We start from the raw sequence: 57,671 nt of genomic DNA, 5'->3' as shown, positions 1-57,671 counted from the left end.
TGGGCTCGTTAATAAATTTTGATACGTGCGTGCGGGGGCTTTTTCACCAGTGCTTTGCTGAATAACTGGCACAACATTTTGGCTGTTGTTTTCTAGTCGTGGTTTACCCACATTTACAGCTAGGTTTGCAATAATGGCTGTGCTGTCTGGTAACCATTGGTATGGCGATGCCGTTAAAACTGAATTTAACGCAGCACTTGAAAGCATTTTTGCTTGTTTACTTTCAACACTATAAAGCCATAAATTTGCTTCGTTTGTTTGTTCAACAATAAACGCTAAGTATTTGCTATTAGAAGACCACTTAGGCGAGCGAATAATACCATTTGGTAAGTTATTAATATTAATAACAGTGCCACTTTGCACATGTTTAAGTTCTACAGCACTAAAATTTGCGCGCACCCGTGTGCGTGAAAAATTAGCCGGGTTTAGTTTAATCCCCGCAAGCTTTAACTCTTCAATTGCAAGCTCATCAAGCGATACAACACGCCTGCGTTCAAATAGCGCAAGCCACTGACCATCACTTGATAAGTAACTTGTGGGCGCCAATTTAGCATCTACCACTGCCGCCAAATCAGGCGAAGGAGTTTGGTAGCCCTGCTCTGCATGACTAAATGGTAGTAATACAACACAACAAATAAAGGCAACTAACAGCCTAAAAGCGTTCATGTTTTTATCCTTTTGTTATTTTTTACACAATTAAGTGTATATAAACACGTTTTGCTTTGTTCATAAAGCATTAAGGTGGCTCAACACATGGCAAAAGATGACTTAACAGCCCAGTTTAAGCTACACTAACGCGTTTTTAATTTATCACTGCGACAAACACAACTATGCATAACAAAGCTAAATCTGTCACAATTTTTGATGTTGCCGACCTTGCAGGTGTGTCTAAGTCAACGGTGTCTTTGGTGCTGACTCAAAGTAAAAAAGTCAGTGATAAAAGCAAACAAAAAGTATTAAAAGCAATTGATGAGCTAGGCTACGTTTATAACCGCGATGCCGCAGCTATGCGCTCAAAGCGCTCTAATTTAATCGCTGTGGTTATAAATGATTTAACTGACCCTGTTATGGCACAGCTGGCCACCGAGCTTGAGCTAATATTAAACAATGAAGGTTTTCAGGCCGTTATTGTTAGCAGTAACAATAACGTTGAGCAGCAAACACAGGCAATTAATAAACTAAAAGAATACAACGCCGCAGGATTTATAATTTGCCCTGTGACGAATACATGCACCCAATGGTTAGACACATTAAGTTCTCAGCATAGCGTTGTTACGTTAATGCAAGAGCTTGCGTTTAGTAATGCGCCTTGTGTGTTACCCGACTACAAAAAAGCAAGCCATATAGTTAGCATGCATTTACTTTCTCAAGGAGTTACAAACATTGCGTTTATAGGCAGCAATTTACAATTAAGCAGCTGCATAACACTTCAACATGGCTTTAATACCGCATGTGCCCAACACAGTATATCGCCACTAAACGCAATCGAATGTGGTGAAAATTCCGCTCTTAGTGCCAAAAATGCTTTTGCACAGGCTTACAAAAGCAACCCTGCTATTAACGCCATTGTGTGTGCGAATGACATTATCGCCCACGGCGTGCTAGCAAGCATTAACACATTAGGCTTAGCAGCTAATCAACGCATTAAAGTAGTAAGCTGTCAGCAAGTTAAAAATAGCGCCTTACTTGACGATACATTAACGAGTGTTGCAATCAGCACGCATGAAATCGCGAAACGTTGCCTTTTAGTACTACAAGAACTATTACAGAATACAGCCCCACCGGTTAAAACACTGGTAAATGTTAACTTACAAATTAAAGAGTCTAGCCAATGAAAAAAGTGCTGGTAATTGGCTACGTATGGCCAGAGCCCAACTCATCCGCTGCGGGTACGCACATGATGTCATTATTGAACGCATTTACAGCACAAAACTGGCAAGTGGAGTTTGCTACTCCCGCTCAACGCACAGAGCACATGGTAAACCTTGACGACTTTGGTATAACAAGCCAAAGCATTGCCCTTAATTGCGAAAGCTTTGACGAATACGTTAAAGCCTATAACCCCGATATTGTAATGTTTGACCGATTTATGATGGAAGAACAGTTTGGTTGGCGCGTTGATAAGCATTGCCCCAATGCCATTAAGATTCTCGATACCGAAGATTTACAGTGCCTGCGAAACGCACGCCATGAAGCGCACAAAGGCGAGCGTGAATTTACAACCAGCGATTTACATTCAGACATAGCAAAACGCGAAATAGCGGCTATTTTGCGTTGCGACCTAAGCCTAATTATTTCAAGCTACGAAATGGAATTACTCAATAGCGTATTTAAGGTCGAACCAAGCTTATTACACCATTTACCGTTTATGGTCGATTTAACCTCGTTGCCCGAAACCACAAAAAGCTTTGATGAACGTCAGCACTTTATGACGATAGGTAATTTTAGGCATGCGCCAAACTGGGATGCAGTTCTTTACTTGCAAAAAATATGGCCGCTTATTCGCAAGCAATTACCAAAAGCAGAACTACATATTTATGGCTCTTACCCGCCACCTAAAGCCACTGCGCTTAACAACCCAAAAACCGGGTTTTTAATAAAAGGTTGGGCCGATAACGCCTATGATGTAATGCAAAGTGCGCGCGTATGTTTAGCCCCTCTTAGGTTTGGCGCTGGTATTAAAGGTAAATTACTTGAAGCCATGATTATGCAAACACCCAGCGTTACCACCAATATTGGTGTAGAGGGCATGCACAACGATTTACCTTGGTCTGGTAAAGTGGCTAATAATACCGAAGACTTTGCAAATGCAGCCGTTGAGCTTTATACCAATGAAACCGATTTTAAACATGCCCAGCAAGCTGGCAATACGCTACTTAACACCTTATACGACAAAGTAAAATTGAGCGCGGCACTCATTAATAAAATAGATGCAATAAGCAGCGATTTAAGCACGCATCGTGAAAAAAACTTTACCGGACAAATGCTCAAACATCATACAATGCGAAGCACACAATACATGGCGCAATGGATAGCGGAAAAAAATAAAAAATTAGATTAAAAATGACTAGACACACACCAATTAGTCTTTAAAATCGCGCCCATTACATATGGGCGTTTTAGCCTATACTTTTAGCTAATTTATTTACACACTGGCCTAAATAAGATTTGAAAACTGCAACCTTTACAGAAAAACGCAAATTTATCGTTAAGTTAGGTAAAATGCTTCATAAATACGGTACGCCTGCCTACCGCCTAGAAGCACACTTAATGGAAGTCGCCACATACTTAGGCCTCAAATCGTCGTTTGTTATGTCGCCCACCTCGGTCACCTTTGTTATTTGGACCGACGGCCATGAAGATGAGTATACGCATGTGGCACGAGTTGACCCAGGCGATCATGATTTAGGATCACTTGCCGATACCGACGACCTTGTAAATAAAATGCTTAATGAAGAATTGTCTCTTCAAGAAGTAGACCAACAGCTAGATATAATTTTTGATGCCCCTAACCCTTACAATAAATTAACCACAGGTATTGCATTTGCAACCTCGGGCGGCGCATTTGCAATGCTTATGGGCACCAGTTGGACCGATGTAATTTGGTCTGCGTTACTCACCCTTGTGGTGTATATGTTTGTATTGTGGTCTATGCGCTCTAAACGTGTAGCGCATATGCTTGAACCACTTGTTGCTATTGTTTCAGCAATTATGGCCTGTGCTGTAAGCGTTTATATAACACCCGAAGTAAACATTCGCTTAGTGGTGCTTTCTGCCATTATTGTATTTATACCGGGCCTCGCGCTTGCACTTGGATTGGCAGAGCTTGCAGCTCGCCACTTGGTCTCGGGTACAGCAAGAGTAATGGACTCATTTATGTTGCTGTTTAAACTCTATTTTGGTGGCTTTATAGGTATAGGCATTGGCTTTGCACTTTTTGGCCAAGCAGACTTTGTTCAACCGGAGCCTTTACCCAGCTGGACACCTTGGCTTGCTATATTTTTACTGTGTAGCAGCCTAATAGTTATATTTAGAACCAAACTAAAACATGCGGGTTGGTCTATTGCATCAGGCTTTATAGCCTATGGCACAAGTATTGGGTCAGCAATGTATTTAGATTACACATTGGGTACTTTTGTTGGCGCGTTATCGGTGGGTATTTTTAGTAATTTATTTAACCGTGTTGCTAATGCGCCGGCTTCAATTGTGGCAATGCAGGGCTTGATTGTATTAGTCCCAGGTAGCAAAACCTACATTGGCTTAAATTCACTTATTGAAGGCCAAGACTTTATATATGCAGAGCATATAGGCCAGCAAACATTTTTAATATTTATGTCGCTTGTAGCCGGGCTTATATTTGCAAACGTTGCCTTACCGCCTAAAAAAAGTTTATAAAAAGCAGCGCGGTACATTCCGCGCTATTCATTATTTATTTTATCACCTTCATTTAACGCCCTCTTTTGAGCATTAATCGCATTTTTTAGTTTATTAACCTTAGCTTGTTATACTAATCTGGATTTTAAAAATAAAGGATATAACAATGCTTAAGACAAGCTTAGCGCTAGCAATCGGGCTTTCAAGCAGCCTTGCATTTGCGCAATCAGCAATCACAGTTGAAGACATTCCAAAAGTAAAATCGGTAATACAAACAAGTATTAGCCCAGATGGTGAAAGCGTTGCATTTACACGCTCGTTACCACGCAAACTTTACGTTGACGAAAATGGCAGCAATTACAGCGAACTTTACGTTGTAGACGATGAAGGTGTTGAACGCCCATTTATTACCGGCTCGGTTAATATTAAAAGCCTACAATGGTCAAACGACAGCAAAACAATTTACTTTTTAGCAAAGCTTAAAGACGATAAATTTACTTCGCTTTACCAAATTCCTGTTGATGGCGGACAAGCACAAGCAGTTATGTCGTTAAAAGGGACTTCTATTTCAAGTTATCAACTAAGCCCAGACAATAAACAGCTTGCGTTATTAGCGATGCCCGCTGCCGACAAATCAGATAAAGAATTAAAAAAACTTGGTTTTAAAGCAGAAGTATACGAACTAGGTTTAAAAAACAAACAACTCTTTGTTGTTGATTTGGCCAAAGAAGATAAACCATTATCGCCAACAGCCATAAACATTGATAGCTATGTAAGCGATGTTAACTGGTCAGCCGACAGTGAAAAGCTACTCGTTAAAACTCAACCTACAGCACTTATTGACGATCGCTATACTAAATCAATGTGGCACCTTTACGATATTGCTAACGAAAAAGTAACCTTATCGTTTAAAACACAGGGTAAACTGGGCGATGCAGAGCTGTCGCATGATGGTAAATACGTCGCTATTTTAGGCGCAGAAGATCAGCACGACCCAGCAACTGGCCGCTTATTTATTGCTGACACTGAAACCGCAAAAATCACTGAGTGGCTACCTAACTTTATGGGCCACGTCGTTGATTTTGAATGGTCGCATAAGCGTAACACGCTTAACTTTATTGCCAATGTAGGTACGCAAAGCTTTGTTGCCAGTATCAAAGCAGGCTCTAATAAATACAAAAAGCTAGTTGATGAAGGCCAATTTATTGCAACGCAGTTAAGTGTTTCTGACTCAGATAAAACATTGGCACTTCGTGGTAACAGTGCAAAGCATCCTAACGAAGTGTTTATTGTGCGTAGTAAAAAAGCAAAGCGTTTAACAGACTCAAACAGCTGGCTGAACGATAAACGTTTTGCTAAACAAGAAACGATTAAACTTAAAGCGCGTGATGGCGTTGAACTAGACGGCGTACTTGTATACCCGCTCGATTACAAAAAAGGCACACGCTACCCACTTATAATGTCAGTACATGGCGGCCCAGAAAGTCACGACAAAGATGGGTGGATCACCAATTACTCTCGCCCTGGTCAAATGGGTGCTGCACGTGGGTACGCGGTATTTTATCCAAACTATCGTGGTTCTACAGGTAAAGGCGTTGATTACTCAAAACTAGGGCAAAACGATTACGCTGGTAAAGAGTTTGACGACCTAGTGGACTTTAAAAACCATTTAGTCGACATGGGTCTAGTTGACAGCAAACGCGTTGGTATTACAGGTGGTTCTTACGGCGGTTACGCTTCAGCTTGGGGTGCAACAAAACTAACTGAACATTTTGCAGCAAGTGTTATGTTTGTGGGTGTCACTAACCAACTTTCTAAGTTTGGTACCACTGATATTTCAAACGAAATGCACTTAGTGCATGCCCGTTCATACCCGTGGGATAAATGGCAATGGTATTTAGAGCGCAGCCCAATTTACTGGGCTGGTCAGTCAGAAACACCGTTGCTTATTATGCACGGTAAAGACGATCCACGCGTTCACCCTGCGCAATCTATGGAACTCTACCGCTATATGAAAGTACAAGGTAAAGATGTACGCCTTGTTTATTACCCGGGTGAAGGCCACGGCAACCGTAAAGTGGCAGCACAATACGACTACAGCTTACGTTTAATGCGTTGGATGGATAACTATTTAATAGAGGGTAAAAAAGACATGCCTGATTACGAAATAGACCACGCAGCAAAACTTAAAGCAGTAAAAGATGCCAATAAATAATTTGTGGTAAGTTAAAATATCAAGGCCGGCATTGTTGCTGGCCTTTTTTCATTATTTGTAGAACCAATATCCCCTAGCAAGCTCATGCTGTGATAAAATCTAAATTAATTCTTCGCCTCAATTTCATAATTCGACCGCTATGTCTAACAGCCCTTGTTTTACCCCATTTGCTCAACCGGTTTCCACTATTCCTTTACCGGAACAGTTTACTTACCCCTTTTTTTACGAGCCACACCCGTTAACTATTGCAGCAAGCGAACAATTGCAACAGCAGCTCGAAACACTGCCACATTTAAAAGCTGAAAACGCGGGTAAAATGTTTGGCGTGTTAGTGGTTAAAAATGAGCAAAACGAACTGGGCTTTTTAGCTGCCTACTCAGGGCAAGTTGACGCAAACAAAGCCAGTATTAACTTTGTGCCCCCTATTTCAAGTATGCAATTAAACGATGAAAATTACTTAGCTAAAAGCAAAATAATAAATGACTTGAACGCACAAATAGACGAACTTGAAAACAGTGAGCAGCTAAAGAGCATTAGCCAATTATTAGCTACCGCCAACGAAGGCTTTGAAAAAGAGCTGCAAGCGCAGCATGCTTTAATGCAAAAAAGCAGAAAAAAACGTAAAAAACAACGCAGCGACGCTGAAAAAAAATCGAGTAAAACCAAAATTCAACAACTCAAAAAAAAGCTAGCAACACAAAGCATTGAAGAAAAAAAGCAGCTTCAGGCATTAAAGCAAAAATGGCAAACACAGCTAGTCACACTTGAACAAGCGCATAGCAAAATAAACGATGAACTTGAACATTTAAAAAAACGCCGTAAAACGCTCTCCAAAAGCTTACAAAAAATACTATTTGCTCAATATCAATTTCTTAATATTGATGGCGAAATAGAAGACCTCAATGCTATTTTTGCCAAATTACCTGAGCATACGCCGGCATCGGGGGCAGGTGACTGTGCAGCCCCTAAATTACTTCAATATGCGTTTAAACATAACTTAACACCTATAGCCATGGGTGAATTTTGGTGGGGAGCCCCGCCTAAATCTGCGGTTAGGCAGCATAAAAACTACTACCCATCTTGCTTTAGTAAATGTCAGCCTATTTTAGGCCACATGCTAAAAGGCTTAAATGTAGAACCTAGCCCACTGTTGAATAACCCTGCACAAGGTAAAGAGCTTACTGTTGTTTACCAAGATGACGATTTGGTCATAGTGAATAAACCGGCAGAGTTTTTATCGGTCCCGGGCATTACCATAGACGACTCTGTATTCTTGCGTATGAAAACACAATTTCCAGAAGCTACAGGCCCACTTATTGTGCACCGATTGGATATGTCAACCTCAGGACTATTAATCATTGCCCTAAACAAACGGGCACATAAAGCCATTCAAAAACAATTTATTGAGCGCACAATAGAAAAACGCTACGTTGCTTTAGTCGATGGGAATATAGAACAAGAAAGCGGTACTATAGAGTTACCCCTAACACCAGATTTTGATGATAAGCCGCGTCAAAAAGTGTGTTACCAAAAAGGAAAACCTGCACTTACAACATGGCAAGTACTTGAGCGAAAAAACAACACTACTCGCTTGCAGCTTTACCCTAAAACAGGGCGCACACATCAACTGCGTGTGCACTGCGCACATGTATTAGGTTTAAACACCCCTATTATTGGTGATACACATTATGGTAAAAAAGCAGACCGGTTACACCTGCATGCTGAGTATCTAGCATTCACGCACCCGATTAATCACGAGCGTTTAGAGTTTAAAATTGATGCTGATTTTTAACTGATAAATACTAAAACCATCATAAATAAGGCTGCTATCACGCTTATACTAGGATTATAGGCGTAGATATTTTTATAAAATAACTTTTATGGTAATGTAACTGGATAATTAATGGTTAACCAATACTTAATAGAGATTGAAAATGCTAGATATAAACGTCTCTCAAGGCTACAACCTGCTTAAGTTTTTGATTACTAAAAGTATATGGATGAGGTTTAGCCAAAATTTAACTAACCCTACGTTTTTCAAAAAAGCTACACGTATCAGGTTAGTAAGGGCTTAATATGACTAATAACATGCAATTTAAAGCAAGTTACCTATCGGTGTTGGTTAAACAGCTTGTTGTTGTGTTTTTTTTACTCGCCGCCTTTCAAAGTATTGCTTATTCAAACACCTCCGCTACCCCTGAGCTTAGTCAGCAAGACGTACGCGCGCTGATTAAAAGTGTAAGAACAGATAAACTTGACTACCTGCAAAACAAAAAACAAATCACTCAAGCTTACGAGCAAAGTAAATTAAAACAGAATGACGCTTTGCATTTAGAAGCTGCAGCCATTTATGCCGAACTGCTTTTTAGGGAAGAAAAGTACGAAAAATTAGATAAACACCTCACTGTTTACTTATCAAATCAGCAATTATCTAAACAACCTGACGTATTACTGCTATTTTTGGAGTCACAATTAAAACTGCTTAGCCTACAAAAAGAACTCCAAAAGGCAAACGATGTTGTTAATCAACTAAAAACGCGATTTTCTCAATCTACACCGGCTGAAAAAATCATTATTTTAAGAGCCTTTGCATACTTTTATACCGAAACAGATGAACTGAAAAAAACCTTGAGCGTGGCACTCGACGGATTAGAACTGGCGATGCAAAACAACGATATTGCATCGCAAGGCTATTTTTACAGGAAGATAGCCGATGCGTATAATTATTTAGAAAACAAAGAAAAAGCAATAACATACGCTAAAAAAGCGCTGATCGCATATCAGCAAACTCAAGATGGCTTATATACAGCTAAAGCTTACTGGAGCTTGGGCAATGTATTACTTGAAATAAATAAACCAAACGAATCCCTCATTTATCTAGACAAAGCACTCTCTTACTTTGAATCTGTTAACATGCAAAAAGGACTATCTTTTGCTCAGTATTCAATTGCTAATATTTTATACAAACAAGAAAACTACGAAGATGCGCTCGCCTTAGCCACAAAAAATATTGAGGTTGCCCACCTAGCCGGAATAGGTGATATGAAACTCGCATCGATGATATTGATGCTAGATATTTATAAAAAACAAGGTTTACTTGAAAAAGCCGATAAAATGAACGATGAAGTATTTTCGATGATCGATGATTTTAGCCGCAGCATTTATAAAGCCGATTACCTTCAAAAGCGATACCAGTTAAAACGAAGCCTCAACAAAACAGACGATGCATTTGACGCAATGGAGCAAATGCTTACATTTATGAAAAAGCATTACGAAGCCACCAGCGAAACAAACATTAAAACACTGCAAATAAAATTTGAAGTAAAAGAAAAAGAAGAAAAAATACTCCAACTAGAATACGACAAAAACATTAACGAATTACTCGCCAAAGAAGAGTATCAACAAAAAATAATTTGGCGGTTAAGCGCAACAATTGCGTTTATTTTAGTTATTATGTCGTTATTACTTATTTATAAACAAGTACTACAACGTAAAAAATATTATAACATTGCGCTGACTGACTACTTAACTAGCAGTTTAAATCGACGCGGTATTATGCAAAAAGCGGCTCAAAAACTTAAGCAAAGCAATGCTACAATTGCCATTGTCGATCTAGATTTGTTTAAGCACATTAACGACACTTACGGCCACGATGTGGGTGACTCCGTTCTTAAAGCTTTTGCTCGTGCAGCACAAAATACACTTGCTGGTGACGACCAATTTGGCCGCTATGGTGGTGAGGAATGGTTATTTGTTTTAAACACCGTTGATAAACAAAGCGTTAAAACAACGTTCGATTCTATTGCCAATACACTGATAGATATTTGTAGCGAAATAGAAGGCTTAAATAATACTGAAACCATTACGTTTAGCGCAGGTGCAGCAATTAGCTCCTCCTCTAACCGCTCACTTGAAAAACTGATCATACATGCTGATGAGCTTCTTTATAAAGCCAAACAAAGTGGCCGCAATCAGGTTAATGTTGAGCAGCCCTAGGGGTATTAAAGCTTAACAAACACACACCCCCAAATATGTTTTTAACAAGCTAATTGTAAATAGCTGCACATGAAGTATTAGCTCGTATTAAAAGTAAGAAATTATTTCACCCTCTCGTCTGTAAAAAATACACAAACAATCCAAAAACATAGCCTAAAACCTATAAAATCATTACTTTCAATAACTTAAAATCTGGCACTGCGTTTGCTTATTAGTTATTAAGCAACGTAATTGATTAGGATGATTTATGAATATTTTTGAAGCACTACGTAATGATCATGACAAACAACGCAAACTAGTTGACGCGCTTATTCAAACCAAGGGCGACACAAAAAAACGTCATAGCTTAATGGATGAGCTAAAAACAGAGCTAGAAGAACATGCAAAATTTGAAGAGCGCTACTTTTATAATCCATTAATTTGTGAAGATCTAACGCAAGAAAAAGCACGCCACAGTGTTGCAGAGCATCATGAAATTGATGAACTAATTGAACAACTTGAAGATACCGAAATGAGCTCATCAGCATGGTTAGTAGAAGCTAAAAAACTACACCATTTAGTGCACCATCACTTAGATGAAGAAGAACATGAAGTATTTCAACTAGCAGGTAAAGCGCTGTCTGAAGGGCAAAAAGAGCGCTTAGGCGACAAATACAACGACGCAATGCATTAATCGTAAAAGTAAGAATTCATACACCTCCCTGTGTACTTTTGGTTATAAGCTAATTGGCTTATAACCATTTTTTTGTCTGGCTGTTTTATTTAACAGTATATTTTACGTCTTGATCCCGTAATAAATAAAGTGCAAAACACGCTGCCCACATTGGCCACGCAGTAAAAAATAATAAGTTATTAAAGCCATCAATGTACTGATTGTAAGATGAAAGCGTTGATAAGCCGTGCATTATGAAAATAATACCGTAAGTTATACGTTTTTTAATACCTGCTAAAAACGCTAAAACAAGTACTAGCTGCACCGCACCAATAATGTAAGCCACCATATCTGTAGAGCCACTGATCCCATAAAAATGCTCAAAAATACGTGCGCTATGTCCAGGGTTAACAAACTTATCGAACGTCCACATAACCATTACAATAAACACACCTACACGCAAAGATAAAAGTGACCACTGCAAACGATTTTGAACATCACTACTTAAAGAATCCGTCATAAAATTTCCTTTAAAAATATATAAATAAACCAAGAACAGAACAAGACCGTATAAGTTATGATTAATTTCAAACTATTTAGATTTAATCCAAGTAGGTATTCAACAACATTTAAAGCTTAAGACTATAATAAGAATAATTTGCACGCATCCATTCTAAAAATTAAAAAAGTTATACTTTAATTGAAAGATATTTTTATTCCTTTCGGTCTTTATCGCCAATAACTAATTACACTAGAGAGACAACCCTTGAAACACGCATACTTAGCACTATCGTTAGCCACCATATTAAACACTCCCCTTGTTGCTTTTGCAGCTGAAAAAACGCAAGTAAAAGATTCGATTGAACACATAGAGGTGGCTGGTCAAGTTATAAAGTCTCAAGGTCTTTCTGTTAAAAATGAAACAATTGACGGTCCTTTTGGTGATAACTTAGCACTTCAAGACATAGCACGCTCAGTTACGCCTATTTCAAGCGAACTTATAGAACAGCTTAACATTACTACTTTACAAGATGTATTAGCAGTAAGCCCAAACACATACTCTGCAAGTGGCTTTGGCGCGCCAAGTTTACCTACTATTCGCGGTCAATTGGGTGAGCTTTTTCAAGATAGTACACGTCGTCAAGCAGGTAACAATGGGTTTGGCGTGCCGTTATCGTTCAATTCTGTCGAACAAATAGATGTAGTAAAAGGCGCACCGCCGGTTTTGTTTGGTTCAAGCCAACGCAACGGTGGGTTTGTTAACTTACAGTCAAAAGTAGCGTCAACGGACGAAAGTAAAGGCAAAGCGAGTTTATCGGCCGGTCGTTGGGACCAATACAGTGCGCAAATAGATTACACTGCGCCAATTATTAAAGACAAAGTTGGGTTTAGAGTAAGCTATGAACATCTTGACCATGGCAGCTACTACGATTATTCAGGTACTAAAAGCGACAGTTTATTTGCAGCACTACGCATTTTGCCAGACGATAAAAGCACTTGGGATATTAACTTTGAGCTATACCAAGTCGAATTTACCGACAACGCCGGTATTAACCGCCCTACCCAAGCTTTAATTGATGATGGCCTTTATATTACTGGCCAAGGCGTGCAAGCAAATGGCAGTACAGTACCGGCGGCGGGTTCGATTGTATCGCCTACTGGGCAAGTAAACATTGATCGCAGCACTGTACTTACTGACCCTGATAACCAAAACGAAGCTACAACCTATTTAATTCACAGTATTTATAAACGTGAGCTAAGTGCAAATGCCTCACTTAAAAACATCACCTACTTTCAACATTTACAGCGTGAAGAGATTGCCCAAAATAGCTTTGTTGAAATTATTGACGGCGCCGACACGGCGCAAAATCGAACAGAACTAACGTATAGTTGGAACGACGAACAACAAACTATTTTTGCTTTTGACGTACGCTATAACAAAGTGCTTGGCTACAGCCAGTTCACCACAGAGGCCGACTTACCTATTGATTTAACTGGCCCATTATCAAATCGCCGCATTCCTTTAACAGACGCACAAAAGGCACGTTTGGTTGAGCTTCGCCCGGGTGTGTTCGTATCACCTGGTGCACAGTACGATATAGATAACGACGGCAGCGGCGACTTTAACCTATCAGACACTACTGACTCACGTTCATGGCAAACAGGTTTTGCTATTCAGCAAGACTCAGGTTGGACAGATAAACTTCATACAAGCGTAGGTTACCGGGTAGATTATTATGATGTAGAAGCACGTGATCCTATTGCACCACAAGGCCAAACTGCAGCAAGTGATAGCATTAACGACACACTTCAGTCAGGTCAGGTAAGCTTTAATTACAAACTAAATGCTGATTTCACAGGCTACGGTGCTGCAAGTTATAACGAGGCCACATCAAATAGTATGGCTGGCGGTAATGTACTGGGTGGCGACAACGTTATTAGTGAACAAAACTTTGCAACAGAAAACACACTCGTAGAATTTGGCTTAAAGTACGCTCCAACCGATAGCGACTGGTACGCTGATGGCGCGGTATTTAGCCAGCGCCGTAGTTTACGTAATCGCGATGGCAGCAATACGGGTATTCGTACCACGGGCTTTGAAAGCCAAGTATTTTACGATGCTTACCCTTATTGGCTAAGTGCGGGCTACAGCTACATAGATGCCCGCTACGATAACTCTGCAAGCAGCCAAGATTCCGCTCAAGTCGCTGATGCATTTGATAACTCACGCCCAGACATTATTGCTGGTACGGGCGTTGGCGCGCCAAGCTTTACTCCATTTGCACCGTCAAACAGTCAAGTACAAGGTATTCCAGAGCAATCGTTTAGTTTTAATGGTAATTATTCAATTACCTCGAAATGGCAAACTGGTTTTTCAGGTCTATATACAAAGAGTTACCCATTAGACTTTTTACAAACAGTTAAAATTCGTGATCAATACACGCTAAACGTAAATACTAGCTATGCATTTACGCCTAGTACTAAGTTACGTTTAGATGTAAATAACATCACAAACCAAAAAAATTGGCGTCCTGTTTTTGAAGGCGGCTACTTTGGCGCAACCTTGGCATTCCCTGAATTGCCAATAAATGCCAAGCTGACTCTGACCCATAAGTTTTAATATTTATGAATATTTAGCTTTAAAGGTTAAATATACATAAATTTGCTTCTTATAAAGCTAGGTAAAGCCTATGTGGTGTGGTTATTCCTCATAGGCGTTAAAGTAAAATTAATGCTAAACAGGCGCAGCCCAAAGGATTTACCTAGTGCAATCCAAAAAGGTTAATAGGGCCTAATTAAGAGAGAGAACATGATAAAAAAATTATTATTAATAGTGATTGCCGCCGCTGCTATTGGCGCGTTCTTTCATTTTAATTTACACCAGTTACTAACACTTGATGGCTTAAAAGGGTCAATGGATCAATTTGATCAGTACAAAGCACAGTCGCCGTTGCTTGTTATTGGCGGCTTCTTTTTGCTTTATGTGGTAGTAACGGCTCTCTCTTTACCGGGTGCGGCTATATTAACACTGGCCGCAGGTGCATTATTTGGCTTAGTTGAAGGCTTATTGGTTGCCTCGTTTGCCTCTACGGTAGGTGCTACGCTTGCCTTTTTAGTATCGCGTTATTTACTGCGCGATACAATTAAACAACGTTTTCCTGAGCGCTTAGACGCTATTGACGCAGGCGTTGAAAAAGAAGGTGGGTTTTACTTATTTACCCTTCGTTTAGTACCCGTATTCCCGTTCTTTTTAATTAACTTACTAATGGGTGTTACTGCAATTAAATCGTGGACCTTCTACTGGGTAAGTCAGGTAGGTATGCTCGCAGGTACTTTTGTATTTGTAAACGCGGGTACGCAACTTGCGCAAATTGAGAGCTTATCAGGCATTTTATCGCTCGATCTTATTTTATCGTTCGCTTTATTGGGTGTGTTCCCTTTTATTGCTAAAGGAATCCTAAACGTGTTTAAAAAACGTCGCGTATACAAAAATTACACTAAACCTAAAAAGTTCGACCGTAACATGATTGTTATTGGCGCAGGTGCTGGCGGCTTAGTGACAAGCTATATTGCAGCAGCGGTTAAAGCCAAAGTAACCCTAATTGAAGCCGGCGAAATGGGCGGCGACTGTTTAAACTACGGGTGTGTACCAAGTAAAGCCGTTATTAAAAGCGCTAAAATTGCTGAGCAAATTCGCCACGGTGAACACTACGGCTTAGAAAACGCCACACCGCAGTTTTCGTTTAAAAAAGTAATGGCACGTGTCCATAAAGTAATTGCCGACGTAGCACCACATGATAGCGTTGAACGCTACACAAACCTTGGTGTAGATGTAGTTAAAGGCTACGGTAAATTATTAGACCCATGGACTGTAGAAATTAAGCTTAACGATGGCGGCACACAAACATTAACAGCCCGCACTATTGTTATTGCCACTGGCGCACGCCCATTTGTACCGCCATTACCTGGTATTGAAGAAACAGGCTATGTAACAAGCGATACGTTATGGACTAAATTTGCTGAGCTTGAAGAAGCCCCTAAAAAGCTTGTTGTACTTGGCGGTGGTCCAATTGGGTGCGAACTTGCACAAAGTTTTGCACGCTTAGGATCAAGCGTTACGCAAATTGAGATGAGCGAACGCATCATGATCAAAGAAGACCTAGAAGTGTCTACCTTTGCTCACGAAGCGCTTATTGAGAGCGGCGTAAACATTTTAACCTCGCATCAAGCACTACGCTGTGAAGAGCGCGATGGCAAAAAGTTCATTGTGGTAAAACATAACGATACCGAAATCGATATTGAATACGATGAGCTACTATGTGCTGTGGGCCGAAGCGCTCGCCTTAAAGGTTACGGCCTTGAAGAACTCGGCATAGAAACCGACCGTACTGTAGTCACTAACGAATACCTAGAAACGCTTTACCCTAACATTTTTGCCGCTGGCGATATTGTAGGTCCGTATCAGTTTACGCACGTAGCCGCTCATCAGGGCTGGTACGCCGCTGTAAATGGCTTATTTGGTAATCTTAAAAAGTTTAAAGTCGATTACCGTGTTATTCCGTGGACTACGTTTATTGACCCAGAAGTAGCACGTGTTGGCTTAAACGAGCAAGACGCTATTGATAAAGGCATAGACTATGAAATCACTCGCTTTGAATTTGAAGAGCTAGACCGCGCCATTACCGACAGCGCCACCAAAGGCTTTATAAAAGTAATTACCCCTAAAGGTAAAGACAAAATCCTCGGTGTTACTGTGGTATCTGAACACGCTGGCGATTTAATAGCTGAGTTTGTACTGGCAATGAAACACGGTTTAGGCCTTAACAAAATACTAGGCACAATTCATAGCTACCCTACGTGGGCTGAAGGTAACAAATATGCAGCGGGCGAATGGAAACGTGCTCACGCACCTGAAAAAGTACTTAACATGCTTGAAAAATACCACACATGGCGTAGAAGCTAATATGTTTAAAACACCTTTAAAAGCGCTTTTGCTAGGGTCGGCTTTGCTTGCAACATCGTTTGCAAGCAATGCTCAAAACATGCACGAGAGCTGGAATACATTATTAAACAACCATGTTGTGGCTATTAATCATGGCCACAGCACGGAGGTTGATTACGCAGCAATAAAAGCCAAGCACAGCGAGCTTAAAACCTATTTAGATTCGTTATCGGCGGTGACGCAAAATGAGTTTGATACATGGGAAAAACCAAAGCAGCTGGCGTTTTTAATCAACGCATATAACGCCTTTACTGTTGAGCTTATATTAACAAAACACCCAAACCTTAAGTCAATTAAAGATTTAGGCAGTTTTTTTAGCTCACCATGGAGCAAAGAGTTTGTGCCATTACTTGGTAAAACTCGCAGCCTTGATGATATTGAGCATGGTTTAATACGTGGCAGTGGTAAATACAACGACCCACGTATTCACTTTGCAGTAAATTGCGCAAGTATTGGTTGCCCAGCACTACGTGAAGAAGCCTACACTGCCACTGACTTAGAAAGCCAATTGCAAGAGCAAACGGTACGTTTTTTATCAGACATGACCCGCAATATAGCGCAAGATAACACGCTAAGCGTATCTTCAATATTTAAGTGGTATGGCGATGATTTTGAAAAAGGCTTTAAAGGTGCAAATACGCTGCAAGAGTTTTTCATGCAATACCCTAAAGCACTAAAACTGATACCCGCTCAGCAAAAAGCGCTTAAAAATAATGACATGAAAGTTAAGTTTTTAGACTACAACTGGGATTTAAATGCTCGCCAATAAATGTTGGCAAACATTATCGCGATACAGCTTTTGCTGTGTCGCGTTTTGCATTTGCCTTGTTATTAGCTTTAAAAGCCTAGCAAATACACAATTACAAAGCCGATGGCAGCAAGTTGAAAGCTTAGGCAAAGACCAAAGCGTATATTTTTATGCGTGGGGCGGTGATGCGCAAATAAATGCGTATATTCAATGGGCTGCACAGCAAGTAAAAGCCAAATACAACATTAACTTAGTACATGTAAAGCTCAGTGATACTAGCGAAGCTGTAAGCCGGGTACTTGCCGAAAAATCAGCAAACAATAACAACAAAGGCAGCGTAGATTTAATTTGGATAAACGGTGCTAACTTTGCCACCATGAGCGAGCACTCATTATTACTAAAACAATGGGCTAATAAGCTGCCTAATTTTAGCTACACCGACCCTAGCAATAATCCCGCTGTTAATTTTGATTTTGGAATACCCACTGATGGAATGGAAGCCCCTTGGGGCCAAGCATCGCTCACCTTTTACTACGACAGTTTAGCAATTGACGGCACTGCAAATAACACACTACCAACAACCCTAAACCAATTACTTAGCTGGAGCGCACAAAACCCAGGGCGTTTCAGTTACCCAAAGCCACCTGATTTTTTAGGAATGAGCTTTTTAAAATACGCGCTTGTTGTGCTTCATCAACAAAGTGATGACACGCTTAAAGCGCAGTTAAATCAGGCTGCTACTGCAAAAAACACAGCCCAAGTATTAAACCCATTATGGGACTTTTTAAATCAACTGCACCCAACGCTTTGGCGCGGCGGTAAACACTTTATGCAAAGTGGTGCACAAATGCGCCGCTTAATGGGCGACACAGAGCTAAGCATAGCGTTTACGTTTTCAGCGCCCGAAGTACCCGCCGCCGTTAAACGTTATGATTTACCTAAAAGTATTCGCAGTTATGCAATGCAAGACGGCAGTTTAAGTAACACCCACTTTGTAGCCATACCTTATAATGCAAGCCATGCACAAAGTGCGCAGTTAGTGGCTAATTTTTTATTAAGCCCAGAGGCGCAAGCTCAAAAACAAAAAGCGCCTATATGGGGCGATAAAAGTGTACTTATTCAATCAACGCTAGCACCACAGCAACAAGCCTTATTTAAAACAACGCAACCACACCCAAGCGCGCTGCCTTTAAATAGTATTAAACGCACGCTAAGTGAGCCACACCCAAGCTGGGTAAACGCTATTATGCAAGGTTGGCAAACACGTTTTGGAGTAAGCCAATGAGTGTTGTTTCAAATAAGTTAGCAGCAAGCCCAACGCTTAAACCACATAAAAGCGCTGATATGTTTAGTAAATTAGTTAAATTAAGCCCACGCTTTTTACTGGCATTGCTAATTTTGCCGGTAATAGGCGGCCTAATTAGCGTGCTATTGCCCGCTTTTGGCTATGCGCCGGTACTTGAACATACAACACTTGGCCTGCATGGCTTTACTATGCTTATGCAAACCCCCGGCCTTACACACATGGTTATGCTAAGTGTTGGCACCGGATTAATAAGTACCTTACTTGCCTTTACCATTACCTTAATGATTTTAGCAGCATTTTTTAATAGCCCGTGGCTTAACCGTATTCAGCGTTTACTGAGCCCAATACTGGTAATACCCCACGCAGCAGCGGCTATAGCCGTTGGTTTTTTAATTGCTCCTTCGGGTATGATCTCGCGGTTAGTATCACCTTGGTTAAGTGGGTGGGAACTTGCGCCTAACGGCATGTTTCCGCATGACTCGTTTGGTATTAGTATAATTTTAGGCTTAACCCTTAAAGAGCTGCCTTTTTTACTGTTAATGGCGCTAGGTGTACTTGCCCAACCTGAGCTTGGCAAAAAACTGCGCCAACAACATAAAGTAGCGCTTAATTTAGGCTACTGCCCTATGACTGCTTTTTTTAAAGTGATACTGCCAAGCCTTTATCCATTATTGCGCCTACCCATTTTAGCCGTATTAGCTTATGCCAGTGCAAGTGTAGAAATGCCTCTTATTTTGGGACCAAATACACCACCCACATTGGCTGTCGCTATTATGCACTGGTTTAACGATGTAGATTTAAACCTACGTATTAAAGCCTCTGCAGGGGCGTTATTGCAGCTTGTACTTACTGGTGGTTTACTCGCTCTTTGGCTTGGCGGCGAAAAAACCATAAAAGCATTATTTAGTGATTTACTCACCAATGGCGAGCGAGAATATGGCGGCATTTATTGGCAAAAAATAACGACCGTATTAACAGTATTTGTAATTGGCTTTATTTTGCTTTCATTAATTGGCTTAATTATGTGGTCGGTTGCCGGGTTTTGGCGTTTTCCGGCGGCACTGCCCGATCAGCTCACGCTACTTCACTTTAAAAGTGCGCTAATGCAAATGCAAAGCCCGCTTTTTAATACCCTTGCTATAGGGCTAGTTACTACTTTATTTGCCATTGTTATTACCCTTTTGTGCTTAGAGTCGGAGCAATTAAGTGCAAAACCCATGTCGCGCTTTACCAGCTTAATTATTTATTTACCGCTGCTTGTACCAAGTATTGCGTTTTTATTTGGCCTAGTGTGGCTGCAACAACTAGTAAATAACCAAGCGGCGTTTTTTAATGTGGTATTTACCCATTTATTGTTTGTACTGCCGTATGTGTTTTTATCGCTTGCGAGCAGTTATAGGCGATTAGACCCTCGCTTTGCTCATGTAGCAGCAAGCCTTGGCGCAACACCCTGCAAAGTGTTTTTACACGTAAAATTACCCCAGTTATTTGCCCCTATTTTAATTGCGGCCGCACTTGGTTTGGCCATTAGCTTTGGCCAATATTTACCTACACTTTTAGCCGGTGGCGGGCGCATAGCAACCATAACAACTGAAGCGGTTACCCTTGCTAATGGCGCAAGTAGGCGCACCAGTGCTGTGTATGCCATTATGCAAATGGTATTGCCACTCATTGGCTTTATACTGGCGTGGGTTTTACCTAAGTACTTTTTTAAAAGCGCACATCGCTAACCCATAAATTAAAAGGTTTTTAATGCAGTCATCTTTAGAGATTAAAAATTGTGAGCTTTATCGTCAACACGAGCAATTACTAAGCTTAAACGAGCAGGTAAAAGGCGGCGAAATACTCACTATTATGGGGCCATCAGGCAGTGGTAAATCAAGTTTATTAAATTGGCTTACCGGTACATTACCCAACGGCTTTAGCGCAAATGGCGAAGTGTGGCTTAACGGTGAAAATATTAATAACTTGCCTGCTCATTTACGCCACATAGGTGTGCTTTATCAAGATGCGTTATTATTTTCGCATTTATCGGTAAGCGGTAACATTGCTTTTGCTATGCCTAAAGGCAATAAAAAACAGCGCTTTGAAAAAATAGAGCACGCGCTTGAACAAGTAGGATTAAAAGGCATGGCTAATCGCCATCCCGACAACCTCTCTGGTGGGCAACAAGCACGCGTTGCTTTACTGCGTATGCTATTAAGCGAGCCAAAAGCTATTTTGCTTGATGAGCCTTTTAGCAAGCTCGATACCCAATTAAGAGTAGATACCCGAGAGCTGGTATTTAGCCAAATACGCGAGCATAAATTGCCCACTATTATGGTAACCCACGATCATAGCGATGCAGAGGCCGCAAACGGCAAACTGATCACCTTAAATTTAGCCAAATAAATACACGCACAAAAAGCACAAGGCAACGAGCATGTTAGACAAATACATCACCCCAGTTATAAAGCCACTATTAACACCCGTTGTAGCGTTAATGCACAAGCGCGGTATAACGCCCGACCAACTTACTGTGGCAGGCTTTTTAATAGGGCTATTAGCTGTGCCATTAATTGCGTTTGAAATGTGGTACGCAGCGTTAACGGCTATTGCTTTAAATCGTATTTTAGATGGACTAGATGGCGCATTAGCACGCCATGCAAATTTAAGTTCAAGCGCGGGCGGTTTTTTAGATATTACCCTCGACTTTTTATTTTACGCGGCAATTCCACTTGGCTTTATTTTGGCAAATCCCGAGCAAAACGCCATTGCCGGAGCCGTATTACTGGCCACCTTTATAGGCACAGGTTCAAGTTTTTTAGCCTTTGCCATAGCCGCCGAAAAATTTAAGCTCGAAAAACCCCAGTTTAAATACAAAAGCTTTTACTATTTAAATGGTTTAACCGAAGGCACAGAAACCATAGCACTGTTTATCGCCTTTTGTATTTGGCCGCAGCACTTTGCCATAATGGCGAGTATTTTTGCCACTGCGTGCGCTATTACTATTTTTACACGTATACATGGTGGATATAACACGCTTAAACTCCAAGAAGCTGATGAGGTTTCACAAGCCAATGAGTAATGAAATTTGGTGGCGTTTAGGGTTCTTTTTTAGCATTTTGGTTATTATGATGCTGCTAGAATCACGAATGCCCGCACGTAAATCGCCTATAAAAAGTAACACCCGATGGTTTGCTAATTTTGGACTCGTGTTTGCTTCATCACTAATTGCCCGCTTAAGTGTGCCCATAGGCTTAACCGCCGTAGCGCTTTATAACCAAGAGCACGGTATTGGTTTATTTAATCAAATAGCCACATCAAGTATTGTTGCTATTATTTTAAGCATGTTACTGCTTGATATACTTATCTATTGGCAGCACCGGCTTTTTCATCAGGTGCCTATTTTGTGGCGTTTGCACCGTGTACACCACGCCGATGCCCATGTAGATACCAGCACGGGTTTGCGTTTTCACCCTATCGAAATTGTACTTAGCATTCTTATAAAGCTCATTGCCGTTACCGCTTTAGGTGTACCCGCTATTGCAGTATTAATATTTGAAATTGCACTTAACGGTTTAGCGCTGTTTAACCATGCAAATATACGTTTGCCACAAGCAATCGAAAAGCCCCTTCGATTAATTTTAATGACTCAAATACTGCATCGTATTCACCATAGTCAACGCGTGAGCGAAACCAATTCAAACTACGGATTTAGCGTTATATGGTGGGACAAACTGTTTGGCAGTTACAAAAATGAAGCGCAAAAAGCCGATAACGACATAGATATAGGCTTAAAAGAATACCCAAGCCAAAAACAAAATGCCTCACTTTGGGGTTTACTAATAATGCCTTTTAAAAATAAGTAGCCTATGGCTATACGTTACCAGCTCACACGTCGTAAGTTGGTAAAATAACGCGTTATAATCTTACAAATGTACCTACTAAATACCCTACTAGCGACTCGCTAACTCAGCTTATTGCGCTTTAAAAATGTTGCATATTAGCTAACTAAAAAACCGACCCGTAAATTTTAACCCCTTAATTTTAAATACTATTTTACAAAAATGCCAAATTGGTAAACTGGTCTTACCGTAAACTAAATGTAAATAAAATAAACAAATATGTTGACCATTTACTTGCTGCACAATATTATTTGTAAGCGCTTACAAAAACACATACAAAATGTAAGCGCTTACAATGAATAAATAGAGTTCTTTTAAATAAGTATAAACACACATTCTGACAACAATCTGTGAAACCGGGGTTCAGCTATGAACATTGAAAAAACACACATTGCTCGCTTACTGGCTGCTATTTCATTAGCATCTTTAGCAGGCTGTGGTGGCGACTCAGCCACAACATCTAATTTTGAAAATATTGACGCTTCTGAGCCAGTTTCAGATTGGCAAATGGTATGGAGCGACGAATTTGACGGCTCTGCTATTGATACTAACAAATGGAACTTTGAACTAAATTGCGACGGCGGTGGTAATAACGAAAAACAATGTTACACCGACAGCGAACAAAATGCTTTTATTGCCGACGGTGTGCTTAACATTGTTGCCCTACCCGCAGAAGATGGCGCTGAAAAGCCATACACGTCTGCGCGTTTAAATACCCGTTACAATGCTGACTTTACTTATGGCCGTTTTGAAGTACGAGCAAAGCTACCTTCGGGGCAAGGCAGTTGGCCTGCGTTTTGGATGCTACCAACCGATGAAGAATACGGCACTTGGCCACGTTCTGGTGAAATTGATATTTTAGAAGCTGTAAATCTAAAAGTAGCCGCTGAAGATGGCACTATTGAATCTTACGTGCACGGTACTCTTCATTACGGTCGTGAGTGGCCAAATAACTCTAGCTCAGGTAAAGCTTATTTGTTACCTGAAGATATGAACCCAGCTGATGATTTTCATACTTACGCTGTAGAGTGGCAAGAAGGTGAAATCCGCTGGTATGTAGATGATTACCTTTACGCTACACAACGTCGTTCTGAAGTTCGTTTCAATTCAAAAGACGAAGCTGTTGGCCTTAAACACAAAGGCTGGTTTGCGGAATACTTTGAACAAGGAAGCGGCGAACTTACAACACATTGGGATAACGCCCCTTTCGATAAAGATTTCTACCTTATATTAAACCATGCAGTGGGTGGCGATTGGCCTGAAAACGTTAACAACCTAGGTATTGATGCAGACGCATTTGCACAAGGCCAAAGCTTTGAAATTGATTACGTTCGAGTATACGAATGTGCATCAGACCCAAGCACAGGCAAAGGTTGTGAAACAGTTCGCCCAGGCTACGACAGCCTAGACGACGCACTTATAGAAGGTGCAGCACCTGTACCTACCCCACCTAGCGACGGCGTAGCCCGAAACCTTGATGTATTTAACGGTAGCCTAGACGCTAACTGGATTGCATGGGATTGTTGTGGCGGCACTGTACCAGAGGTTATTACTGATGCAGACAAAGGTGACGCAGTTAAATTTAATATAAACGATAACAACGGAACCGTGCTTGGCTTCTCTACTCGCGGCGGTCACTTTCCAGACGACTTTACAGGAACATCGTCTCCATTTGATGCATCTCCATTACTTGACGTAAACGGCCGTTTAACGTTTGACATGAAAGTAGTAACGCCTCCAACGTCTGATACTACATGGATACTTAAAGCAGAGGCAGGTGACGGTGGCCCAAATACAGGCGACGTACCATTAAGTGAAAGCAATGAAGGTGTAACACCTGTAACTGGTCAATGGCAAACATATACCTTTCCATTAACACTACTTCAAGAAAAAGGCCTAGATTTAAGCGCAATTGATGTGCTTATGGTATTCCCTGCATGGCAAACAGGTGAAGGTGCTGAGTACCTCATTACCAATGTAGCAATTGAAGGTGACTTAGGTGCTTCTCCTGAAGTTGTTTTATTCGACAACGGACAAAGTTTAGATTGGCCTATGTGGGATTGCTGTGGTGGTTCAACACCAGTTGAAGCATTAGACGACGAAGAGCACGGTTTAACTGCAGAGTTTAGCATTGGTGAAGCACCTACAGTAATGGGCTTTAACACACGCACTTCTGCAGGCGGAAGCGGCACACCATTCGATGCGACTAGTATTTTAGAAAATGGCGTTCTGCAGTTTGAACTAAAAGTAATGTCAAACCCTAATAACCCTGACTCAACTTGGTTAATGAAAATTGAATCTAATGAGGGTGACTCAGCGGTAGAACTTCCGTTAACAGACGCAGGTGACGCGCCAGTTGCAGGTGAATGGAAAACTTACACTTACACCTTAGCCGACCTAGCAGGTGCAGGTTTAGATGTTAGCGCGATAGATGTTGTCATGATTTTCCCAGCATGGGGAACGGGTGAAGGCGCAGTTTACCGTGTAGATAACGCAAAAATTTATGACCCAAGTGCAGCATCTACTGCAGGAAGTGAAATTACAATATTCCAAGATACTGCTGCTGAGCAATGGAGCATATGGGATTGTTGTGGTGGTTCAACACCTACTGAAGAAACAGACGATAGCGATCACGGTACCGTTGCTGAATTTGTAATTGGCTCAGCGCCAACTGTTATGGGCTTTTTAGCCGATGAAGGTGTTTCTTTTGATGCCTCGTCTATCCTTGCAAATGGGGTTGTACAATTTGAAATGAAAATGGTGACTCCACCTAACGCAACAGACGCTCAATGGTTATTTAAAATTGAATCAACTGGCGCTGCGTCTGCAGTGGAGCTTCCTCTTGCAGAAAGTGTTGAAGGTCAAGTACCGGTTATTGGTCAATGGCAAACGTACACATTTACATTGCAATCACTTTTTGACGCCGGTTTAGACATCAGTGATATCAACGTGTTAATGGTTTTCCCAGCATGGAGTACGGGTGAAGGCGCGGTTTATCGTATCGATAACGTAATTATCGCAAACCCGTAGAACAACCATTGAATGGTAGGTGCCTTTAAATAGGCACCCACTAACTGTAATAAATTTAGAAAAGCAGAGCAATTATGAACACATTCACTTTTAAAAAGAGCCAGTTAGCAGCTTCTGTGTCACTTATCATCGCTGCAAGTACATTTAATTTAGCCTATGCAGCAGAAGAAAATACTGCTGAACCTGAACTAGAAATCATTGAAGTAAAAGGTATTCGCGGATCATTAATCCGTTCAATGGATGTAAAACGAGATGCTTCTGGTGTAGTTGACGCCATCTCAGCTGAAGAAATGGGTAAGTTCCCAGATACAAACTTAGCAGAATCATTACAACGAATTACTGGCGTATCTGTCAGCCGATCAAACGGTGAAGGTAGCCAAATTACTGTTCGTGGTTTTGGTCCATCGTTTAACTTGGTAACACTTAATGGTCGCCAAATGGCGGGAACAGGTTTTACACGCTCATTTAACTTTGAAAACTTATCATCAGAGGGTGTAAGTTCACTTGAAGTAATGAAAACTGCACGCGCTGATTCACCAACCGGTGGATTGGGTGCAACTGTAAATATTGTTACCGCAAAACCATTACAAAAGCCTGGTGAGCGCTTTTCTTTTATGGCTAAAGGTATTCACGATACATCTGTAGAAGAAGGCGATAAAGTAACACCTGAAATTGCAGGTATCTACAGTAATACCTTTGATGACGAGCGTTTTGGTGTGTCGGCTAACTTTTCATATCATCGTCGTGATTTTCAACGACAAGCAGCAAATGTTCGCTCTTGGTTAGTTAATCCAAATCTCTCGGTTGATGCAGCTAATATTGTTGATAACCGCCCAATGGATGCTGAAGGTAACCCGGCTAAACAATTCTTTGACCCAAACGCTGGGGAAAATGGTGAATTTGTTTCAGCCGCTTTCTTTCCGCAAGAAGTTAGTTTTGCAAAAGATGACATTCAACGTGAGCGCTTAAATGCGCAAGCAACATTTCAGTTTGCACCAACAGATAACCTAACTTTTACGCTTGATCATACAATTTCACAAGCAACGACCGGGAATAACTCATTGTCTTGGGGTATTTGGAACGGATCGTTTGGTGGTAATGCCAATGCTTATGAACTTGATGAAAATGGTACAGCTGTTTATTACAACTCTGCAGGTGACGATGCATCCTTTACTGCATTTCGTGAAACATCAGAAGTAGATTCAAAAGCAACAGGTATTAACGTTGAGTGGTTAGCAACCGAAAACCTGAGCTTTAACTTTGATGCTCACACATCTAAAACAACGACCGATAATGGTAAAGATCCTGGCTTAGGCGCTAACGCACGAATCATTTTAGGCTCGGCAGACATTTCAACTAAAGAGTACTCTTTCCGTGAAGGTGACGTACCTGGTTTTAATGTAAATTGGAATAACGGTACGCAAGAAGTTGATCCAAACCAAATTGGCTCTAACTTTAGTATATTTACAAGAACACCCGGTGAATCAGAAGTATCTCAAGTACAACTAGACGGTAAACTATTTACTTACACTGACATTGGTTTAGAAACAGTAAAGTTTGGTGCTGCATACACTAAGCAAACACTTAGTGGCTGGGGTGGCTCTAATAATGCCAATGCACCGGGCTTTAATAACGGTACATTTGCTGAGATATTCCCAGATAGTATGTTCGAGCGAGTTGATTTAAGTGGCTTTCTTGACGAGTTTTCATTTGGTCCTAACGGTGTAGCGCCAGGCTATGCTTACACTTATGATCTTGATGAAGCATTTGCTCGCCAAAGCGCTTTTTTAACTGAAGACGTAATAGGCAGTGATGTTTACCAAATAGGCACCTTTGATGGCTTCCCAACTAACAAAGTAGAAGAAGAAACAATCAGTGTTTACCTGTCTACAAATTGGGTATTTAACGTTAGCGACTACGATGTTTTTGTAAATTTAGGCCTTCGCTACGAAGAAACTGACATTGTAAGCCCAGCTAAAAGCCGTGTTGCTCAGCAAGTATATTGGGCAGGCGGTTCTGAGTGGCTAACTGAATTTGCCAGTGGCGGCGAATTAGTTGAGGTTGATTACAAAGGTAATTACGATCTTCTTCTACCTATGATAGATGTAAAAGTCGACCTTTCTGATAACTTAGTGTCACGTGTATCTTGGGGCCAAACAATAACACGCCCTACCCTTGGCGACATGCTTGGCAACTTAAGCTTAACACCGTCACCTAAGTTAAATTCAAGAAGCGGTAGCCGTGGTAACCCAAATTTACAACCGTTTAAATCAACAAACTTCGATCTTAGCCTTGAATATTACTACAATGAAGGTAGCTACGCTGCAGTGGGTATGTTCTGGAAAGATGTAGATAATTGGATTGATAACACACAAGTAACGACCACGTTTGAAGGCCTGCATGATGTTTATTTAGGTCAACGCTGGAATAATGCAGTAACCGCAATTGAAGGACGTGGCGAGCAGGCAACTGACTCTGCTATCTATAATGAGATTGTGGCAAATGGCGTAGGAATTGGCGAAAACAACCGTGTACTTCCTGACTCAGCAACTGATCCATTAATAGAGTGGACAATCAACTCACCAGAAAACGTAGGATCTCGTAAAGTAAATGGTGTTGAGTTTGCGATACAGCACTTATTCGGCGAGTCAGGTTTTGGCGCTGGTTTTAATGCCACTATTGTTGACGGTGATGTAGAGTACGACAACTATTACCTTGCATCTCAAGCTGTATTAGCTGGTCTGAGTGATTCTGCCAATCTACAAGGTTTTTACGAAAAAGATGGCTTATCAGTTAAAATTACTGGTGCATGGCGTGATGAATACCTAATTGCGCAAGGCCTACCGGATTCGGGTGCTACGGCTCCTCCACAATATGCTGAAGAATATTTACAGTGGGACATTAGCGTTAACTACGAAGTGAATGAAAGCACTACCGTATTCTTTGAAGGCGTTAATTTAACAAACGAGACAGAGCGTTCGTTCAGTCGTTTTGAAAGCCAGTTCTTAAGCGCTGCACAATACGGACCGCGTTATGCATTTGGTTTTAGATACTCAATGGGTAACTAAACTTAAATAAATACCAAATAAAAACCGCTCTAAGAGCGGTTTTTTATTTTTGAGCTATGGGATGCGCTTAATCTGCTCTAATAGTATATTCGTTGTCCAATCAACGCCGTTATACGCAATATCTGGCTTGTAAAAATCACCTGCCCCTCGCGCTCTATTTACATATACTTTATTCGGCACTACAACTTTACCTAAGCCTGAAGGTAAATCGGCTAAACGTACCTCCATATACAGCGAGTCTGCGCTACTGGGTGCACCAAACAAAGTGGTATTTTCAAAAAGCTTAAACTTATCAAGCGCATCTAAACAAGCACTGGCGCACTGCGGCGGAACAATAACAAACACCTTGGTTTTAAAGTCACTAGTTAAAGGCTTTTGTGGTATGTTATTTAGCGTAATAGTCTCTCGTTCTAAATAAAATGAATCAACACTTTTAAGTGATAAAGCCATGCCCGCAGCTACAGCTTTAAATATTTCGGGTTGCTCTTTTATTATGTCCAATAGAGACATTGCATGATACCAAACAGACTGCTGCAAATTTAACCTAAAGGTCAACAGACCCTAATCATTTAATGCTTGAGTAAACGAATCCATTCATCAGGGTTTGCTATAATAAAATCATAAGTATCTTCATTTTCTAATGTGATTGTTATTGCATCGCTTGTTAGTGGTAAAATGCCAGCACCTGTACCTACCGATTTTTCAATTTTTATGATTGCGCTGCGTGTTAAAGTATAAGGCCCTAAACCAGCACGTTCATTGTATGGCTCAAAACTTACCTCATCTTGCGTTACATAAAATTTGCCATCGGCTTTTGCCACACCGCTTTGGTACGTAGCAGTAGATGATTTGAGTATTTTATTGTTCATTCGGCTTTCCAGCTAATTAATAAATTTACTTTTATAGGATGTATGCACCTTAATAAGTTATATAGTTTTGTGTTTTAAGGCAATTAATTTGTACCTAAAAAGTAAAATTCAATTAGTACTGCGAATCTCTAGCAAAGTATTAATTAATCTTGGTACAAACCTTGATACCTAATTAATAACAAAACGACTTACAGGTACGGGTTATGGCGAAATTTTTTGGAATTTATTGTGCATCTGGGCTAACTCAACATCATGATTTTATTATTAATAAATTTAAAGCTGAAGATGCTAAATTAAACAGTGGCACAATAAACGAAGTACATGAACAGGCTCTTTACTTAGCTAGTTTAGATTATGAAACCTTTGGCCCACATGCTTTTTTGCAAACAGATTCGCATATTGCAACACTGGTTGGTCACCCACTTTTAAGCGCGAACCGAAATAATGATTTAAACACCCTAAACTCACATTATACCAATGCAATGCTTACAGAATGTGAAGGTGTTTTTTGTATGGCACGGTATAACAAGGTTACGAATGTATTAAACTTAGTTACCGATTCCCTTGGGGTTCGCCCTTTTTACTATATGTACTATGAAGGTGCTTTTATTTTTAGTACCCAATATAGCTTACTCAAAAACTTAGGCTTACCACTTACCTGTAATCACGAAGGAATGATGGAATATGCAACACTTGGCTATTACCTATTTGAGCATACCCATTACAACGAAATTTCGTGTATTCGCCCAGGAACTCGCCTAGAAGCATCATCTAAGGGAGTTACTAAAACACAGTATTTTGACTGGTGCAGCCTTACTAAAAATAATGATAATTATCAAAAAACACTGCATAGCTTAAAGCAAGACCTATCTAACAATGTGAACAAATATATTGATAACGATAATCACGTGCTTACTACGCTATCGGGTGGATTAGACTCAAGGTTGATTGCGTGCTTACTTAAAAGGCAAAATATAAACATCACCGCGCTTAATTTTTCACAGCATCAAACACAAGACTTATACTGCGCAACGGCGTTCGCAAAAAGTCAAAAAATTGAGCTTGATGTTATTCGTGTTAACGATACGCAGGCAAAAACAATTGAAGACAGACTAGGCGAGCATTGGTTAAACGGCAAACATCCAGACCACCCTAAAGTAACACGTCCTCGTTTAGCATGGTCTGGCAATGGAGGCAGTGTTGGGCTGGGTGTTATTTACTACTCAGATGAAGTTTACGAAGCGGCATTAACACAAGAACCTGAGCGCCTTGCTGACGCTTATTTATCGCAACAATTTGCTTATATCCCCAAATCAATAATCCATAACGCTGATAAAATGCAAGCCAGACTAAAAGCTAATATCGTAACGTCATTAAAAGAGTTTGGAGATATTCCTCTTGAAAAAGCTTACTATCTGTTTTTATTACTTAACGATCAGCATCACCATTTAGCCATTCCATTCGATAAAGTGGACGAGTATCAAATGGATTTTTGCCTGCCCTTTTATTCCTGGAAAGTACTTCGACATGTTTTGTCGCAGCCGACGTCACAAGTAAGAAAGCATCGCTTTTATCATGATTTTTTACGCTATGCATTCCCCGAAGCCCTAGATTCGCCTTGGCAAGCATACCCTGGCCATGTTCCATGTTTATTACCAAAAGAAGGTATTGATCAGTGGCAAATTAAACGCCCCAAGCAGTTTAAACCCACTAAGGTGTACCAAATTTTCAGTCAGTTAATGACAAGCCAACATAAGCAATTAGTTAACCTAGCCTCGTTTAGTGCGGTTGCCTTACTGCATGCTTGTGGCATTAGAAGCTATAACGATAAGCTAAAGGTTATTGAAAATATGCTTAAGTGGTAACATTAAAACACCTTGCTGTAGGCCTCTACTCAAGGTGTTTCAAACAAGCTGTTGTTATTTAGTTGGTGGGAACCATACGCTAACAATTTTGCCATTACGCACTTCATACACCGCAACGGCGAACATATCATCTCGCCCCTCACCAAGCCCAGTTAACCGCTCATAATCAACAACCACAGGCCCATTCACAATTCGATTTTCAAGAATCACTTTAAATGATTTTGGCGCTGTTTTTAAAAACTGATACGCTTTGATTAAGCTTTCTTGCCCAATAATGTCAGGAGCGCCTTCTTGGCTATTTTTAATTTTTATATCTGCCGAGTGACAGCTTGCAAATAGCGCTATATTTCGTGCGTTATAAGCCTCTAGTTGCGCTTGCACTACTTGTTCAGGATCGGTACTTGCCGAGCACGCTAACGCATCACTCGCATAAAAGAGGCTAAATAACATTAGCATTGAGACAACTTTCATAACAATAAACATCCTTGAAAATAAACTAGGTAGTAAAAAAGTTAGTTGTGAAAATGACTACGAAAACTTAAAAAATACAATACTAGCAATAAGCAAATATAACCTAAAGCAGCTTGCAAAATAAAATTATGTATAATTATTTAAATACAAACAAAAAAGGAGAGCATACGCTCTCCTTTTTCAAACGGTCAAGGCCTATTGACCTAAGAAGCGACCTTTAATTGTCCCTGTAACAACATTAGGTATCATACCTGGAGAGTTTCTATTAAATTGTATATAACAACCATTGCCCGCATCTGAACATGCCTGACCTTGTATTCTAGAAACAGTGCTTCTACCGTCATAATCCGTAGTCTTTAGTTTGGCAATCAAATCTTTAATTTCTGAATGGACGTCCAATAAAACAGGATCTAAACGCTCAATGTCTTGACTTACCTTTAAACCGTCAATGTTTATATTTTGCTGTTCAATTATTGCAACTAATTTATCTAATTTTTCTTGCGCACCTTCATGACCACGAATAGCCAGCGTTTTATGCATTTTAGCTGACTGATACAAACTAGCTTCAGTACCTATACCATGTTCATAAAAAACAGCTAACAGCTCATAAGCTGGCAAATAAGTTGACTCTTTTGCCTTAATTAGCAGATCGAATGCTAATTTGTCTGAATTTTTATTATTTTCAGCAAACAACTGTTTCGCCCTATCAACCAAAGCTGGCGGAAAACCTCTATCAACAACTCGGTTTAATAACTCATCAGCTCTTGCTACATCTTTATCAAAAATGTGCCCTGTTCTATACCAACGCGAAGCCTGATGGATAGCAAAAGGGTCTTTCCACTTAATAGCTCTTAACATAAACTTTCTGGCATATGCGTCGTCTTGGCTTACGCCTTCACCGTTTGCATAAGCAATGGCAAGTAAACTAGCAGCTTCGCTACTACCGTTAATGGCAAAATTTCTGAGCTTTTTGAAATCCGATGTACATTCAGCAGTTTCACACAAAGGAAGTGCGTCTGTATCCTGGTCTGTATTTGCATAAGCCAAATTAGCTGATAAGGCCGACGCTATAATTAAAGGTAAAATTTTAGCTATTCTCATTGTTCTCTCCATGGTAATGATTTTGGTGTACCTGATTTAGATTACAACAGTTTGTTTAAAAATCAAGCTTATTATTACAAGAGCATACTGAAGTTATTTATAACCTAAAACCATAATATATAACCAAATTTCATCACATAGTTATAAATTAGTAACTTTTTTAACATTATTATCGGGTAAAAATAATTTAACCCGTTCATGTACTGGCGCCGCAAATATTATAAAAACACCTTTTTTGCATAGGCATAAATTAATTGCGTTACTAATCGCTTACAATTTAAATGCAGCAGCCTCATAACTAAATAAATTAACGATAAAACCCAAATTTTTTATTATGTTAAACAGCTCAATATGTTAATTTGTGTAATGTAGTTTTACGGCAAAGAGTAGTTAATGAGTAAACAAATTCGATGGACCCTAAAAAGTATTGCCAAAGAGTTAGGTGTGTCTAATGCAACGGTATCTAATGCATTTAATCGACCAGATCAGCTCTCAGAAAAACGCCGAGAAGCGATACTCAAAGCCTGCAAAGAGCTTGGTTACTTTGGCCCAAATAAAGCAGCGCAATCATTAAGAAACGGTACATTTAACATTGTCGCCTTGGTGTTACCCGACAGCGTTGAATATATGGTATCAGACCCAGTTGCCAGCAGCTTTATGCGAGGCGTGACTTCTGTACTCGAAAAAAACAATATTAACGTTTTATTGTTCTCTGGTAGTAACAATAACCTCAATAGTGTTGTTGATTTTGTAGATGGTTTTATTTGCTACGGTCGCCCTCGTAACCACGCATTAGTAGAACAACTTAAAACTACGCCAAAACACGTCGTCACTGTAGATTTTGACATTAATCGCAATGCGTCGGTTAACATTAATAACGAACAAGCTAGCTACGAAATTGCCAAGCATGTTTTGCACAATATAAACGATAAAGTCGCCATTCTAGGGCTAAGACTTCTCGATGAAAACGTATTATGCCGCGTTTATGAACATCACGAGTTTCAAACCGGAGAGTCAATTTCTCATCAGCGTTTACGTGGCTATCAACGTGCATTAGTTGAGGCAAATATCAGTGTTGCTGACGATCGTATTTGGAACATACCTGAAAGCAGTGAGCGCTTTGCTAATATAGCTGCAAAAGAAGTATTATCAGCTTCACCTCGCCCTAACGTTATTATCTGTATGAGTGATTTAATTGCACTCGCCACAATGCGAGAGGCAATCAAGCAAGGTATAAAAATTGGAAAAGACCTACGTATTGTTGGATTTGATGGGATTGATGAAGCAGCACGGTTCGTGCCTAGGTTAAGTACTATTCATCAAAACAGTGAAGAAAAAGGCGTAATTGCTGCAAACTTATTTATTTCTAAAGAAAACAAAATACAAGAAGTCAGCTACGAACTCGACATTGGTGCCAGCAGTTAATAAAAAAGCCAAGCTAACTAGCTTGGCTTTTTGTTAAGCAAAACTCTATTCTTACAATAAAGAATCTAAACTTATCGATGTTTCTTCATCACCATTTACTTGCGTTATAAGGGCGGTTCTTGCTTCAAAATCAACACTTAATGAAATAGATTGCTCACCAAGTTGCCATGTTAAACAACACATACTGCCTTCACCTTGCGCTGAAAACTCCCCAGAAAACGCTGGGTGTTCATTTCGGATTTTAATCAGTTCAATTAAACCTTTTACAACGGGCTTATCAAGTGATTCGCTTATTTTATCTGCATTTAAATATGGGCGGTTAATATCACGGCCAACATTTGTTTTAGTTAAAAGCTCCATGTCGTTTTCGCATGCAAATAAACCACCGTAGTAAACTTGTGGAACACCTGGTGCAAAAAACTGAATGGCGCGAGACAATAAATAATCAAAATCTTTAGCCCCCAATGCGTTGTAATAAGTACAGTTAACTTGGTACAAATCAACATTACTGGCTGCAGCCCCAGTTGCTTGTCGGCTTTCGTTATTACTGTTTGCATGCATTGTTTCAACAAGGTTATCAATTTGCTCAGCGTTTAATAAACCTGGTTTGTCGCCCATTGGCCCAGCGTCAATAATACCTATGCCGTCGTGCGTATCGAGTACAGTTAAACAGTTACGTGGTGATATTTTTAGCCACTTCAAAAGTGCATCAACATCGTTATTAAACAAGCTATGTAAAATAAGCGGCGGCAGTGCAAAGTCATAAACCATGTTAACGCGTTTAGCCACTTCAACCTGAGTTTGATAATGGCTGTGTATTTCAGCAATTGTTTCCATACCTAATTCATTTGCTTGCTTAGATAAGTTATCTAAGTAACCAAACGTTTCATCTAGCATAAAACAGTTAGTACCCGCTTGCTTAATAGCGTAACCCGCTGCATCTAAGCGAATAATATTTACATTGTTTGCAGAGAACTTGGTGAGTACATTATTTAAATACGCAACGCCAGCCTCTACCTTTACATTAATGTCAATTTGATTATCGGTAAATGTAGTCCAAAAATCATACGTTTCACCATCACCACATTTCATTGGTGTAAAACAACTACCAGGGCGAGGACGATAAATTGCTTTTTGCTCTGCGTCGCTCATGCCATTTGGAAATACGTCTTCTTTGGTTAAAAACAAATCCCAAAATTCAGAGGCTTTACCTTTAGCAAGCACATCCTGAAACTGAAAAGATTGCGCCGAAACATGGTTAACAATTAAGTCGGCCATTAAATCATGGTTGTTACCAAGCGCTTTAATGTCTTCCCAAGAACCTATTCTTGAATCTACTTCACTATGGTCTATTGGGTCAAAGCCAGCATCACTGCCGTCAATTGGGTTATAAAATGGCAACAAATGCACACCGCCAAATACACCTTTTAAAGATCCATTTAAAAGTGTAGTGAGTGCATTAATGTCTTGGCCAGTGATTCGATCAGCATATGTGATCAATTGAACTTTGTTTTGCATCATTGTGTGATTACCATGTTGAATCTTAATCGATTAAGATATATCTTTAACTAGAGAGTGAGAATTTACAAGTAATTTTTAAAAATTTTACATACAAATATCGTTGCATGAATAATACTTCACTAAGTAACTAACTGACTTAGCGCGTATTAGTCTGCATTTAACGAGGATTAAATAAAATGACAAAACCACACACACAAGTAAGCAGCGATCCGTTGCGACAAATACGCTGGCTCACATACATGATGTTTTTTATGTTTGCCATGACCTCTGATGCGGTCGGCATGATCATCCCTGAGCTTATAAAAGACTTTGGCTTAAGTATGACCCAAGCCAGTGCCTTTCATTATGCGCCAATGGCTTTAATTGCTTTTAGTGGACTATTTTTAGGCTTTTTAGCCGACAGCCTTGGACGAAAGCAAACCATTATGCTGGGGTTACTCATTTTTTCTGCGAGTTGTTTTTTATTTGCAGTAAGTTCTAGTTTTAATTTTTTCTTGGTACTTCTTTGCTGTATTGGTTTGGCAATCGGTTTATTTAAAACAGGTGCATTAGCTTTATTGGGTGATATTTCACACAGTAACGAAGAACACACCAAAACAATGAACAAGGTAGAAGGCTTTTTTGGAATAGGTGCTATTGTTGGTCCTGCACTGGTAGGTGTTTTACTCGTTCAAAATGTTAGCTGGACATACCTTTACATTATTGCTGGTGTTATGTGTTTGATCCTTGCGCTTCTGGCGTGGCGCGCAGATTATCCGCCAGTTGTAAAAACAACCGAAAAACCCGCTTCACTTGCCACCACCATGAAAATGATTAAAAACCCTTATGCACTGGGCTTTTCAATGGCTATCGCACTATACGTTGCAACCGAAGTGGCTATTTATGTATGGATGCCAACACTATTACAAGATTACACTGGTTCATGGCCATTACTTGCAACCTACGCATTAACCATATTCTTTATACTTCGCGCGGCGGGTCGTTTTATAGCGGTATGGTTACTAAATCGCTTTAGCTGGCAAGGCGTAATGACCTACCTAAGCCTTGGCATAGCACTATGTTATGTAGGCACATTAATTGGCGGTGTAGATTGGGCCGTGGGATTGCTTCCACTTTCAGGTTTATTTATGTCAATGGTTTACCCTACTTTAAACTCTAAGGGCATTTCCTGTTTCCCTGTTCAACAACATGGTGCTGTAGCCGGCGTTATATTATTTTTTACCGCATTGTCAGCAGCATTAGCCCCACTTTTAATGGGCATGATCAGTGATTACTTTGGTCATGTGCGTTACGGTTTTTACTTAGCAACTGGTTTTGCAGTTATTTTATTTTTGGCTATGCTATTTAATTATTTTCGTGACCCATCAGCATCAGCTTTAGAGCAAAATAACGTAGTTACTAATTAATTTGATAATTATTTAACAAAAAAATTACCCTACAAATCAATGGGTGAGTAAAAAAAGAGCAAATTAATAATAAAATAATTTGCATCTTGTAAAAATTTTGTTATTTTTACTTAATCGATTAAGTAAAAATAAATAACCATTTAGGTTCAACATAACGAGGCGTTCACATGACAACACACAACACTCCTTTATATTTAATCAGTGCATTAGCACTTGCAGTAAGCCAAGGCATTAATGCTCAAGAAGCAGAAACTACTCAGCCAGAAGCATCACAAAACAAAGGACTTGAAACAATCGTTGTAACCGGTGTTCCACGCCGTACAACAATTATGGCTTCAAGCGTATCTGTAAGCAGTGTTTCGCTTGAACAAGTTCAAGTTTCAACACCTCGCTCTACCGCTGAAGCATTTAGAATCATTCCGGGTATCCGTTCAGAATCTACTGGCGGTGAAGGTAATGCAAACATTGCAGTTCGTGGTCTACCGGTTGCATCAGGTGGCGCTAAATTTTTACAGTTACAAGAAGACGGTTTACCTGTACTGCAATACGGTGACATCGCTTTTGGTAATGCTGATATTTTTATGCGCCTTGACAACACGGTACAAACGGTTGAGTCAATTCGTGGTGGTTCAGCGTCTACAGCAGCAAGTAATGCACCGGGCGGTATCATCAACTTTATCTCTAAAAACGGCGAAAACGAATCGGGCAGCGTTGCAACCACTGTAGGCCTAGATTTTGACAGTGTACGTACTGATTTTGAATACGGTACTTATTTAACCGACAGCGTTCGCTTTCATGTAGGTGGCTTTGTACGCCAAGGTGAAGGCCCACGTGAAACAGGTTACACTTCAAATAAAGGTGGTCAAATAAAAGCTAATTTGACTAAAGATTTCGAAAACGGCTATGTGCGTCTTTACTACAAACACTTAGACGACAAAAGCGTTGGTTACCTTCCAATGCCAATGTACTCAAATGGTGATTCAGTTCCAGGGTTTGATTCTCAGTCAGATACACCGCATTCAGCACTGTTCACTAAAACAGTTCGCTTAAATGGTCAAAACCAAATTAGCAATGGTGACATTCGCGATGGTATGAACCCAAATGTTGATTCTATTGGCTTTGAAGCTGTATTCGACCTAGACAACGACTGGCGTATTGAAAACCGTTTCCGTAAGTCATCAGTTAGCGGAAACTTTAATTCTGTTTTCCCTGCTGAAGTAGGTGATGCATCAGCAATGGCAGCAAGCATTGGTGGAGCAGGAGCAACACTGAGCAATGCAAACACAGGTGACGCATTCAATGGCGATTTAGCTATGCGTATCCATACGTTTGACGTAACAATGAATGACTTTGACTCTATTGTTAACGACTTTAAACTAACAAAATCGTTTGACGATGACACAAGCCTTACGTTTGGTTACTACGCATCAACGCAAAACATAGCGATGTCGTGGTTGTGGAACTCTTACGTTATGGAGCTTAAAGGTGACAACGCAGCACTGTTAAATGTAACGGCTGCCGACGGCACTGAGTTTTCAGAAAATGGTTTATACGCATACGGCACGCCATTTTGGGGTAACTGTTGTCAGCGCGACTACGACACTGAATACGACACACGTGCACCCTATGTTGCTTTCTCAACTAAACTTGGTGACTTAAGCATTGATGCAAGTGCGCGTTACGACAGCGGTGAAGCACGCGGTAACTACGCAGGAGCAGTAACATCTACTGTAGACATGAACCGTGATGGTGTTATTTCAGTACCCGAGCAGAATGTTGTCGGTATTGATCATGCTAACTCAAGCCCAGTAAATTACGACTGGAGCTACTCGTCTTACTCAATTGGTGCCAACTACCAAATAGACCCTAGCCTTGCAACATTTGCGCGCATCAGTAAAGGCGGACGTGCAAACGCTGATCGTCTTTTATTTGGTAAAGTACGCTCAGATGGCTCAGTAGCTGATGAAGATGCAGTTGATGAAGTAAATCAATTTGAGTTTGGTGTTAAAAAACGTTTTGACTCACTATCGGTATTTGCAACAGCGTTCTACGCAGAAACTGAAGAGCAAAACTTTGAAGCAACATCACAAAAGTTCTTCGACCGTGAATATGAAGCCAAAGGTATTGAACTTGAATCAACGTACTTCATGGATGCGTGGGATTTTCGTGGTAACTTGACGTGGACTGATGCTGAAATTGCTAAAGATGCGCTATCTCCTGACGTTGTAGGTAACACACCACGCCGTCAAGCGGATTTAATTTACTCACTAATGGCTCGCTACAGCTATGAAAAAGGGGCAGCAGGTCTAAGCTTTATTGGTACAACTGACGCTTACGCTCAAGATAATAACGACCTTAAATTCGATGGTTACACACAGGTAAATGGCTTTGTAAGCTACGACCTATCTGAAAACCTTAGCCTGGCACTGAATGTAAATAACCTATTTGATACAGTAGGTATTACAGAAGCAGAGGAAGGCTCTGTACCAGCAAACGATATTATACGCGCACGTACAATTAATGGCCGTACAACATCACTAACGCTTAAATACGCGTTTAACTAACCGAGTCTGAGTGTGTTGAGCGCTGAAATGCAGTTTTATTTCAGCGCTTTATTCCCTACTCAACTTAAATTTTATTACTCTCCCTTACATTTAACCTAGCCTTGCTAGGTTTTTTAGGATTTATAACATGACCAAATTACTAAGCCTTGGCGAGCTGCTTATTGATATGTTGCCACAAGACTCACACAACACAGCGTATTTACCTATTCCTGGCGGCGCACCTGCAAACGTAGCAGTCGGTTATGCAAAGTTGGGCGGAAACGCAGCTTTTTGTGGTGGTATGGGTGATGATTACTTTGCAAAACAACTTACTGACGCGTTAAAGCAATATAATGTCGGCACCGAGTATTTATTCACTATAGAAAATGCGCAAACAGCGATGGTTATTGTCAGCTTAGATGAAACTGGCGAACGCAGCTTTAATTTTTACCGCCATAACACCGCCGACCTACTCCTTGCTCCTGAACATTTACAGCAAATTCAGTGGGATGAAATAAGTACTCTACACTTTTGCTCAAATACGCTAACCAGTATTGCCATTGCAAACACAACATTGAGCGCTTTAAAACAAGCAAAAATTCATAATAAACTTGTTAGCTTTGACGTAAATTTACGATACAGCCTTTGGCATAATATTCTTGATATTGAACCTAATGTGCGTGCCTGCTACGCCCATTGCGACATTATAAAACTATCACGTGATGAGTTAAATTTTTTAGCAGAACAAACCAGTCAATCAGGTGATGAATATTTACAATCGCTATTAGAGTTAGGCGTTAGTTTAATTTTCTTAACCGATGGACCCGAGCCTGCCACTGTTTACCATAAAACGTTTAACGTAAGTGAAGCTGCACCGATTATTAATGCAATAGATACAACCAGTGCCGGAGACGCGTTTATTGCAGGTGTGTTATATCATTTAAATCATTACAACGAGACGCTATTACCAATCGACAAACTCAATAATAAACAAGTAATTAAAGACGCATTAAGTTTTGGCCTTCGCTGTGGCTCAAAAGCCTGTTTATCAAAGGGTGCTTTTCCTGCATTGCCCGTTTTAAACGACGTACTTTGAGCTAACACACCCTGCAACATTTTAAAAATTAATCTAAAAAAGCCCTTGTAGATAAATACCTACAGGGGCTTTTTTAACTATTGTTAATCTGAGTGCTATAAAGCAAGCTCTTCTTTAGCGCGCGTTAAGTTATGCGATACCATATCGTTGTTAGATAGTTGTTTTGCTTCGTATAGGTCAGCAAGGCCGGCCGTTTCATTTTTAGCTTTTAGGCGCGCTACACCGCGATTGCTTAATGCAAATGATGTAAGCTGACGAACTTTAAATTTAGGGGCATCGGCATCTTGTAAAAGTGCAATTGCTTTAGTACAAATTTGTTCTGCTTCAGCGTAGTTTTTTGACTTAACATTAAGTGCACAGCTATTAAAAGATTGCTCAAGTGGCTGCGGCGCGGTTTGCGCTTCAATAACCATTAATTTGTAATCACTTTGATCAGCCATTGCAGCAGCTGAACATGTTAATAGTGAGCCAAGAGCGATAGTTTTGATAAGTGTTTTCATGGTCATAATCCTGTTAAGTTAAGTCGTGCTTGTTGCCGACAACTGAACTTTAGAGGATCCCTATAAAACCGACAAACGATAAAAACAAAACTAATAAGTGAAGAAATCTAACCTATAGACTTTAGTCTAATAACACTAGCCTAAACCCAAAATAATAGGCCCATTTAAAACTAGTGTTCAAGCCAATCAATTGCCGCAGTGGCATTTTCAAAGTAAGCCATTTCACCACAAATAATACGATTCCCAATGTTTGCAGCGGTTGCTTGCCATGTTTTATTACCGTAAATAGCTACTTTACTTAGCGCTTTATTATGCTTTATCCCTAAATTCAAATCGTCTAATATCGATTTAAAACCCACGCCCTTTAACTCAATGCCGTCTATAAATAAATTAATAATCGGGTTGTTTACCTTTAAAAGCGCGGCTTCAATTTTAGGGGTAATTGCATTGTAATCAGCGTGCTTTAAATTACCCACTGCTTTTAACGTTATAAAAATTTCGCGTCCAGCGCCTTCTATATCAAGTGTTAAACTAGGAATTAAATTTGCCATTACATTTGCTCATTCTTATAGTAAGTTTTGAGCATAAAGCACTTTATATTAATCAATGATGAAGCAAATCAACAAAACCGTATTTAACCTGAGCTTAAGTTAGTTAAGCTTGCTGCACTCGTGCAATTTGGTTATCTACATCGTTTAAATGCCCTTCTTTAACCCATAACTTAGCACCCAGCTTGCCTGCTTTTGCTAAAACATTAGAATTTACAGGCGTACGCAACCAGCTACTTTTTTCAAGCAAATCTTGCCCTTCTGTTACGGTGCCTTCAATTACTAACAACTCAGCTCCGCACTCAGCATCTAAAACAAACTGCGCATTAGGCGCTAAATGAATTAAGCTAACTTCCTCAAACTCATCTTTGTATAAAGGTGTTACCGAAACCCCTTGTTGTGTTGAGTGTTCAACGCTGCCCATAAAGTGAGTTTGCAACCGAACATGTGTTCTATCCTGTGGCTGAAACTGCCAAAGCTTAACAAAAATTATACACCCCTCTTTTGAACCCGGCTTATGTTGTGATTGCGGTGGGTTTCTGATGTACGAGCCCGCAGGAAAATCGCCATGTTCATCCTGAAAAACACCTTCTAACACAACAAACTCTTCCCCGCCGGTATGAACATGTGGCGAAAACTCACTACCTGGTGCATAACGAACAATACTCGTTGCACGCGCAACCTCATCGCCGATGCGATCAAGAGGTCGCCTATCAACGCCTGCCATAGGTGATTTTACCCAAGGTAATGTATTACTGTTCACCACTATACGCTGACTAAAATCGGCTGCTATTTTCATGCTTGCCCCTTAAATTTTTGTTTTGCCAATTAAACTCAATATACCGAGTTTAATTGACCTATTGAACCCACTTTTACTTATAAGCCAGCGACGCTTGGTCGAGCTGCAACTACTTTTTGCCACGCTAGCAAATGAGTTAAATGACTCGGTAGCGCAATATTGGCAAACCCAGCAAACACTAATCCAGAATAAAGAGTTATATCGGCAATACTAAAATTATCGCCCGCAACAAACCTTGATTTAGCGAGTATATCGTTAAAATAATTTAAGTTAGTACGCGCCTTTTCACCTTGCTTCTCGCCCCATGCAATATTTTGATATGTTTCAAGCTCTGGGCCTAACCCATCAGTAGCATGATGAAAATATGTTGCAACAGCATCAAGTACCATAGACTCAGCACGTTTTTGCATCATATTTATTACTGCGCGCTCTTTTGCCGAAATGCCCATCAATGATGGACCTGTAAAAGCAGCATCAATATATTCAGTAATTGCTGTGCATTCTGATATAAATGTTCCGTCATCAAGCTCTAATACTGGCACACCAGCCAATGGATTTTTAGCTAAAAAAGCCTCTGTCCGGTGTTCACCATTAAGCAAGTCTACCGCAATAAATTCAACTTCAGTTGTCGCATTTTTTTCTGCTAGCGCAATACGAATGCGAAGCGGGTTTGGAAAGTTTTTTACATCATAAATTTTCATTGAGTGTGACCTTTTTTAATTCACCTACCTACTGATAGGTATTTATATTCTTTATACCAAACTAAGTCAAACTCTAAAATAACTACATAAGCAGAGTATTTGCTAACCGCATGAAACTTAATATTTTATTTATAAAATATTAAGGCTTGAAAATAACTACCTACTGGTCGATAATTTTATGGTCAACAATAGGATGAAGATGTATGAGCAAAAAAGAGGCCCTACTCAAAGCGGCAGAGAATAAAGTACGCCTAGGCGGATACAGCAATTTTAGCTTTAGAGAACTTGCTAACGAAGTAGGTATAAAAAGCGCCAGTGTACATTATCATTTCCCTACTAAAGCCGACTTAGGCGCAGAGCTTGCACATCAATATACTGATGCGTTTTTGCTTTCATTAGGGGAGCCCGCTGAGTTAAAAGCGCAAGGTAAAAACCCTATCGACTTTTATACGTCGCTATTTAGAGGCGCATTGGTGACCGATAAAAAAATGTGCTTATGCGGTTTACTTGGCGCCGAGAGTGACAGCTTACCTGAAAAAGTACGTGAAGAAGTAAAGCGCTTTTTCACTCAAAATTTAACCTGGCTAAGCGCAGCGCATTCGGTCAACGGTGAACAAAACCCACAAAAAGCAGCTATTCAAACGGTAAGTATGCTTGAGGGTGCGATGATGATCAGTAAAACACTCGACGATCACAGCTACTTTGATTTAGCAACGCGAGACAGTAATTAACCACACGTTTTAGCGCATAAAAAAGCGAGCTTAAATAGCTCGCTTTTTAGTTTTACACGGAAATTATTTAAACTGCTGGGCTCGCTTTATGCTTAGCATGCACGATGGCAAGTATGATCAGGCCAACCACTGCGACCCCTACACCTATGGGTTTACCTAAATCGCTCGATAAGTTAAAACCAATTGCAGCTGTTGTGATATACGACAAGGTCACAGCCGTTGCAATAACCGCAGGTATACTCGCAATCCAATGAAAGGTGCCGCGGTCAAACAAATACTTAGTAGCAAGCCATAGTACACTGGTAGAAAGCAACATATTTGAAAACGCAAAGTAACGCCAAATTAATGAAAAATCCAACTTGGTCATAAAGTAAGCAATAGTTAGAATAGGTAAAGCCAACAACAGACGATTACGTATACTTTGCGGAATATTAAAGGCATCAACTACCGTTAAGCGAAGTGAACGAAATGCGGTGTCGCCTGAGGTAATAGGGAAAACAGCAACCGCAATAATTGCCATAATACCGCCAAATACACCTAAGTAACTATTTGCAATATGGTTTACAACTAAGCCTGGACCACCTTGATCAAGCATTGCTTTTAAACCAGCATAACCTTCAGGGAAAGCCGCAATACCAGCCAATGCCCAAACACAACCAACAATGCCTTCACACATCATGGCACCGTAGTACACCGGGCGTACATATTTTTCGTTTGTTAAGCAACGAGCAATAATAGGTGCTTGCGTTGAATGAAAACCACTAATAGCACCACAGGTAATGGTTATGAATAATAGGGGCCAAGTTGGTAACCCGTCGGGGTTTGGTGCTAAAAAGTCATGCGCGTGATCGGCTTCAAAATACGCCAAAAAGTCGCCAGCAACCGGTAAATGTGGCGCGTTAATAAGTAACGACACGGCAACAGCGACTGTCATAACAATCATTAACAAACCAAAAATAGGGTAAAAACGTGTAATGATCTTATCAATTGGTAACAGCGTCGCTAAAAAGTAATAAGCCAAAATAGCCAATACCCAAAAAGTATTATTGGCTAAAAATGTACCTTCAAATAAATTTAAGTTACTAAGTAAACCCGCTGGGCTCATTATGAATACTACACCAACAAAAAATAACAGCATTGCGGTGAAAATAAGCATAAAGCCTTTAAATACAACATTGTAATAGTGACCAGCTATTTCAGGTAAGCTTTTACCGTCTTCTTTTATACTCATTACACCTGAGAAAAAGTCGTGAACAGCGCCACCTAATACATTTCCTAACACAATCCATACGAGCGCAACCGGACCATATAAAGCGCCCAGTATAGGGCCAAAAATTGGACCCACACCCGCAATATTTAAAAATTGAATTAAAAAAGCACGAACAGGGTGAATAGCCACGTAATCAACACCTTCACTAAAGCGTTTTTGTGGTGTATCAACCGTTGAATCCATGCCTGCTTGTTTTTCTACAAATGGGCTATAAAACTTATATCCCAAAATTAATATAGTGAGGCAAATAAAAAAGATAATCATAAAGCACGTTTCTCTTTTGTATGTGTATTTAGAAGCGCAGTGTGTATCGCTTCGCATAAAGGTGACTTAATAACTTTGGAACAATATCAAAGCTATTTTTTACAGACAATTAGACGTTTAGCTAATACCTTAGTCGCAATCGTTCATGACTTGTTCAATTTATAAAGTAATTTGATAACTCGTTTAGAAACCTGACGAATACCGCTGTTTAAACGTTCAAAATGTATGCTTACCACACTATTTTTAGGCAAAAAAAAGCGGCTAAGCATATTGCTTAAGCCGCTTTCAACACACAATTTTTTTAAAGAGGACGCATAAATTCGTTAATTTTTTCATGAGTCAATGTAGGTGTAGCACCTGCACTTTCTGCAACCATAGCCCCTACAGCACAGGCAAAATCAACCGCATGCTGAGCACAATCGCTGCTACATAATTGATATATCAATGAACCTAAGAATGAATCCCCAGCGCCCACTGTGTCTACAACACTAATTAAATAGCCTGAATTATAATAATTTTGGCCCTTAACAGTTAACAGTGCGCCGTGACTGCCTTTGGTTACACATAAATATTCAGTGTTAGTTTGCTCTGCAATAAATGCTAGGTTTTGCTCAAGCGAATGGAACTTACACCCCATTGCTTTGGCAATTTCGTAAAGCTCTTCATCGTTTAACTTGATAAAATCTGCTTTATTCATTAAATCTACTAGCGTGTCTAACGTGTAATGCGGGGCGCGTAAATTTACGTCAAACACTTTAAAGTTAGCTACATCAACTAGCTGGTTTAGCGTAGCAAGTGAGGCTTCACTGCGGCCAATTAGGCTGCCAAATACAAATACATCACTTGCTTTTACTTTTTCAATAAGTGAACCAGTAAGAGTAATGTTGTCCCACGCCGTATCAGCGACTATTTCGTAGCTGGCTGAACCGCTTTTGTCTAAAGTAACTTGTACGATGCTGGTTTTTTTGTCGTTATTAACGGCAATATAATCGCAACTAACGCCTTTTGCTTTAATTTCGCCAAGAAGCTCAGTACCTAATTCATCGTTACCTACTGCGCTTATCATGTCGGCTTTAATACCTAATGAGTTAATGCGCACACACATGTTTAATGGTGCACCACCTAAGCGTTTACCTGTTGCAAAACAATCCCATAGCACTTCGCCAAAACAACTTACGCTTACGTCCTTACCTTGTTTAGAATCAATTAAAATGCTCATTATTAGTTACCTTTAGGCTCAAGCACGTTTTTCATAATTGCTTTAATTTTGCTTGCTGGTGCGTATAACGCGTCTACATTGTTTTTGTAGTGAGACGTAAAGGCGCTTTGCGTGTTTAAATCGCCAAATAAGCTTGTTAGCGATAAAAATGCAAGGTCATCATCAGTCGTCGTTTTAGCAGCAGCTTCATGAAGCTCGCTTTGCATTGCATCAATTACTTCAAGCGTATTGCCTTGCTCATCTTCCCCTCTGTCGCTATAAAAACACCATGCAGCAATAACGAGTGTAGCTAGTGATACATCTCGCCCTTGCGCTAGGTTTTCGTTAATAGTCGCAATTAAAAACTTAGGTAGTTTAGCTGCACTCTCCGAACAAATACGCGATAAGCTGTCTTTAATATTAGGGTTTGCAAAACGCTCAATAAGTGTGTCTTTGTAGATTTCAAGATCAATGCCTTCTAATTGCTCTAGGTTAGGCGTTACTTCTTTATCCATAAACGCACGTAAGTACTTTGCAAATAAGGGATCTGATACTGTTTCGTCAATTGTGCCATAGCCATGTACAGACCCCAGTAAACCCAGTACTGAGTGGCCTGCATTTAATAAGCGAATTTTCATGGTTTCAAAAGGGGTTACATCTTTTACAAATTGAGCACCAGCGTTATCCCAATTTGGCCGCCCGTCACAAAATGAATCTTCAATTACCCATTGTGTAAACGATTCACACGTTATTGGCCATTCATCGCTAACACCGTAAGCATCAACAACGTAGTCAATATCACTTTGTTTAGATACTGGCGTAATTCGGTCTACCATAGCATTGGGAAACATTACATTAGCAGCAATCCATTCACTTAATGCTGCATCTTGCTCTGCGGCAAAAGCGAGTAACATTTTGCGCGTTACATTGCCATTATGTTGAATGTTATCGCACGACTGCACTGTAAACGCATTAAGGCCTTGTTCTTTACGTAGCTTCAACGCAGCTGCTATATATCCAAATGCAGTAATAGGATCGTTTGGATTATTAATGTCGTTAATTATGTCTGGGTTTGCATAATCAAACTCACCCGTTACTGGGTTAAAGTTGTATCCGCCTTCAGTAATAGTTAAAGACACAATTTTAGTATCAGGGTGTGCGAGCTTATTGATAACAGCTTGTTTGTTTTCAGGCGCAAACAAAAAATCAATCATAGAACCTATAACGGTATTGTCTATTGTCCCATTTGGGTGTCTTACCGTTAATGTGTAAAGGTAGTCTTGCTGCTTTAATACATCGCGAAGTCCACGATTTGCTTCAAGCAAGCCTACACCACAAATACCCCATTGCTCAGAACCTGGCGTTTTTAATAACTCATTAATATACATGGCTTGGTGAGCACGGTGAAAACCGCCAACGCCAATGTGAACTATACCTGCTTTTACTTTACTGCGGTCGTAGCTAGGGGTGTCTACATGGCTTGGCATATATGCCAAACTTTGTTGGTTTAGCCCTTTAACATGGGCATTAGTGTGATGTTGTGTCATGGTGCGGCCTTACTAAAACAAAAATTAAAAAACGTGTAAATTACAATGCAGCATTGAGCGCTTTATGGCGTTTTAATGACCAATAAGCGGTAACAAAATAGATAACCGTACAGATGAAACACGCTATCTCAAACTGCAATTTGTTTGCGCTATATATGCTCATTGTGTCGCTAAAAAACATGACTTGGCTCGCAAATATACAAATAATGACAAGTGAAATAGTCGAAACCGCATTAAGCACTCTAGTAAACATAGAACCATCAACTACAGGTTTTGGAATGTCTTTCGCCTGCGCTGCTTGATACGCTTTAATATCACGTTGCTCTTGTTCCTCGGCAGCTATATGTTGTTTGTAGTCTTCCCCAGCGCCATATTTTTTCGCTAGCAGCGTGTAAACAACAATGGTAAAAAACCAGGTAGGTATAAATAAGTAATAAAACGACATAACATCTAGCGCATTTAAACCAAAGCCAAACACTAACGCTAACGCCCAAGACGCAATGGCCGGCACACTTCGAGTTATGTCTTTGTATTTAGCCCAGTAGCGCGTTAAGCCAATTTTAGGAAATAATACATGCTCGGCAAATACAATCGCCCCAACAGGCACAACCAATAAGCCAGCATAAGTAAGTAAAGGTAGCATTTGAGAAAATACGAACGGGAAACATGCAATAACTACGGTCACACTCCCTACAATAGCGGTTGTGCGCTCACGAGAGTGGTTTACAAAAATAGATTGCGCCGCAAGACCTGCACGATATAGGTTTGCGTTAGCTGTAGTCCAACCTGCAATAATTACAATAACAAACCCAGTCCAACCTAATGCGTGGTAAGCCACATCGCCCGGATCGAGTGATGAAATAGTTGTTTTAAGTAATACCGCAACACCTGCACCCATAATACCGGCAGAGATCCACGCTAAGTAATGACCAAAAAACATGCCTACGCCCGAGAACAAACCATAGCTTTTGCGCTTGGCGAATCTAAAAATCGCCATATCAATTAAACCAAAGTGAGTAATAGAGTTAGCAGCCCAGGCAAAACCAATTACCTCAAGTAGGCCAATTCCCTGCTCCCCTTCTGCATTCGTACCTGTCCATATGGATGAGTCGCCAATGGTCATAAAGTCACTAAAGCTGGTTAACGTGGTTGACCCAATTACATGATTTGAAAGTTCAGGGAAAAGTGCAAACGAGCCCGCTATAAAAATAACAAATAGCCAAGGTGCACAAATTTTAGAAAAGTCAGCTACAGTAGAAAAACCATACATAGCCACAAATACAACAATAGAGCCAACGGCTAAAACAATACCCACAAACACTAAACTATTTGGGTACCAATCTAACTGTGCGGGAATATCAAATAAAAATCGAACCGCAGTGGACGATACCGTAATCATCGCCGCCGATATAACACTAAAAATAATGACGTTAGCCCAGTTATAGAGCTTAGTCATTGAGTTACCAGCAATTTTGTTCAAATAATTATATAAGCTTAAACGCGTCTCTACTGCAATTGGCGCTGTAATTAGCCACCAAGAACACATTGCTAATAAATTACCAATTAATAAACCTAGTAAAATGTCGATTGTTGATGCACCCAGTGCAACAAATGTTGCACCAATAACAAACTCAGTGGCTGCAACATGCTCACCCGCGTATAAACCGGCAAAATGCTTCCAACCATGAAGCTTATTATTAGCAACGGGAAGTTGCTCTTCATTTACATCTTTAAACGTGTGTGTGTGTGGACTCGTTGCCATGGTACTTCCTATTGTTTTAACACGATAATAATCACAAAAACGTGCATTTAGTTGTGTGTGCGGCTACGCACACAACCTCGAAAATTCTTAAACAACGTCATTCATGTCAGTGTGGGACTAAATCAACGCTGTTTTTATATTTTTAGGGTTGGATACATTTCATAAAACGCTTTCCAATCTGTTAAATGAGCAACCTCGGGGTGTGCCTTGTGAACAAAATTAACAGCTCCTTGCATATGCCCTCCACCGCTGTAATGAAGTACTTGCATGTTTGCGGCAAGCGCTGCACTCACGCCCGCTATAGAGTCTTCTATTACCAAGCAATGGGCTGGACTAACCCCCATTTTTTTAGCGGCGTGTAAAAATAAATCCGGCGCAGGTTTGCCATTTTTTACTTCACTTGAAGTAAACACCTCATCAAAATAATGACTCAATTTAACTACGCTTAATGCTTTTTCTGTTCGTGCAGGGCTGCTACTAGTTGCTATACAACTAGGTGTAGCTAAATTAGCCAATACCTTTTTAATGCCATCTGTGGGCATTAGGGCTGTTTCAAACTCATGTAAAAGTGCATTTCTATAATCAGCTTCAAACCGCTCTGGCAATTCAACATTAAAAGCATCAGCTATCTTTTGAGTAACCGCTTTAAAATTGCACCCTAAAAAATGTTCTTGTACATAAGCACGGTCAATAAACACCGCTTTATCAACAAGCATATCGATGAGCACTTGCGCACTTAAAACTTCGCTGTCAATTACAACGCCATCACAGTCAAAAATAACCAGTTCAATTTTAGGGTTCATTTTTTTACCTTATTGCATTTAGTTTTATGCAAACACAAACCTGAGCATAAGCCCAGAGAGTGAGCATATTCTCTTTATTATTATAATATGTCAACACGTTGTGAACTTAAAAACTCGCTGCATAGTTCAAATAATCAACACCTCAATAAAAAAGCTGTTGATTTTCATTAGTTTTGATTTTAGCTGTTACGACTAAAATCGCATGCCGTATTCACAACAAGTGTATTTACTGCAGATGCCAATCTACTTTTTTGATTGTTGCAATCTAAACAATCAATTTTACCGAAATAAATTTAACCCATACACTCGTTAACAGTTAAACAGCCAGCAACACTGCCGGCACTTTTAAATAATGAGGTCGACAATGAAAACTCAAATAAACACAACAAAAACTAAATTAACTTTAAGCGCATTAGCCCTTGCAGTGGCATTACCTGCAAGTGCGGTTACCACTCTTACAAAAGACAACGGCGCAGCTGTTGGCGATAATCAAAACTCAATGACCGCCGGTGAGCGCGGCAGTGTATTGCTTGAAGACGTACACCTAATTCAAAAGCTGCAACGTTTTGCACGCGAGCGTATCCCTGAACGTGTAGTGCATGCGCGAGGAACTGGCGCACACGGCGTGTTTGTAGCCTCAAAAGAACTAGACGATTTAACAATTGCGGCGCCATTTGCAGAAGCAGGTAAAGAAACAGACGTATTTGTTCGTTTTTCATCAGTAATTCACTCAAAAGGTAGCCCTGAAACGCTGCGTGATCCTCGTGGTTTTGCTACAAAATTTTACACAGACCAAGGTAACTGGGATTTAGTAGGTAACAACTTACCTGTGTTCTTTATCCGTGACGCGATTAAATTCCCAGATATGGTTCACTCGTTAAAGCCATCTCCGGTAGATAACATTCAAGATCCTAACCGTTTATTTGAGTTTTTCTCGTACGAGCCGGGCTCTACTCACATGTTAACTTGGGTATACAGCGACTACGGTACACCAGCAAGCTTACGTAAAATGGATGGTTGGGGCGTACATGCATATAAAATGATTAATAAATCAGGCGATGTTAAATACGTTAAGTTTCATTGGGTAAGCCAACAAGGTATCGACAACCTAGATTCAAAAGAAGTAGCCGAAGTACAAGGAAAAGATTTTCAACACTTAACACGCGACCTGTACACCGAAATTGGTAAAGGCAACTTCCCTAAGTGGGACCTATACATTAAAACACTTGACCCATCGCAGTTAGATGACTTTGATTACAACCCATTAGATGCAACAAAAATGTGGTTAGACGTTAAAGAAACAAAAGTGGGTACAATGACCTTAAACCGTATGCCAACTAACTTCTTTCAATCTACAGAACAAGTTGCAATGGCACCGGCAAATGTAATCCCGGGTATTGAGCCATCTGAAGACAGACTATTACAAGGGCGTGTGTTTTCATACTCAGATACACAAATGTACCGCTTAGGTGCTAACCACCAACAATTGCCAATTAACCGCGCAAAAGTTGATGTGGTTAACTACAACCAAGACGGCGCAATGAACTACGGCAATACAACAAGTAATGTGAACTACCAACCAAGTCACGAAAACGTTGCAGAAAACCCAATTGCACGTAGAAGCAACACTGAACTTAAAGGTTTTGTACAACAAGCCGCGATTAAAAAGCAGCAAAACTTCGCACAAGCTGGCGTACTTTACCGTGGCTTTAGTAAGCAAGAACGCACTAACTTAGTTAACAACTTAGCCGGCGATTTAGGCAAAGTGAAAGACAGCAAAGTAAAGCACAAAATGCTCAGCTACTTCTACAAAGCAGATAGCGAATACGGTACACGCTTAACTAAAGCCGTAAACGGCGACATGAAACAAGTTAAGCAACTAGCCGCTAAACTTTAATATTTTACCCAACCTGTAAGTTATTGAGGAAAGCCTAGCTTTCCTCTTTTTTAAAAAGGTAAACAGTATGCGTAAATTACTTATTATATTTACTTTAGTGATGAGCTTTTCAGGCTTTGCCAATGAACCACAAAGCCCTGTTACGGAACAAAGCACCGCCCAGTCGCAATACGACAGCTTACTTGCTTATTACTTTGCAGCCGCACGTACTGACGACACCGCCGTAATAACGCAGTTTGTTGATGCTGGCATTCCTATTAATAGTTTCAACAACAAGGGCTACACTGCCCTCATGATTGCCACCTACCATGGTAATAAAAGCACGGTAAATACCTTACTGCAATTAGGTGCTAATGCCTGCCTTGAAGACAACCGCGGGAACACAGCGCTAATGGCCGCTATATTTAGAGGCGAATTTAGCATAGCTAAAACACTTGTCAGCCTTGATTGCGATAACGCCCATCAAAACAAAGCCGGCCAAACAGCAGAGCAATTTGCACAAACTTTTGGTCAACAAAAAGTACTCGACTTACTAGCGCAGGTGAATAGTGACGCAAAATAGCTTGTTTTTGATTTTTTGCCATTAGGACATGAACACGGGAAAAATAGTATTATTGCCTTTGCTGGTCTAACCAGTTATTCTTTTCAACTGTGTACTTTATATGGAAAATAATAACTCTAATGGCCACACCACACTTTGATCACATCACTATTACCTGTAATAACAGGCAAACATTAAGCGCGCATGTATTTAAACCAGAAGGCACCATAAAAGGCGCAGTAATGATTGCACCTGCAACGGGGATTAAGCAGCAATTTTATGCAAACTTTGCTACTTACTTGCAGCAAAATGGATTTGCCGTTATTACGTTTGACAACAGCGGAATAGGCCAATCACTTAAAGGCAGCATTAAAAATAGTAAAGCGAATTTGCAATCGTGGGGCGAGCAGGATATGCCCGCAGTGCTAGAACAACTTCAAAAAACATTTCCGAATACCCACTACCATTTGATAGGTCACAGTGCCGGCGGGCAGCTAGTAGGTTTAATGCACAATGCCACTCAACTCAGCTCACTGTTCAACTTTGCGTGTTCGTCGGGCAAGTTAACCAATATGCGCTTAGCGTATCAGGTAAAAGCACACTTTTTTATGAATGGGGTTATTCCGGTGAGTAATGCACTATTTGGCCATACTAAATCACAATGGTTTGGTATGGGCGAGCCTTTACCTAAAGGCGTAGCTCAACAGTGGCAAAAATGGTGTAACGCACAAGGGTATGTTAAATCAGCATTTGGCAATACAGTATTTCAACATTTTTATAATGAACTAGCCATGCCTTCCCTTTGGATTAATGCCAGCGATGATGATATAGCAAATAACGATAATGTTGCTGATATGCTTTCTGTTTTTCCAAAACTTAACGCACAAACGCTACATTTAACGCCCAGTGAATATAACCTGAAAGATATTGGCCACATGAAGTTTTTTAGTAAAAGGTCTGCCGCTTTATGGCCTTTAGCACTAGACTGGCTAAACAAACATAGTATTTAACACCATGGTGTGTTTAGCTCCCTATACGCTAAACACACACCTGCTAACTCCATCTAACCTCTGCATACCTAAGCATATTTACGTGCTGTTAAATTTAAAGCCACTTTAGTAATTGACCTTTCGGTCAGTAAAGCTACAATCAATCAACACGTTAAACACGCACAATCAATAATGACCACACAAATAAAACCAAATAAAAAAGAAGTCACTCGGGAAAAAAACCAACTGCTTATATTAAATGCCGCCGAGCAATTATTTTCTCTTAATGGGTATGACGGCGCAAGCATGAGCATGGTTGCAAAAGAGGCTAGCGTTCCAAAAGCTAACATACTGTATTACTTTAAAAGCAAAGATGGCCTTTACGAAGCGGTAATAGACAGAATAATAGCAAATTGGAACTTAGGCCTTGATAACGTCACCGCTGAAGACGACCCCGCAGCAGTGCTTTATAACTACATAAAAAGTAAAGTAATACTTGCCGTGAACCAACCTCTTCAGTCTCGTTTATTTGCCAATGAAATTTTGCGTGGCGCCCCCTATTTACAAAACTACTTTAGAACAAATACACGGCCTTGGGTTAAACAAAAAATTGATGTGTTTCAATCCTGGATGGACGCAAAAAAAATAGACCAAGTGGACCCCCATCACCTTTTATTTACTATTTGGTCAACAACACAATACTACGCAGACTTTCAAGCAGAAGTACTGCTAGTCATGAACAAATTAGAATATGATGAAACCGACGTGGCACAAATAACACAATCAATTGCCCACATAATTTTAAAAGGTATTGGCTTAAAAATACCCGCCCCAAACGAGGCCTAACACATGGAAAACTTTACAACCCCTGACCTATTCGACGATCACCGCAACTCGGTTCAAGTAGCAGATAGTGGATTGCGCCACTTTGGTAAAAAAACAACCTTTAGTGGCCAAGCAGTAACGGTAACCTGCCCAGAAGACAACTCGTTTGCCGCCGATGTTCTTCATCAAGATGGTAAAGGGAAAGTGTTAGTAATTGATGGGTTTGCTAGCAAACGTTTTGCTTTTATTGGCGACATTATGGCCGAACGCGCGCTACAAAATGGCTGGGAAGGTGTTGTAATAAATGGTTGTTGCCGCGATATAGAAATACTTGCAACAATGGATTTACCTGTAATGGCGATTGGTTCAACCCCTCGTAGCACACTTAAGCGCGGTTTTGGCGATCAAGACCAAGTTATTAATATGCTAAATACCGCAATAGCACCAAACGATTGGCTGTATGGCGACGTTAATGGCCTAATAATTAGTAAATCCCCCCTTATTTAATAAATTCGTGTAAATAATAACAACCAGTTTGGTGCAACAATGCACCAAGTTGGTTTGTTTTGCGCTTAAAAACACCCACTTTAAAACTTCAAAATTATAAATCCCCCTCTGCAACCCCCAAAAACCTGACCAATCGGACAAGAATCTATTTTTGGCATTTGTTTTGCTTATACTAAGTTCGCTAAAACCGAAACCACCGATGCAAAGTACAATTAGTGCTCAGTTAATAAAAATAAGATATTACGTAGAGAGCCGAAAAAAATAACAACACTATTCTCTTTTACTCAATTTAAAATTAGTAAATAACCATTTGGTCAGTTTTATGTAGATGGGTTACAAAATGAACACGCAATTAAAAACTAAAAACACAGGTATATTTTGTGACCATGGACCCAGTAATTGGCAATCAAGTCAAACGGGCACACTAAGCACTAAGCGCCTAGCTGTAAAAGATGTATTTGCAGTTAAAGGCGAGCGCAACAGCGCAGGTAACCCTAGCTGGTTTAAAGCAGCAAAACCTGCCCAGCAAACAACAAGTAGTGTTAACAAATTAATGGATGCTGGCTGTATTTTTAAAGGTTTTACCCATACCGACGAGCTTGCCTATAGCTTAGAAGGTAATAATACTCACTATGGCGCAGCACAAAACCCCAAAATAAAAGGGCATGCATGCGGTGGTTCTAGTATGGGATCGGCCGCCGCAGTAGCCGGCAATTTAGCTGACATCGGGTTGGGCACCGATACCGGAGGCTCTATTAGAATACCCGCAAGTTATTGCGGTTTATTTGGTATTAGGCCAAGCCATAACGTAATTGAAAAAGACGGCCTAATTCCGCTAGCACCGCCTTTTGATACTATTGGTTGGCTTACCCAAAACGCAGAACTATTAGAAAAAGTAGGCAATGTACTGTTACCAAACCAAGCTATTAATAGTGTAAATACCTTGGTTACTTGTGAGCCCTTATTTGAGCTAGTCAGCCCAGCTTTACAAGCACCACTTAAACAATTGCTTAAAAAAACCAAACCTTATTTTAAACACCACAAAGAATTTGAACTACCTAACATCAGCTTATTAAGCGAACTCGCTGATAGTTTTAGAATATTGCAAGGACGTGCTATTGCTAAAGCGCACAAAGATTGGCTTCAGTTGCCGGAGCAGCCTCCCCAGTTTGCTCCGGCAATTGCAGCCCGTTTTAAAATGGCATTGGCACTAACCACTCAAGAAGAAAAAGAAGCACTTAACGTTCAAACCCAATGGCAAACATTAATTGCTAAAAACCTAAATTCAACTAGCTGCTTATTTTTGCCAACAACCCCAACAACCGCACCTAAATTGGGCGCCGACACAAGCGCCTTACGCATGCAAATAATTACGCTATCGGCTATTGCGGGCTTGAGCCGCTCGGCGCAAGTTCACTTACCATTGGCTAATCTAGCAAATGGCCATCCATATGGGTTTTCACTCATGATGAGCCACAATAACGATAAAAGCTTACTTGCCTGCGCAACACAACTAGCTGCATATTTTAAACAGGAAACTCTCACATGAACGCACACAACATTGCCTTTACGGCCCCGCACTTCTCAGCGACCGAGGCAGGCACCTTTATACTAAAACAAGGCGGCACAGCCACCGAGGCTATGGTTGCAGCAGCCGCTGCTATTAGCGTGGTTTACCCACATATGAACTCAATTGGTGGCGACAGTTTTTGG

45 protein-coding genes and 1 pseudogene (2 of these 46 cut by a window edge) are annotated in these 57,671 nt (G+C 40.3%); 30 read left to right on the top strand and 16 right to left on the bottom strand.

What is annotated here, in order from left to right:
• A protein-coding gene (locus MTF67_RS04410; RefSeq protein ID WP_248518817.1) for a prolyl oligopeptidase family serine peptidase crosses the window boundary here: on the bottom strand, positions 1–666 show its 5' portion. It extends 1,797 nt beyond the left edge of the window; the window shows 666 of its 2,463 coding nt (coding positions 1–666); the start codon lies at positions 664–666; its stop codon lies off the left edge, out of view.
• A 164-nt stretch (positions 667–830) separates the two neighbouring features.
• Between MTF67_RS04410 and MTF67_RS04405 the strand changes: the two genes are divergently transcribed.
• The 7 genes from MTF67_RS04405 (at position 831) to MTF67_RS04375 (ending at position 11,258) form a co-directional block, all read left to right on the top strand.
• The gene (locus MTF67_RS04405; RefSeq protein ID WP_248518816.1) at positions 831–1,835 is read left to right on the top strand and encodes a LacI family DNA-binding transcriptional regulator; all 1,005 of its coding nucleotides are present in this window, start codon (positions 831–833) and stop codon (positions 1,833–1,835) included.
• The gene (locus tag MTF67_RS04400) at positions 1,832–3,061 is read left to right on the top strand and encodes a glycosyltransferase (RefSeq protein WP_248518815.1); all 1,230 of its coding nucleotides are present in this window, start codon (positions 1,832–1,834) and stop codon (positions 3,059–3,061) included. Before MTF67_RS04405 ends, MTF67_RS04400 begins: the two co-directional genes overlap by 4 nt.
• Before the next feature lie 107 nt (positions 3,062–3,168).
• On the top strand, positions 3,169–4,395 hold the full coding sequence (locus MTF67_RS04395) for a threonine/serine exporter family protein (protein ID WP_008129681.1): 1,227 nt from the start codon (positions 3,169–3,171) through the stop codon (positions 4,393–4,395).
• A 145-nt stretch (positions 4,396–4,540) separates the two neighbouring features.
• Positions 4,541–6,589 (top strand): S9 family peptidase, encoded by a 2,049-nt coding sequence (locus MTF67_RS04390; RefSeq protein ID WP_008129677.1) that lies wholly within the window; start codon positions 4,541–4,543, stop codon positions 6,587–6,589.
• Positions 6,590–6,728: 139 nt separating this feature from the next.
• A complete protein-coding gene (locus tag MTF67_RS04385; protein ID WP_248518814.1) occupies positions 6,729–8,381 on the top strand; it encodes an RluA family pseudouridine synthase in 1,653 nt (550 codons plus the stop codon).
• Positions 8,382–8,665: 284 nt separating this feature from the next.
• A complete protein-coding gene (locus MTF67_RS04380) occupies positions 8,666–10,585 on the top strand; it encodes a tetratricopeptide repeat-containing diguanylate cyclase (RefSeq protein WP_248518813.1) in 1,920 nt (639 codons plus the stop codon).
• A 247-nt stretch (positions 10,586–10,832) separates the two neighbouring features.
• Entirely contained in the window at positions 10,833–11,258 is a 426-nt protein-coding gene (locus MTF67_RS04375) for a hemerythrin domain-containing protein (RefSeq protein ID WP_006792655.1), read from the top strand.
• A gap of 85 nt (positions 11,259–11,343) precedes the next feature.
• Here the strand turns inward: MTF67_RS04375 and MTF67_RS04370 are convergent, their stop codons facing one another.
• Positions 11,344–11,757, bottom strand: a complete 414-nt coding sequence (locus MTF67_RS04370) for a hypothetical protein (protein ID WP_006792654.1) — start codon at positions 11,755–11,757, stop codon at positions 11,344–11,346.
• A 246-nt stretch (positions 11,758–12,003) separates the two neighbouring features.
• Here MTF67_RS04370 and MTF67_RS04365 point away from each other — a divergent pair, with 246 nt between their 5' ends.
• The 10 genes from MTF67_RS04365 to MTF67_RS04320 all read left to right on the top strand — a co-directional run bounded on the left by MTF67_RS04365 (position 12,004) and on the right by MTF67_RS04320 (position 28,779).
• The gene (locus tag MTF67_RS04365; RefSeq protein WP_248518812.1) at positions 12,004–14,358 is read left to right on the top strand and encodes a TonB-dependent receptor; all 2,355 of its coding nucleotides are present in this window, start codon (positions 12,004–12,006) and stop codon (positions 14,356–14,358) included.
• A 189-nt stretch (positions 14,359–14,547) separates the two neighbouring features.
• The gene (locus tag MTF67_RS04360; RefSeq protein ID WP_248518811.1) at positions 14,548–16,701 is read left to right on the top strand and encodes a bifunctional TVP38/TMEM64 family protein/FAD-dependent oxidoreductase; all 2,154 of its coding nucleotides are present in this window, start codon (positions 14,548–14,550) and stop codon (positions 16,699–16,701) included.
• A 1-nt stretch (position 16,702) separates the two neighbouring features.
• Positions 16,703–17,509 (top strand): DUF547 domain-containing protein, encoded by an 807-nt coding sequence (locus MTF67_RS04355; protein ID WP_248518810.1) that lies wholly within the window; start codon positions 16,703–16,705, stop codon positions 17,507–17,509.
• Positions 17,496–18,773, top strand: a complete 1,278-nt coding sequence (locus MTF67_RS04350; protein ID WP_248518809.1) for an ABC transporter substrate-binding protein — start codon at positions 17,496–17,498, stop codon at positions 18,771–18,773. The genes MTF67_RS04355 and MTF67_RS04350 overlap by 14 nt, the downstream gene beginning before the upstream one ends.
• The gene (locus tag MTF67_RS04345; protein WP_248518808.1) at positions 18,770–20,524 is read left to right on the top strand and encodes an ABC transporter permease subunit; all 1,755 of its coding nucleotides are present in this window, start codon (positions 18,770–18,772) and stop codon (positions 20,522–20,524) included. The genes MTF67_RS04350 and MTF67_RS04345 overlap by 4 nt, the downstream gene beginning before the upstream one ends.
• A 22-nt stretch (positions 20,525–20,546) precedes the next feature.
• Positions 20,547–21,185 (top strand): ATP-binding cassette domain-containing protein, encoded by a 639-nt coding sequence (locus tag MTF67_RS04340; RefSeq protein WP_248518807.1) that lies wholly within the window; start codon positions 20,547–20,549, stop codon positions 21,183–21,185.
• Between the two features lie 31 nt (positions 21,186–21,216).
• Positions 21,217–21,861 (top strand): CDP-alcohol phosphatidyltransferase family protein, encoded by a 645-nt coding sequence (locus MTF67_RS04335; protein ID WP_248518806.1) that lies wholly within the window; start codon positions 21,217–21,219, stop codon positions 21,859–21,861.
• Positions 21,854–22,645, top strand: a complete 792-nt coding sequence (locus tag MTF67_RS04330) for a sterol desaturase family protein (protein ID WP_248518805.1) — start codon at positions 21,854–21,856, stop codon at positions 22,643–22,645. Before MTF67_RS04335 ends, MTF67_RS04330 begins: the two co-directional genes overlap by 8 nt.
• Before the next feature lie 405 nt (positions 22,646–23,050).
• Complete coding sequence (locus tag MTF67_RS04325; protein ID WP_248518804.1) at positions 23,051–25,711, top strand: glycoside hydrolase family 16 protein; 2,661 nt, start codon at positions 23,051–23,053, stop codon at positions 25,709–25,711.
• A gap of 74 nt (positions 25,712–25,785) precedes the next feature.
• On the top strand, positions 25,786–28,779 hold the full coding sequence (locus MTF67_RS04320) for a TonB-dependent receptor (RefSeq protein ID WP_010556831.1): 2,994 nt from the start codon (positions 25,786–25,788) through the stop codon (positions 28,777–28,779).
• 54 nt (positions 28,780–28,833) lie between these two features.
• Here the strand turns inward: MTF67_RS04320 and MTF67_RS04315 are convergent.
• Together MTF67_RS04315 and MTF67_RS04310 are read right to left on the bottom strand one after the other, a co-directional pair.
• A pseudogene (locus tag MTF67_RS04315) lies at positions 28,834–29,286 on the bottom strand (peptidase); the annotation flags it as partial.
• 62 nt (positions 29,287–29,348) lie between these two features.
• Positions 29,349–29,648 carry a hypothetical protein gene (locus tag MTF67_RS04310; RefSeq protein ID WP_248518802.1) on the bottom strand — a complete coding sequence of 100 codons (300 nt, stop codon included), beginning with the start codon at positions 29,646–29,648 and terminating at the stop codon, positions 29,349–29,351.
• Positions 29,649–29,851: 203 nt separating this feature from the next.
• On the opposite strand from MTF67_RS04310, the gene MTF67_RS04305 reads away from it, so the two are divergent.
• On the top strand, positions 29,852–31,513 hold the full coding sequence (locus tag MTF67_RS04305; RefSeq protein WP_248518801.1) for an asparagine synthase-related protein: 1,662 nt from the start codon (positions 29,852–29,854) through the stop codon (positions 31,511–31,513).
• A gap of 54 nt (positions 31,514–31,567) precedes the next feature.
• Here the strand turns inward: MTF67_RS04305 and MTF67_RS04300 are convergent, their stop codons facing one another.
• Together MTF67_RS04300 and MTF67_RS04295 are read right to left on the bottom strand one after the other, a co-directional pair.
• Positions 31,568–31,984 carry a nuclear transport factor 2 family protein gene (locus tag MTF67_RS04300; RefSeq protein WP_235420615.1) on the bottom strand — a complete coding sequence of 139 codons (417 nt, stop codon included), beginning with the start codon at positions 31,982–31,984 and terminating at the stop codon, positions 31,568–31,570.
• A 195-nt stretch (positions 31,985–32,179) separates the two neighbouring features.
• On the bottom strand, positions 32,180–33,085 hold the full coding sequence (locus MTF67_RS04295) for a tetratricopeptide repeat protein (protein WP_248518800.1): 906 nt from the start codon (positions 33,083–33,085) through the stop codon (positions 32,180–32,182).
• Positions 33,086–33,478: 393 nt separating this feature from the next.
• Between MTF67_RS04295 and MTF67_RS04290 the strand changes: the two genes are divergently transcribed.
• Positions 33,479–34,510 (top strand): LacI family DNA-binding transcriptional regulator, encoded by a 1,032-nt coding sequence (locus MTF67_RS04290; RefSeq protein WP_006792638.1) that lies wholly within the window; start codon positions 33,479–33,481, stop codon positions 34,508–34,510.
• Between the two features lie 51 nt (positions 34,511–34,561).
• On the opposite strand, the gene gtfA is transcribed toward MTF67_RS04290, so the two are convergent.
• Positions 34,562–36,031, bottom strand: a complete 1,470-nt coding sequence (gene gtfA, locus MTF67_RS04285; RefSeq protein ID WP_248518799.1) for a sucrose phosphorylase — start codon at positions 36,029–36,031, stop codon at positions 34,562–34,564.
• Between the two features lie 176 nt (positions 36,032–36,207).
• Between gtfA and MTF67_RS04280 the strand changes: the two genes are divergently transcribed.
• The 3 genes from MTF67_RS04280 (at position 36,208) to MTF67_RS04270 (ending at position 41,076) form a co-directional block, all read left to right on the top strand.
• A complete protein-coding gene (locus MTF67_RS04280) occupies positions 36,208–37,437 on the top strand; it encodes an MFS transporter (RefSeq protein WP_138739552.1) in 1,230 nt (409 codons plus the stop codon).
• A gap of 167 nt (positions 37,438–37,604) precedes the next feature.
• Positions 37,605–40,001 carry a TonB-dependent receptor gene (locus tag MTF67_RS04275; RefSeq protein WP_006792635.1) on the top strand — a complete coding sequence of 799 codons (2,397 nt, stop codon included), beginning with the start codon at positions 37,605–37,607 and terminating at the stop codon, positions 39,999–40,001.
• Between the two features lie 127 nt (positions 40,002–40,128).
• Positions 40,129–41,076, top strand: coding sequence for a carbohydrate kinase (locus MTF67_RS04270; RefSeq protein WP_248518798.1), 948 nt, complete (start codon positions 40,129–40,131; stop codon positions 41,074–41,076).
• Between the two features lie 95 nt (positions 41,077–41,171).
• Here MTF67_RS04270 and MTF67_RS04265 read toward each other — a convergent pair whose 3' ends face one another.
• The 4 genes from MTF67_RS04265 to MTF67_RS04250 form a co-directional block, all read right to left on the bottom strand.
• Entirely contained in the window at positions 41,172–41,576 is a 405-nt protein-coding gene (locus tag MTF67_RS04265) for a hypothetical protein (RefSeq protein ID WP_006792633.1), read from the bottom strand.
• 170 nt (positions 41,577–41,746) lie between these two features.
• A complete protein-coding gene (locus tag MTF67_RS04260) occupies positions 41,747–42,127 on the bottom strand; it encodes an STAS/SEC14 domain-containing protein (RefSeq protein WP_006792632.1) in 381 nt (126 codons plus the stop codon).
• 103 nt (positions 42,128–42,230) lie between these two features.
• A complete protein-coding gene (locus MTF67_RS04255; protein ID WP_248518797.1) occupies positions 42,231–42,923 on the bottom strand; it encodes a cupin domain-containing protein in 693 nt (230 codons plus the stop codon).
• 77 nt (positions 42,924–43,000) lie between these two features.
• The gene (locus MTF67_RS04250) at positions 43,001–43,624 is read right to left on the bottom strand and encodes a glutathione S-transferase (protein ID WP_248518796.1); all 624 of its coding nucleotides are present in this window, start codon (positions 43,622–43,624) and stop codon (positions 43,001–43,003) included.
• A gap of 203 nt (positions 43,625–43,827) precedes the next feature.
• On the opposite strand from MTF67_RS04250, the gene MTF67_RS04245 reads away from it, so the two are divergent.
• On the top strand, positions 43,828–44,355 hold the full coding sequence (locus MTF67_RS04245) for a TetR/AcrR family transcriptional regulator (RefSeq protein WP_248518795.1): 528 nt from the start codon (positions 43,828–43,830) through the stop codon (positions 44,353–44,355).
• Between the two features lie 67 nt (positions 44,356–44,422).
• On the opposite strand, the gene MTF67_RS04240 is transcribed toward MTF67_RS04245, so the two are convergent.
• The 5 genes from MTF67_RS04240 to MTF67_RS04220 all read right to left on the bottom strand — a co-directional run bounded on the left by MTF67_RS04240 (position 44,423) and on the right by MTF67_RS04220 (position 51,199).
• Positions 44,423–45,889 carry a carbon starvation CstA family protein gene (locus MTF67_RS04240; protein WP_248518794.1) on the bottom strand — a complete coding sequence of 489 codons (1,467 nt, stop codon included), beginning with the start codon at positions 45,887–45,889 and terminating at the stop codon, positions 44,423–44,425.
• A gap of 301 nt (positions 45,890–46,190) precedes the next feature.
• A complete protein-coding gene (locus tag MTF67_RS04235; RefSeq protein ID WP_039037536.1) occupies positions 46,191–47,108 on the bottom strand; it encodes a carbohydrate kinase in 918 nt (305 codons plus the stop codon).
• 2 nt (positions 47,109–47,110) lie between these two features.
• Positions 47,111–48,634, bottom strand: a complete 1,524-nt coding sequence (locus MTF67_RS04230) for a mannitol dehydrogenase family protein (RefSeq protein ID WP_248518793.1) — start codon at positions 48,632–48,634, stop codon at positions 47,111–47,113.
• Between the two features lie 40 nt (positions 48,635–48,674).
• Positions 48,675–50,396 carry a hypothetical protein gene (locus tag MTF67_RS04225; RefSeq protein ID WP_248518792.1) on the bottom strand — a complete coding sequence of 574 codons (1,722 nt, stop codon included), beginning with the start codon at positions 50,394–50,396 and terminating at the stop codon, positions 48,675–48,677.
• 134 nt (positions 50,397–50,530) lie between these two features.
• Positions 50,531–51,199 (bottom strand): HAD family hydrolase, encoded by a 669-nt coding sequence (locus MTF67_RS04220; protein WP_248518791.1) that lies wholly within the window; start codon positions 51,197–51,199, stop codon positions 50,531–50,533.
• A gap of 364 nt (positions 51,200–51,563) precedes the next feature.
• On the opposite strand from MTF67_RS04220, the gene MTF67_RS04215 reads away from it, so the two are divergent.
• From MTF67_RS04215 to MTF67_RS04185, 7 genes are all read left to right on the top strand, one after another.
• Positions 51,564–53,096: a catalase gene (locus MTF67_RS04215; RefSeq protein WP_248518790.1), complete on the top strand. Its 1,533-nt coding sequence runs from the start codon at positions 51,564–51,566 to the stop codon at positions 53,094–53,096.
• A gap of 67 nt (positions 53,097–53,163) precedes the next feature.
• Positions 53,164–53,658, top strand: coding sequence for an ankyrin repeat domain-containing protein (locus MTF67_RS04210; protein WP_248518789.1), 495 nt, complete (start codon positions 53,164–53,166; stop codon positions 53,656–53,658).
• Between the two features lie 119 nt (positions 53,659–53,777).
• Positions 53,778–54,647: an alpha/beta fold hydrolase gene (locus MTF67_RS04205; protein ID WP_006792621.1), complete on the top strand. Its 870-nt coding sequence runs from the start codon at positions 53,778–53,780 to the stop codon at positions 54,645–54,647.
• A 171-nt stretch (positions 54,648–54,818) separates the two neighbouring features.
• Entirely contained in the window at positions 54,819–55,472 is a 654-nt protein-coding gene (locus tag MTF67_RS04200) for a TetR/AcrR family transcriptional regulator (RefSeq protein ID WP_058429912.1), read from the top strand.
• Positions 55,473–55,475: 3 nt separating this feature from the next.
• A complete protein-coding gene (locus MTF67_RS04195) occupies positions 55,476–55,958 on the top strand; it encodes a putative 4-hydroxy-4-methyl-2-oxoglutarate aldolase (protein ID WP_248518788.1) in 483 nt (160 codons plus the stop codon).
• Positions 55,959–56,298: 340 nt separating this feature from the next.
• A complete protein-coding gene (locus MTF67_RS04190) occupies positions 56,299–57,507 on the top strand; it encodes an amidase family protein (protein WP_248518787.1) in 1,209 nt (402 codons plus the stop codon).
• Positions 57,504–57,671, top strand: partial view of a gamma-glutamyltransferase gene (locus tag MTF67_RS04185; RefSeq protein WP_248518786.1) — the start only. Its footprint extends 1,398 nt past the window's final position; only the first 168 of its 1,566 coding nucleotides appear in the window; the start codon lies at positions 57,504–57,506; the stop codon falls past the right edge of the window. Before MTF67_RS04190 ends, MTF67_RS04185 begins: the two co-directional genes overlap by 4 nt.

Source organism: Pseudoalteromonas sp. 2CM32C, assembly GCF_023161925.1.
GTDB classification, from domain to species: domain Bacteria; phylum Pseudomonadota; class Gammaproteobacteria; order Enterobacterales; family Alteromonadaceae; genus Pseudoalteromonas; species Pseudoalteromonas marina.
Note: the sequence above shows the minus strand (reverse complement) of the source record. Positions and strands in the feature narration are given on the sequence as shown.

Excerpts from the sequence above, each read along its gene's own strand:
- MTF67_RS04405 (WP_248518816.1), top strand. The coding sequence starts at position 831 with ATGCATAACAAAGCTAAATCTGTCACAATTTTTGATGTTGCCGACCTT.
- MTF67_RS04400 (WP_248518815.1), top strand. The coding sequence starts at position 1,832 with ATGAAAAAAGTGCTGGTAATTGGCTACGTATGGCCAGAGCCCAACTCA.
- MTF67_RS04390 (WP_008129677.1), top strand. The coding sequence starts at position 4,541 with ATGCTTAAGACAAGCTTAGCGCTAGCAATCGGGCTTTCAAGCAGCCTT.
- MTF67_RS04385 (WP_248518814.1), top strand. The coding sequence starts at position 6,729 with ATGTCTAACAGCCCTTGTTTTACCCCATTTGCTCAACCGGTTTCCACT.
- MTF67_RS04380 (WP_248518813.1), top strand. The coding sequence starts at position 8,666 with ATGACTAATAACATGCAATTTAAAGCAAGTTACCTATCGGTGTTGGTT.
- MTF67_RS04375 (WP_006792655.1), top strand. The coding sequence starts at position 10,833 with ATGAATATTTTTGAAGCACTACGTAATGATCATGACAAACAACGCAAA.
- MTF67_RS04370 (WP_006792654.1), bottom strand. The coding sequence starts at position 11,757 with ATGACGGATTCTTTAAGTAGTGATGTTCAAAATCGTTTGCAGTGGTCA.
- MTF67_RS04360 (WP_248518811.1), top strand. The coding sequence starts at position 14,548 with ATGATAAAAAAATTATTATTAATAGTGATTGCCGCCGCTGCTATTGGC.
- MTF67_RS04355 (WP_248518810.1), top strand. The coding sequence starts at position 16,703 with ATGTTTAAAACACCTTTAAAAGCGCTTTTGCTAGGGTCGGCTTTGCTT.
- MTF67_RS04350 (WP_248518809.1), top strand. The coding sequence starts at position 17,496 with ATGCTCGCCAATAAATGTTGGCAAACATTATCGCGATACAGCTTTTGC.
- MTF67_RS04345 (WP_248518808.1), top strand. The coding sequence starts at position 18,770 with ATGAGTGTTGTTTCAAATAAGTTAGCAGCAAGCCCAACGCTTAAACCA.
- MTF67_RS04340 (WP_248518807.1), top strand. The coding sequence starts at position 20,547 with ATGCAGTCATCTTTAGAGATTAAAAATTGTGAGCTTTATCGTCAACAC.
- MTF67_RS04335 (WP_248518806.1), top strand. The coding sequence starts at position 21,217 with ATGTTAGACAAATACATCACCCCAGTTATAAAGCCACTATTAACACCC.
- MTF67_RS04330 (WP_248518805.1), top strand. The coding sequence starts at position 21,854 with ATGAGTAATGAAATTTGGTGGCGTTTAGGGTTCTTTTTTAGCATTTTG.
- MTF67_RS04325 (WP_248518804.1), top strand. The coding sequence starts at position 23,051 with ATGAACATTGAAAAAACACACATTGCTCGCTTACTGGCTGCTATTTCA.
- MTF67_RS04320 (WP_010556831.1), top strand. The coding sequence starts at position 25,786 with ATGAACACATTCACTTTTAAAAAGAGCCAGTTAGCAGCTTCTGTGTCA.
- MTF67_RS04310 (WP_248518802.1), bottom strand. The coding sequence starts at position 29,648 with ATGAACAATAAAATACTCAAATCATCTACTGCTACGTACCAAAGCGGT.
- MTF67_RS04305 (WP_248518801.1), top strand. The coding sequence starts at position 29,852 with ATGGCGAAATTTTTTGGAATTTATTGTGCATCTGGGCTAACTCAACAT.
- MTF67_RS04300 (WP_235420615.1), bottom strand. The coding sequence starts at position 31,984 with ATGAAAGTTGTCTCAATGCTAATGTTATTTAGCCTCTTTTATGCGAGT.
- MTF67_RS04295 (WP_248518800.1), bottom strand. The coding sequence starts at position 33,085 with ATGAGAATAGCTAAAATTTTACCTTTAATTATAGCGTCGGCCTTATCA.
- MTF67_RS04290 (WP_006792638.1), top strand. The coding sequence starts at position 33,479 with ATGAGTAAACAAATTCGATGGACCCTAAAAAGTATTGCCAAAGAGTTA.
- gtfA (WP_248518799.1), bottom strand. The coding sequence starts at position 36,031 with ATGATGCAAAACAAAGTTCAATTGATCACATATGCTGATCGAATCACT.
- MTF67_RS04280 (WP_138739552.1), top strand. The coding sequence starts at position 36,208 with ATGACAAAACCACACACACAAGTAAGCAGCGATCCGTTGCGACAAATA.
- MTF67_RS04275 (WP_006792635.1), top strand. The coding sequence starts at position 37,605 with ATGACAACACACAACACTCCTTTATATTTAATCAGTGCATTAGCACTT.
- MTF67_RS04270 (WP_248518798.1), top strand. The coding sequence starts at position 40,129 with ATGACCAAATTACTAAGCCTTGGCGAGCTGCTTATTGATATGTTGCCA.
- MTF67_RS04265 (WP_006792633.1), bottom strand. The coding sequence starts at position 41,576 with ATGAAAACACTTATCAAAACTATCGCTCTTGGCTCACTATTAACATGT.
- MTF67_RS04260 (WP_006792632.1), bottom strand. The coding sequence starts at position 42,127 with ATGGCAAATTTAATTCCTAGTTTAACACTTGATATAGAAGGCGCTGGA.
- MTF67_RS04255 (WP_248518797.1), bottom strand. The coding sequence starts at position 42,923 with ATGAAAATAGCAGCCGATTTTAGTCAGCGTATAGTGGTGAACAGTAAT.
- MTF67_RS04250 (WP_248518796.1), bottom strand. The coding sequence starts at position 43,624 with ATGAAAATTTATGATGTAAAAAACTTTCCAAACCCGCTTCGCATTCGT.
- MTF67_RS04245 (WP_248518795.1), top strand. The coding sequence starts at position 43,828 with ATGAGCAAAAAAGAGGCCCTACTCAAAGCGGCAGAGAATAAAGTACGC.
- MTF67_RS04240 (WP_248518794.1), bottom strand. The coding sequence starts at position 45,889 with ATGATTATCTTTTTTATTTGCCTCACTATATTAATTTTGGGATATAAG.
- MTF67_RS04235 (WP_039037536.1), bottom strand. The coding sequence starts at position 47,108 with ATGAGCATTTTAATTGATTCTAAACAAGGTAAGGACGTAAGCGTAAGT.
- MTF67_RS04230 (WP_248518793.1), bottom strand. The coding sequence starts at position 48,634 with ATGACACAACATCACACTAATGCCCATGTTAAAGGGCTAAACCAACAA.
- MTF67_RS04225 (WP_248518792.1), bottom strand. The coding sequence starts at position 50,396 with ATGGCAACGAGTCCACACACACACACGTTTAAAGATGTAAATGAAGAG.
- MTF67_RS04220 (WP_248518791.1), bottom strand. The coding sequence starts at position 51,199 with ATGAACCCTAAAATTGAACTGGTTATTTTTGACTGTGATGGCGTTGTA.
- MTF67_RS04215 (WP_248518790.1), top strand. The coding sequence starts at position 51,564 with ATGAAAACTCAAATAAACACAACAAAAACTAAATTAACTTTAAGCGCA.
- MTF67_RS04210 (WP_248518789.1), top strand. The coding sequence starts at position 53,164 with ATGCGTAAATTACTTATTATATTTACTTTAGTGATGAGCTTTTCAGGC.
- MTF67_RS04205 (WP_006792621.1), top strand. The coding sequence starts at position 53,778 with ATGGCCACACCACACTTTGATCACATCACTATTACCTGTAATAACAGG.
- MTF67_RS04200 (WP_058429912.1), top strand. The coding sequence starts at position 54,819 with ATGACCACACAAATAAAACCAAATAAAAAAGAAGTCACTCGGGAAAAA.
- MTF67_RS04195 (WP_248518788.1), top strand. The coding sequence starts at position 55,476 with ATGGAAAACTTTACAACCCCTGACCTATTCGACGATCACCGCAACTCG.
- MTF67_RS04190 (WP_248518787.1), top strand. The coding sequence starts at position 56,299 with ATGAACACGCAATTAAAAACTAAAAACACAGGTATATTTTGTGACCAT.